The sequence below is a fragment of the Rhodobacter sp. 24-YEA-8 genome, assembly GCF_900105075.1.
GTDB lineage: Bacteria > Pseudomonadota > Alphaproteobacteria > Rhodobacterales > Rhodobacteraceae > Pseudogemmobacter.
The window spans coordinates 170305-225454 of the sequence record NZ_FNSK01000005.1 but is presented as its reverse complement, the minus strand read 5'-3'; the positions used below and the strand labels follow the sequence as shown (position 1 = coordinate 225454).

At 63.0% G+C, this 55150-nt stretch carries 55 protein-coding genes and 1 pseudogene (1 of these 56 cut by a window edge); 29 read left to right on the top strand and 27 right to left on the bottom strand.

What is annotated here, in order from left to right; genetic code table 11:
* The first annotated feature begins 194 nt into the window (after positions 1-194).
* From hisN to BLW25_RS22565, 9 genes are all read left to right on the top strand, one after another.
* The gene (gene hisN / locus BLW25_RS22605) at positions 195-1004 is read left to right on the top strand and encodes a histidinol-phosphatase (RefSeq protein ID WP_092904380.1); all 810 of its coding nucleotides are present in this window, start codon (positions 195-197) and stop codon (positions 1002-1004) included.
* 106 nt (positions 1005-1110) lie between these two features.
* Positions 1111-2688, top strand: a complete 1578-nt coding sequence (locus BLW25_RS22600; RefSeq protein WP_171909721.1) for an ABC transporter substrate-binding protein — start codon at positions 1111-1113, stop codon at positions 2686-2688.
* Positions 2689-2767: 79 nt separating this feature from the next.
* Positions 2768-3748: an ABC transporter permease gene (locus BLW25_RS22595; RefSeq protein ID WP_092904378.1), complete on the top strand. Its 981-nt coding sequence runs from the start codon at positions 2768-2770 to the stop codon at positions 3746-3748.
* Positions 3748-4656 carry an ABC transporter permease gene (locus BLW25_RS22590; RefSeq protein ID WP_092904376.1) on the top strand — a complete coding sequence of 303 codons (909 nt, stop codon included), beginning with the start codon at positions 3748-3750 and terminating at the stop codon, positions 4654-4656. Before BLW25_RS22595 ends, BLW25_RS22590 begins: the two co-directional genes overlap by 1 nt.
* 14 nt (positions 4657-4670) lie before the next feature.
* Positions 4671-6494 (top strand): ABC transporter ATP-binding protein, encoded by a 1824-nt coding sequence (locus BLW25_RS22585; protein ID WP_249497518.1) that lies wholly within the window; start codon positions 4671-4673, stop codon positions 6492-6494.
* Entirely contained in the window at positions 6487-7773 is a 1287-nt protein-coding gene (locus BLW25_RS22580) for a Zn-dependent hydrolase (protein WP_092904372.1), read from the top strand. Before BLW25_RS22585 ends, BLW25_RS22580 begins: the two co-directional genes overlap by 8 nt.
* A gap of 9 nt (positions 7774-7782) precedes the next feature.
* A complete protein-coding gene (locus BLW25_RS22575; protein ID WP_092904370.1) occupies positions 7783-8724 on the top strand; it encodes a phosphotransferase in 942 nt (313 codons plus the stop codon).
* Positions 8721-9659 (top strand): phosphotransferase, encoded by a 939-nt coding sequence (locus BLW25_RS22570; protein ID WP_216279493.1) that lies wholly within the window; start codon positions 8721-8723, stop codon positions 9657-9659. The genes BLW25_RS22575 and BLW25_RS22570 overlap by 4 nt, the downstream gene beginning before the upstream one ends.
* A gap of 327 nt (positions 9660-9986) precedes the next feature.
* Positions 9987-12275, top strand: a complete 2289-nt coding sequence (locus BLW25_RS22565) for a sensor histidine kinase (protein ID WP_092904369.1) — start codon at positions 9987-9989, stop codon at positions 12273-12275.
* 91 nt (positions 12276-12366) lie between these two features.
* Here BLW25_RS22565 and BLW25_RS22560 read toward each other — a convergent pair whose 3' ends face one another.
* Complete coding sequence (locus tag BLW25_RS22560; protein ID WP_253188624.1) at positions 12367-12663, bottom strand: hypothetical protein; 297 nt, start codon at positions 12661-12663, stop codon at positions 12367-12369.
* Positions 12664-12676: 13 nt separating this feature from the next.
* Positions 12677-13033, bottom strand: coding sequence for a hypothetical protein (locus BLW25_RS22555; RefSeq protein WP_092904367.1), 357 nt, complete (start codon positions 13031-13033; stop codon positions 12677-12679).
* Between the two features lie 219 nt (positions 13034-13252).
* Between BLW25_RS22555 and BLW25_RS22545 the strand changes: the two genes are divergently transcribed.
* The 8 genes from BLW25_RS22545 to BLW25_RS22510 all read left to right on the top strand — a co-directional run bounded on the left by BLW25_RS22545 (position 13253) and on the right by BLW25_RS22510 (position 22140).
* Positions 13253-15949 carry a hypothetical protein gene (locus tag BLW25_RS22545; protein ID WP_092904363.1) on the top strand — a complete coding sequence of 899 codons (2697 nt, stop codon included), beginning with the start codon at positions 13253-13255 and terminating at the stop codon, positions 15947-15949.
* A 247-nt stretch (positions 15950-16196) separates the two neighbouring features.
* Positions 16197-17144, top strand: coding sequence for a biotin synthase BioB (bioB, locus tag BLW25_RS22540; protein ID WP_216279492.1), 948 nt, complete (start codon positions 16197-16199; stop codon positions 17142-17144).
* Entirely contained in the window at positions 17141-18274 is a 1134-nt protein-coding gene (locus BLW25_RS22535; protein WP_092904454.1) for an 8-amino-7-oxononanoate synthase, read from the top strand. The genes bioB and BLW25_RS22535 overlap by 4 nt, the downstream gene beginning before the upstream one ends.
* Positions 18271-18888 (top strand): dethiobiotin synthase, encoded by a 618-nt coding sequence (gene bioD / locus BLW25_RS22530; protein ID WP_092904361.1) that lies wholly within the window; start codon positions 18271-18273, stop codon positions 18886-18888. Before BLW25_RS22535 ends, bioD begins: the two co-directional genes overlap by 4 nt.
* Complete coding sequence (gene bioA, locus BLW25_RS22525; protein ID WP_092904359.1) at positions 18888-20156, top strand: adenosylmethionine--8-amino-7-oxononanoate transaminase; 1269 nt, start codon at positions 18888-18890, stop codon at positions 20154-20156. Before bioD ends, bioA begins: the two co-directional genes overlap by 1 nt.
* A complete protein-coding gene (locus BLW25_RS22520; protein ID WP_092904357.1) occupies positions 20156-20749 on the top strand; it encodes a pimeloyl-ACP methyl esterase BioG family protein in 594 nt (197 codons plus the stop codon). Before bioA ends, BLW25_RS22520 begins: the two co-directional genes overlap by 1 nt.
* The gene (locus BLW25_RS22515; protein ID WP_092904355.1) at positions 20746-21477 is read left to right on the top strand and encodes a methyltransferase domain-containing protein; all 732 of its coding nucleotides are present in this window, start codon (positions 20746-20748) and stop codon (positions 21475-21477) included. Before BLW25_RS22520 ends, BLW25_RS22515 begins: the two co-directional genes overlap by 4 nt.
* 60 nt (positions 21478-21537) lie before the next feature.
* Complete coding sequence (locus BLW25_RS22510) at positions 21538-22140, top strand: GntR family transcriptional regulator (protein ID WP_092904353.1); 603 nt, start codon at positions 21538-21540, stop codon at positions 22138-22140.
* A 22-nt stretch (positions 22141-22162) separates the two neighbouring features.
* On the opposite strand, the gene BLW25_RS22505 is transcribed toward BLW25_RS22510, so the two are convergent.
* The 5 genes from BLW25_RS22505 to BLW25_RS22480 all read right to left on the bottom strand — a co-directional run bounded on the left by BLW25_RS22505 (position 22163) and on the right by BLW25_RS22480 (position 25159).
* Positions 22163-22447, bottom strand: coding sequence for a PRC-barrel domain-containing protein (locus tag BLW25_RS22505; protein ID WP_092904351.1), 285 nt, complete (start codon positions 22445-22447; stop codon positions 22163-22165).
* Positions 22444-22635: a DUF3008 family protein gene (locus BLW25_RS22500; RefSeq protein ID WP_092904349.1), complete on the bottom strand. Its 192-nt coding sequence runs from the start codon at positions 22633-22635 to the stop codon at positions 22444-22446. Before BLW25_RS22500 ends, BLW25_RS22505 begins: the two co-directional genes overlap by 4 nt.
* Before the next feature lie 16 nt (positions 22636-22651).
* Entirely contained in the window at positions 22652-23173 is a 522-nt protein-coding gene (locus BLW25_RS22495) for an MgtC/SapB family protein (protein WP_092904347.1), read from the bottom strand.
* A 589-nt stretch (positions 23174-23762) separates the two neighbouring features.
* Positions 23763-24353 (bottom strand): exopolysaccharide biosynthesis protein, encoded by a 591-nt coding sequence (locus BLW25_RS22485; RefSeq protein ID WP_092904343.1) that lies wholly within the window; start codon positions 24351-24353, stop codon positions 23763-23765.
* A 491-nt stretch (positions 24354-24844) separates the two neighbouring features.
* On the bottom strand, positions 24845-25159 hold the full coding sequence (locus BLW25_RS22480; protein ID WP_092904341.1) for a hypothetical protein: 315 nt from the start codon (positions 25157-25159) through the stop codon (positions 24845-24847).
* 1150 nt (positions 25160-26309) lie between these two features.
* Between BLW25_RS22480 and BLW25_RS22475 the strand changes: the two genes are divergently transcribed.
* Complete coding sequence (locus BLW25_RS22475) at positions 26310-27245, top strand: HWE histidine kinase domain-containing protein (protein WP_171909720.1); 936 nt, start codon at positions 26310-26312, stop codon at positions 27243-27245.
* Here BLW25_RS22475 and BLW25_RS22470 read toward each other — a convergent pair.
* Positions 27194-27728 (bottom strand): annotated as a pseudogene (locus BLW25_RS22470) (SDR family oxidoreductase). The gene BLW25_RS22475 and the pseudogene BLW25_RS22470 sit on opposite strands and share 52 nt — an antisense overlap.
* 291 nt (positions 27729-28019) lie before the next feature.
* Here BLW25_RS22470 and BLW25_RS22465 point away from each other — a divergent pair.
* The 3 genes from BLW25_RS22465 to BLW25_RS22455 all read left to right on the top strand — a co-directional run bounded on the left by BLW25_RS22465 (position 28020) and on the right by BLW25_RS22455 (position 30817).
* A complete protein-coding gene (locus tag BLW25_RS22465; protein ID WP_092904337.1) occupies positions 28020-28373 on the top strand; it encodes a response regulator in 354 nt (117 codons plus the stop codon).
* A 206-nt stretch (positions 28374-28579) separates the two neighbouring features.
* Positions 28580-29143, top strand: coding sequence for a response regulator (locus BLW25_RS22460; RefSeq protein WP_092904335.1), 564 nt, complete (start codon positions 28580-28582; stop codon positions 29141-29143).
* Between the two features lie 84 nt (positions 29144-29227).
* Entirely contained in the window at positions 29228-30817 is a 1590-nt protein-coding gene (locus tag BLW25_RS22455) for a sensor histidine kinase (protein ID WP_092904333.1), read from the top strand.
* A gap of 150 nt (positions 30818-30967) precedes the next feature.
* Here the strand turns inward: BLW25_RS22455 and BLW25_RS22450 are convergent, their stop codons facing one another.
* Entirely contained in the window at positions 30968-31507 is a 540-nt protein-coding gene (locus BLW25_RS22450; protein ID WP_092904452.1) for a sigma-70 family RNA polymerase sigma factor, read from the bottom strand.
* A gap of 913 nt (positions 31508-32420) precedes the next feature.
* Between BLW25_RS22450 and BLW25_RS22445 the strand changes: the two genes are divergently transcribed.
* The gene (locus BLW25_RS22445; RefSeq protein ID WP_092904331.1) at positions 32421-32948 is read left to right on the top strand and encodes a hypothetical protein; all 528 of its coding nucleotides are present in this window, start codon (positions 32421-32423) and stop codon (positions 32946-32948) included.
* Positions 32949-32977: 29 nt separating this feature from the next.
* The gene (locus tag BLW25_RS24805) at positions 32978-33571 is read left to right on the top strand and encodes a hypothetical protein (protein ID WP_216279491.1); all 594 of its coding nucleotides are present in this window, start codon (positions 32978-32980) and stop codon (positions 33569-33571) included.
* 196 nt (positions 33572-33767) lie between these two features.
* Here the strand turns inward: BLW25_RS24805 and BLW25_RS22435 are convergent, their stop codons facing one another.
* Genes BLW25_RS22435 through BLW25_RS22420 form a run of 4 tightly spaced genes read right to left on the bottom strand, consistent with a single transcriptional unit; the run spans position 33768 to position 38585 of the window.
* Complete coding sequence (locus BLW25_RS22435) at positions 33768-35048, bottom strand: NAD(P)/FAD-dependent oxidoreductase (RefSeq protein WP_092904329.1); 1281 nt, start codon at positions 35046-35048, stop codon at positions 33768-33770.
* A 50-nt stretch (positions 35049-35098) separates the two neighbouring features.
* On the bottom strand, positions 35099-35416 hold the full coding sequence (locus tag BLW25_RS22430; protein ID WP_092904327.1) for a hypothetical protein: 318 nt from the start codon (positions 35414-35416) through the stop codon (positions 35099-35101).
* Positions 35413-37890, bottom strand: coding sequence for a cytochrome c oxidase subunit I (ctaD, locus tag BLW25_RS22425; RefSeq protein ID WP_092904325.1), 2478 nt, complete (start codon positions 37888-37890; stop codon positions 35413-35415). Before ctaD ends, BLW25_RS22430 begins: the two co-directional genes overlap by 4 nt.
* A complete protein-coding gene (locus tag BLW25_RS22420) occupies positions 37887-38585 on the bottom strand; it encodes a cytochrome c oxidase subunit II (RefSeq protein ID WP_092904450.1) in 699 nt (232 codons plus the stop codon). Before BLW25_RS22420 ends, ctaD begins: the two co-directional genes overlap by 4 nt.
* Before the next feature lie 48 nt (positions 38586-38633).
* Here BLW25_RS22420 and BLW25_RS22415 point away from each other — a divergent pair, with 48 nt between their 5' ends.
* Positions 38634-39176, top strand: coding sequence for a DUF2231 domain-containing protein (locus tag BLW25_RS22415; protein WP_092904323.1), 543 nt, complete (start codon positions 38634-38636; stop codon positions 39174-39176).
* On the opposite strand, the gene BLW25_RS22410 is transcribed toward BLW25_RS22415, so the two are convergent.
* From BLW25_RS22410 to BLW25_RS22400, 3 genes are all read right to left on the bottom strand, one after another.
* Entirely contained in the window at positions 39137-39619 is a 483-nt protein-coding gene (locus BLW25_RS22410; protein ID WP_092904321.1) for a CopD family protein, read from the bottom strand. The genes BLW25_RS22415 and BLW25_RS22410 overlap by 40 nt on opposite strands.
* Complete coding sequence (locus BLW25_RS22405; protein WP_092904319.1) at positions 39616-40350, bottom strand: cytochrome c oxidase assembly protein; 735 nt, start codon at positions 40348-40350, stop codon at positions 39616-39618. Before BLW25_RS22405 ends, BLW25_RS22410 begins: the two co-directional genes overlap by 4 nt.
* Before the next feature lie 87 nt (positions 40351-40437).
* A complete protein-coding gene (locus BLW25_RS22400; RefSeq protein ID WP_092904317.1) occupies positions 40438-40995 on the bottom strand; it encodes a hypothetical protein in 558 nt (185 codons plus the stop codon).
* 276 nt (positions 40996-41271) lie between these two features.
* Here BLW25_RS22400 and BLW25_RS22395 point away from each other — a divergent pair, with 276 nt between their 5' ends.
* From BLW25_RS22395 to BLW25_RS22385, 3 genes are read left to right on the top strand one after another with little or no spacing between them, the layout of a single operon-like run.
* Entirely contained in the window at positions 41272-41538 is a 267-nt protein-coding gene (locus tag BLW25_RS22395; protein WP_092904315.1) for a hypothetical protein, read from the top strand.
* Between the two features lie 53 nt (positions 41539-41591).
* Complete coding sequence (locus tag BLW25_RS22390; RefSeq protein WP_092904312.1) at positions 41592-42371, top strand: peptidoglycan-binding domain-containing protein; 780 nt, start codon at positions 41592-41594, stop codon at positions 42369-42371.
* A 51-nt stretch (positions 42372-42422) separates the two neighbouring features.
* Positions 42423-42665 carry a hypothetical protein gene (locus BLW25_RS22385; protein ID WP_092904310.1) on the top strand — a complete coding sequence of 81 codons (243 nt, stop codon included), beginning with the start codon at positions 42423-42425 and terminating at the stop codon, positions 42663-42665.
* Between the two features lie 54 nt (positions 42666-42719).
* On the opposite strand, the gene BLW25_RS22380 is transcribed toward BLW25_RS22385, so the two are convergent.
* The 3 genes from BLW25_RS22380 to otsB are packed head-to-tail and all read right to left on the bottom strand — an operon-like array spanning position 42720 to position 46767.
* Complete coding sequence (locus BLW25_RS22380; RefSeq protein WP_092904308.1) at positions 42720-44156, bottom strand: alpha,alpha-trehalose-phosphate synthase (UDP-forming); 1437 nt, start codon at positions 44154-44156, stop codon at positions 42720-42722.
* Entirely contained in the window at positions 44153-45985 is a 1833-nt protein-coding gene (locus tag BLW25_RS22375; protein WP_092904306.1) for a glycoside hydrolase family 15 protein, read from the bottom strand. Before BLW25_RS22375 ends, BLW25_RS22380 begins: the two co-directional genes overlap by 4 nt.
* A gap of 5 nt (positions 45986-45990) precedes the next feature.
* Positions 45991-46767: a trehalose-phosphatase gene (gene otsB / locus BLW25_RS22370; protein WP_216279490.1), complete on the bottom strand. Its 777-nt coding sequence runs from the start codon at positions 46765-46767 to the stop codon at positions 45991-45993.
* Between the two features lie 388 nt (positions 46768-47155).
* Here otsB and BLW25_RS22365 point away from each other — a divergent pair, with 388 nt between their 5' ends.
* A complete protein-coding gene (locus BLW25_RS22365) occupies positions 47156-47635 on the top strand; it encodes a pyridoxamine 5'-phosphate oxidase family protein (RefSeq protein ID WP_092904302.1) in 480 nt (159 codons plus the stop codon).
* Between the two features lie 214 nt (positions 47636-47849).
* On the opposite strand, the gene BLW25_RS24565 is transcribed toward BLW25_RS22365, so the two are convergent.
* Together BLW25_RS24565 and BLW25_RS22355 are read right to left on the bottom strand one after the other, a co-directional pair.
* Positions 47850-48320: a hypothetical protein gene (locus BLW25_RS24565; protein ID WP_171909719.1), complete on the bottom strand. Its 471-nt coding sequence runs from the start codon at positions 48318-48320 to the stop codon at positions 47850-47852.
* 172 nt (positions 48321-48492) lie between these two features.
* Positions 48493-49230: an SDR family oxidoreductase gene (locus tag BLW25_RS22355; RefSeq protein WP_092904298.1), complete on the bottom strand. Its 738-nt coding sequence runs from the start codon at positions 49228-49230 to the stop codon at positions 48493-48495.
* A 161-nt stretch (positions 49231-49391) separates the two neighbouring features.
* Here BLW25_RS22355 and BLW25_RS22350 point away from each other — a divergent pair, with 161 nt between their 5' ends.
* Positions 49392-50291 (top strand): LysR family transcriptional regulator, encoded by a 900-nt coding sequence (locus BLW25_RS22350; protein WP_092904448.1) that lies wholly within the window; start codon positions 49392-49394, stop codon positions 50289-50291.
* A gap of 63 nt (positions 50292-50354) precedes the next feature.
* Here BLW25_RS22350 and BLW25_RS22345 read toward each other — a convergent pair whose 3' ends face one another.
* The 6 genes from BLW25_RS22345 to BLW25_RS22320 form a co-directional block, all read right to left on the bottom strand.
* Positions 50355-50918: an NAD(P)H oxidoreductase gene (locus BLW25_RS22345; protein WP_171909718.1), complete on the bottom strand. Its 564-nt coding sequence runs from the start codon at positions 50916-50918 to the stop codon at positions 50355-50357.
* A 66-nt stretch (positions 50919-50984) separates the two neighbouring features.
* Positions 50985-52031: an ABC transporter ATP-binding protein gene (locus BLW25_RS22340; protein ID WP_092904294.1), complete on the bottom strand. Its 1047-nt coding sequence runs from the start codon at positions 52029-52031 to the stop codon at positions 50985-50987.
* Positions 52028-52825 carry an ABC transporter permease gene (locus BLW25_RS22335; protein ID WP_092904292.1) on the bottom strand — a complete coding sequence of 266 codons (798 nt, stop codon included), beginning with the start codon at positions 52823-52825 and terminating at the stop codon, positions 52028-52030. Before BLW25_RS22335 ends, BLW25_RS22340 begins: the two co-directional genes overlap by 4 nt.
* A complete protein-coding gene (locus BLW25_RS22330) occupies positions 52825-53736 on the bottom strand; it encodes an ABC transporter permease (protein ID WP_092904290.1) in 912 nt (303 codons plus the stop codon). Before BLW25_RS22330 ends, BLW25_RS22335 begins: the two co-directional genes overlap by 1 nt.
* A 22-nt stretch (positions 53737-53758) precedes the next feature.
* The gene (locus BLW25_RS22325) at positions 53759-54790 is read right to left on the bottom strand and encodes an ABC transporter substrate-binding protein (RefSeq protein ID WP_092904288.1); all 1032 of its coding nucleotides are present in this window, start codon (positions 54788-54790) and stop codon (positions 53759-53761) included.
* A 33-nt stretch (positions 54791-54823) separates the two neighbouring features.
* On the bottom strand, positions 54824-55150 hold the 3' end of the coding sequence (locus tag BLW25_RS22320; protein WP_092904286.1) for a membrane dipeptidase. Its footprint extends 678 nt past the window's final position; the window shows 327 of its 1005 coding nt (coding positions 679-1005); its start codon lies beyond the right edge, outside the window — the gene reads right to left on this strand; the stop codon is at positions 54824-54826.

Genomic DNA, 55150 nt, shown 5'->3' with positions numbered 1-55150 from the left:
AAATCCATGTGGCAATCCACTCTAAAATGCGTCGGTTTGGTCCAGTATCTTCATCAATCTGTCGCGTGACCGCACGCAATTTGCTCAATATCGCAAGTGAATCCACATTTTTTCGCGGCTGACAAACTAATTTTGTTGCGCGCTTCGGCGAATCTCTACTAATTTGCCGAAGAAATGCCTCGCAGGTGCAACAAATGCCACGAGATTCCAAATCAGATCCCGGTAATGACCTGCGTTTCCTGACGCAGGCAGCTGAGGCTGCGAAGGAAATTACCCTGTCCTGGTTCCGTCGCCCGATCGAGGTCGAGGACAAGGAAGACAAGTCGCCGGTCACCATCGCTGACCGCGCGACCGAAGCCATGCTGCGCCGCATGATCGCGGAAAGATTCCCCGAAGACGGGATCTTCGGCGAGGAAGAAGCACCGAGCAATCTCGACAGCCGTCGCATCTGGGTGGTGGATCCGATTGACGGCACCAAGAGCTTTGTGACCGGCCATCCGCTTTACGGCTGCCTGATTGCGCTTCTGGAAGACGGCGTTCCGGTGCTGGGTCAGATCGACATGCCGGCGATCGGCGAACGCTGGCAGGGTTATGCGGGCCAGCCCAGCACCTTCAACGGGGTGCCCTGTCAGACGCGCGCCTGCAAGACAATCGCCGATGCCTGGATTTATACGACCAACCCGTTCGCCTTCCCTGACCGCTCGAAACCCGCCTTTGACGCGGTCAGTGCGAAGGGCCGGCTGACCCGCTATGGGGGTGACTGCTACAATTACGGGCTGCTGGCCTCGGGGCATTGCGATCTCGTCATCGAAACCGGGCTACAACCTTTCGACTATCTGCCGCTGGTCGCTGTGGTTGAAGGCGCCGGGGGCGTGATCACCGACTGGGACGGCCGCCCGCTCACCTTGCAATCTGCCGGTGATGTCGTCGCCTCGGCCACGCCAGAGCTGCATGCCGAAGTGTTGCGCCATCTGTCGGGACAAGCGCCGGAGCACCCTGGCTGATACAGAAAAACCCCGCACGCATGGGGCCAAATCATCATGCGGCGACAAATAACCAAAGCCCGGAAAAGCCAGAAATTGGCACCGGGCATCCAACATGGAGAGAAAAATGATCAGCAGACGGAAGTTTATGAACTATTCAGCGGGATTTGGCGCGCTTGCCGCCATGCCGCAGATCAATACGAATTTCCTGTTTGGCCCGGCCATGGCCCAGACGACAAAACCCATCACCTTCCTTTCGGCCGAGAACATCACCGGCAACTGGGATCCGACCGCGCATACCACGCTGTCGCAGACCAATATCGAAGGCTTCGTGATGGGCTATCTGACCCGCGCGCCGATGACGCCGGAAAAGCCCGATGAAGTGGTTTATGAACTCGCGACCGAGATCAGGGAAATCGACGCCCATACGCTGGAGATCAAACTCCGCGAAGGCGTGACCTTCCATGACGGCAAGCCCTTTACCGCGAAAGACGTGAAAGCGACGCTGGAATATGGTTCGGGGCTGGACCGTCCGAAGCAGGTCTATCCGGGTGCGACCGACACGTTCGAAGTCACCACGCCGGATGATTTCACCGTCGTGATCGACACTTCGAAAGGCGGCTACGGCGCGTCTTTGTTCATCTTCCTCGCCTCCTATCTGCCGATCCTCGCGGCGGATGACGTGGCGGGCGGCCCCTCGGGCCCGCTGTCGCAGCGTCTGAACGGCACCGGACCGTTCAAATTCGTCGAACAGCGCGGCAATGACACCGTGATGGAGGCCTTCCCGGGCTATTTCAAAGGCGCGCCGACCGTGCCGGGCGTCAATTTCTCGTTTGTCGGCGACGGCACCACGCGGATGCTTTCGCTGATGTCCGGCCAGGCCGATATCATCGAACGCCTGGAGCCCGAACAGGCCGAAACGCTGGAAGCTGAGGACGGCATCGTCATCAAGCGCCAGGTCTCGGTCGAGAACAAATATCTCTGGTTCCGCTGCTCGAAAGCGCCTTTCGACAATCCGCTGGTGCGCAAAGCCGCCTGCCACGCTATCGACCGTGAACTGATCCTGGAAGTGATGGGCTCGGCCGGTCACGCCTCGGCAAACTTTGTCTCGCCGATCAAATTCGGCTATATCGACCTTGAAAACTACCCGGAATACAACCCCGAGGAATGCCAGCGCCTGCTGGCCGAGGCCGGCTATCCGAATGGCGAGGGCCTGCCGGAGCTGGAATATATCACCTCGACCGGCTTCTACCCGAAAACCAAGGAATATGGCGAGGTCATCACCGCGCTGATGCAGGAACAGGGCTTCAAGGTCACGCTCAATGTGATGGAAGTCGCGGCCTGGAATGAGCGTCTCTATGACCGGCCGGGCGGTGGTCCGGGCCATATGGTCGATTGCGGCTGGTCCACGGGTTCGCCTGAGCCGGATCTGGTGCTGCGCTCGCATTTCCATTCCTCGTCGAAACGGATCTGCGGTATCGAAGATGCCGAGATTGACGCGGCGCTGGATGAGGAACGCAATTCGCCTTCCCTCGAAGCACGCAAGACCTCGCTTCAGACCAATCTGATGCCGATGCTGGCCGACAAGGTTCCGGCGCTGTCCTTGTTCACCTCAGTGCTGATGCACGGGATGCGCGAGAACCTCTCGGGGCTGATCATGTATCCCGACGGGCAGATTGACGCGTCCCAAGGCACCTTCGGCTGACAAAGCCTCTGGCAGAGGGCGCCCGCGCTCTCTGCCAGCCCATCCAGCAACACTTTCTGCCAGAACGTCCGGGGTTTGAATGTTCATCCTTAGGTTCCTTGTGCGCCGCCTTTTGCAAGGCGTCGTGATTGTCTTTCTCGTATCGGCGCTGATCTTCACGCTTTTGCGCGTGGTGCCCGGCGATCCGGTGCGCCTCATGGCGGGCGGCATGGCCCCCGAGGCGCTGATTGAGGAGATCGCGACCGAGATGGGTCTGCGCGACCCGATCCCGGTGCAATTCACGCGCTATATCACCGGGGTGTTCCAGGGCGATTTCGGACAGAGCTTTGTCCGTCCCGCCTCGGGTGCGGCGGTGGGGGGGGCGAGTTTTGACGACTCGACCCGGGGAGAACGGGCAAGGGTGCTGGACCTGATCGCCCAGACCGCGCCGATGACGATCCAGCTTGCACTGCTTGCGATGGTTTTCGCGCTGATCATCGCGCTGCCGATTGGCGTGGCAGGCGGGCTTTACCCGGGCAGATGGCCTGACCGGATGGCGCTTTACCTTTCATCGCTTTTCGTCAGCCTGCCGAATTTCTGGCTCGGCATCGTGCTGGCGCTGGTGGTCTCCGTGAAATGGCAGCTGGTGCCCTCTATCGGCTATCACAACTTCGCCTATACGATCCTGCCGGCCTTCGTGCTGGCCATCGAGATCGCGCCCTTCCTGATCCGCACGCTGACGGTCTCGGTCGCGGGGGTGATGGCACAGAACTTCATCGACATCGCCCGGGTCCGGGGGCTGTCGCGCAACCAGATCGTGTTCCGCCACGCGCTGAAAAACGCTGCGGTGCCGCTTTTGAATCTGCTCGGCGTGCAGTTTTCGATGCTCTTGGGTGGCGTTCTGGTGATCGAGTTCATCTTTGATTACCCCGGCCTTGGCCTTCTGACGATCAACGCGGTGATGCAGCGTGACTTCCCGCTGATCCAGGGCATCGCGATCATCACCGCTGCCGCCTTCGTCCTGATCAATATCGTGGTCGACCTTGCTGCGACCGCCATCGACCCGAGGCTGGATTACTGATGAGCGTCACAACACTTGACCCCGCCGCCCGCGTCGCCGCCGCTCAGACCGTATCCTCGCGGATCTGGCGCGAGGCCTTCGCCTCGATCGAGTTCCGCATCGGGCTGATGGTCTTCGTCCTTCTGGTGCTGGCCGCCGCGCTTTACCCCGAACTCAGCGGGCTGGACCCGACGAAGCTCTCGGTGCGCGAGAAACTGATCCCGCCCTTGTTCCTTGGGGAAGGCTGGACATGGAAACACCCGCTCGGCACCGATCAGCTGGGGCGCGACATGCTGTCACGCTCGCTGACCGGGCTGCGCTATTCGCTGCTGATCGGCGTCGCAACAACGGTTCTGATGCTGATCGTCGGCGCGTTGATCGGGCTCTTTGCCGGCTATTATGGTGGCCGCGTGGATATGGTGCTGATGCGGCTCACAGATGCGCAGCTGGCGATCCCGATGATCATTCTGGCAATCACCATTCTGGGCGTCTCGCGACCAACCATTCCCTCGATCATCCTTGTCCTCGGGCTGGCGGGCTGGCCGGTCTATGCACGGGTGATGCGCTCGACCGTGATGGCGGAAGCGAAAAAGGAATATGTGCGCGGCGCCATGGTGCTGGGCGCGACAAACCTTCGGATCATGTTTCTTCTCATCCTGCCGCTTCTCTTGCCGCCGATGGCATTTGTTGCGGTGCTGGATATCGCGCGGATGATGATCTTTGAATCGGTGCTGGGCTTTATCGGCCTTGGGGTACAGCCACCGACGCCTACCTTTGGCAATATCATCTCCGACGGGCGTAAATACATCATGAACGCCTGGTGGATCGCCACCATGCCCGGCGTTTTCCTTGTGATCACGCTGACCAGTATCAACCTGATGGGCGCCGCACTGGAGCGTGCCCGCAACAAGATCTACGGGGGGGCATGAAGATGGAAGAGGCGATGAAATCTGCTCCGGTCCTTCAGGTCTCGAACCTGACCGTTGCCGCCGGAGAGCGCGAGATCCTTTCGGCTATTTCCTTTGAGATCCACCCGCGCGAGATCCTGTCGGTCATCGGCGAAAGCGGGTCGGGCAAAACCGTGCTGGCCCGCGCGATTGCCAGCTGGCTGTCGGATCCCCTGCGGATCACCGGCGGCGAGATCCGCTTTCGCGGCGATGATCTGGTGAAGAACCCCGGTCTTGCGCGCAGGCTGGCGGGACGCGAGATTGCCTATGTCGGCGGCAACCCCGCCGGTGCCCTGGACCCGACGATGACCGTTGGCGCGCAGCTGGTGGAGAAACTCCGCGCGGTCAGGCCCGATATTTCGGCGACAGAGGCAAAGAAAAAGGCGATCCAGCTGCTGAATGCGGTGCGGATTCCATCTGCCCATAAGCGGTTCGAAGAATATCCGTTCCAGTATTCCGGCGGCATGATGCAGCGCGCGATGATCGTCGATGCGCTGATCTCGGACCCGGCTTTGCTGATCGCCGACAATATCACCCAGCCGCTTGACGTGACGGTGGCGGCGCAGATCCTGAAACTGATGCGCGACCTGAATGCGCAATTCTCGACGGCCGTGCTGTTCATCTGCTCGTCGCTGCCGGTGGCCTGCGATGCCTCTGACCGGGTTATGGTGCTCAATGCCGGCAAAGTAGCCGAGATGCAGCCGCCCCGCGCGCTGATCGAAGACCCGAAAAGCGCCTATACCGCCAAACTGATCCAGGAACTGCCGAAGCTCTGGGATGAAAGCACCCGCGCGCCGGGGGAAGAACGCGATGCTCCGGTGCCGGTCCTTTCGATCCGCGATGTCGCGAAAGCCTATAAGATCCGCCGTCGCGGCGAGGCCGGGCTTTCTGTGGTTCAGGCCGTCCGGAACGTGTCTTTCGATGTCTTTCAGGGCGACAACTTCGGGGTCGTGGGTGAATCCGGTTGCGGCAAATCCTCGCTGATGCGGCTTCTGACCGGGCTGGAACGCCCGGATCATGGCCAGATCATCTTTGACGGCGAGGATGTGGGCGCGGCCAGCGCCGCCACGCTGCGGGGAATGCGCAAGAAATTCCAGCTGGTGCTGCAGGACCCCTACGGATCGCTGCCGCCGCAATGGCCGATCGGCAAGATCCTGGAAGAGCCGCTGAAAATCCACGGCATCGGATCGGCCACTGAACGCCGCGACCGCGCGCGGGCGGTGATGAACGAGGTCGGGCTGCCCGACAGCTACTACAACCACCTGACCGGCGGGCTCTCGGCAGGCCAGCGCCAGCGTCTGAACGTGGCCCGCGCTATGATCCTGGAGCCGAAGCTTCTGATCATGGACGAGACGCTTTCGGCGCTTGATCAGACCGAACAGGGCAAGTTGCTGGATCTGTTCGAACGCCTCCAGGCCCAGCACGGGTTCACCTATATCTTCATCTCGCATGACCTGACGATGGTGCGCCGCGTCTGTTCGCGGATCGCGGTGATGTATCTGGGCGAAGTGGTCGAGGTAGCGCCGAATGAGCGGCTGTTCTTTGACCCCGGCCACCCCTATAGCCGCGCGCTGCTGTCTGCCGCGCCGACGCTGGAGACAAGGCGCTATCGCCCCGAGGATTGCCTCCTTGAAGGCGAGCCCCCGTCTCCCATCGACCTGCCGCCCGGCTGTGCCTTTGCCAGCCGCTGTCCGCATGCCTTTGACCGTTGCCGCCAGGAAAATCCCGGCCTGACGGATCGCGGCGGGCGGGCATTGGCGGCCTGTTTCCTGAATGACCAGACCCCGGCTTCAGCCGCTTCGGAGAAGACCTATGCCTGACACCACAGTCCCAAGCAAAATCGACGCAGGTCTTCTGAACCGGCTGATGGACAAGATCTCGGAATTCGGAGCAACGCCGATGGGGGGCGTCGACCGCCCGGCGCTGACCGATGCTCATGCGGCAGCCCGCAACTGGTTCAAATCCGAGATGGCCGCGCGCGGCTATACGGTAAAGGTCGATGCCATCGGCAATCTCTTCGGCCAGATCGACCTCGCCGGCGAAGACGCGCCCCTGGTGATGATCGGCTCACATATCGACAGCCAGCCGCTCGGCGGGCGGTTCGATGGCGCCTACGGCGTGATGGCAGCACTGGCGGCAATCGAAAGCTACCGTGCCTGGTGCACAGAGACCGGTACAAAGCCGCAATGCAATTTCTGCGTCGCCGACTGGATGAATGAGGAAGGCGCGCGCTTTACCCCGAGCCTGCTCGGATCGTCGGTCTTCTCGGGCGAATATACCCTCGACTTCGCGCTGGCCCGCCAGGACCGCGATGGCAAATCGGTGGGCGATGAACTCAAACGCGTGGGCTATGCGGGCACCGATACCGCGCCCGAGCCGGTCGCCTATCTCGAAGTTCATATCGAAGGCGATGCCGAGCTGGAAAAGGCCGGCAAACATATCGCCCCCTTCGCCCGCCACTGGGGCGCGCTGAAGGTGAAGATCGAGGTGACCGGCGAGCAGGCACATACCGGCCCGACCAAAATGGCCGACCGCAAGGATGCGCTGCTCGGTGCGGCCTATATCATGGCTGAACTGAAGCATCTCGCCGATACCGCACCGGACACGCTGTACAGTTCCTGCGCGCGGCTCGATATTTCCCCGAACTCCGCCAATATCATTCCTGAAAAAGTGATCATGTTCTGCGAATTGCGGTCGCCGGAACAGGCGATGCTCGACTGGTCGGAAGCAGGGCTGAAAGCGGCGCTGCCCGGGCTGATGGCAAAGGCGGGCGTGGCCGGCGAGATCGTCTCGATTGACCGCCGCATCGCCGGGCGTTTCGACAAACGGCTGGTGAAGCTGGTCGAAATGGGCGCCGACGAAAACGGCTACGGGCGCATCGAACTTGATACGGTCGGTGGCCATGATGCCGTGACGATCCAGCGCCGGATTCCGTCGATTGTCTTCGTGGTGCCCTCGGTCGATGGCGTGATTCACCGTTACAACGAATATACCAGCCCGGAGGATCTGGCGAAGGGCGGCGATGTTCTTGTCGGGATGATCCGCCGGATCGACGCCGCCCGTGGTGACCTCGACCTCGCCGTCACGATCAATTCCTGAGGGGGACGCATGAGTCAGATTGTCACGGATGCCGATGTCGGGCGGGTGATTGCCGCCGCGCCGGGGCTGGACGGCGCGCAGGCGCGGCCTGGCCCGGCGGCGCTGGCTTCGCCCTCCTGTCGGGGGCTGGAAAGCGCGGCGGTTTTCCTCGATCTGCCTGATGGCGAAAGCCGGTTTCTGAAGATCATCCATCCCGAGATCCGGGATTTCCTTGACCTGCCGACCGGTTTCGCGGCGGCCAAGACGGCCGGCGAGGCCGGGGTCGCGCCCCGGGTTCTCTGGTCCGATCCGGAGGCAGGGGCGATCCTCTTCGCGGCGGCCGGTCCTGGCTGGCGCGAGGCGCGACTGTCCGACTGCCTTGACGCGGATTTTCGCAAGAACACCATGCAGGCGCTGCGGCGGCTGCATGAGGCCCCCGCCAATGTTGCGCGGTTCGAGCCTTTCGCACGGCTTGAGGCGCTGATTGCTGAGGCAGGCCGGTCGGGCGTTTCCCTCCCTGCGGATCTTGGCTGGATCATGTCGCTTCTGAATGCCGCCCGCCCGGTGCTGGAGGCAGCGCCGCTGGCGCTGTGCCGCAATGAAAGCACGGTCTCCAACCTCATGATCGGGCCGGATCAGGCCGCGCTGCTGGTCGATTTCGACCGGGCGGGCCTCAATGACCCGATGTATGATCTGGGCGCGGTCCTGGCTGAGATGCACGAGTTCGAGCGGGATATGCAGGCGACATTCCGCGGGTATGGCGGCGATGAGGCGGGCTTTGCCCGGGCGCGGCTCTGGTCGGTGGTCGATGACATGATCCAGGCCATCTTCTGCCGGATCTTCGGGCAGGTCTCGGTGCGCAAATCGCTGGAATGGCTGAAATTCGGCGAATGGCGCCTGATGCGGGCGCGGCTTGGGCTGCATCACCCCGGTTTCGAGGAAAAAATCCGGGTCGCGGAGGGTCGGGCATGATGAAAGCAGTGGGGAGCGCAGAGAGCCAGGCCGAGCGCGATATCGAAGCGGCAATGCTGGATGCGAGGGCGCTGTTCGGGGAAGGCGCCCGCTATGCACCGGTCTCGGGCGGGATTTCGAATTCGAACTGGCGGGTGCAATCGGCCTGTACCAGCCGTGACTGGTTCGTGAAAATCCCCGGCAACGGCACCGAGATGTTCATCGACCGTGTTGCGGCGATGGATGCCTCGCGCAAGGCCGCAGCCGCCGGGCTTGGTCCGAAGATCTACGAGGATCTGGCGCATCAGGGAGTGGAGATCAATGATTTCATCCCCGACCGGCGCCCCTCGACCCATGCCGATTTCGGCAATCCCGCCAATCGCGCGGCGGCGATTGCGGCCTATCGCCAGATGCATGCACTGCCCGCGCTCGGGCTGACCAAGACGGTCTTCGACATGATCGACGAGCATCATGTGCAGATGGCGGAACTCGGCGCGCCGGTGCCACGCCATGCCGAATGGATCGCGCTGAACACAAAGATGGCGCGCGATGCGATGCAGGCCTCGGGCCTTGATCTTGTGCCCTCGTTCAACGATCCGATGCCGGGAAATTTCATGATCGGCGCGGATGGCTCGATCATGCTGATCGATTATGAATATGCCTCGATGAATGATCGTTGCTATGATCTGGGCATCTGGTTCGGCGAGATGTTCTATACGCCCGAGGTCGAGGCCGAGCTGATCGAAGAGTATTTCGGCCGGGTAACACCCGAGATCGTGGCGCGGGTCACCGTTCATAAGGCGCTGGCCGATGTGAAATGGGCAGCCTGGTCGATGGTGCAGCTGAAAGTCTCGGCGCTGGATTTCGATTTCTATAAATATGGGGTGTGGAAGCTGATGCGCTTTCAGCAGATCACCAGCGATCCGGCCTGGAAAGAACAGTTGCGCAGGCTGTAATCGTCTGCGCAAATCGGTCGGCAGTTAAGGTGATGAGCCTGGAAGCGCTGGTCCTGAAATCACGCCCGAAGTGGGATCGGGGTCAGGCTGAGCTGCCTCAAGGCGTTTGGGGGAACGCATTGCCTCACTTGCTCCAGATGAACCGCCTTAATGCGCTCGGCACTGCCGGGATCCACCGCGTGGTCTGGAGTACAACGGGGAAAGGAGTAAATCCGCCCAACAGCCGACCTTCGCAAAAATGCCTCTTTGGCTCCGGCGAAGAACACAGGTGACTATGCAGGGGTGATAAGCTACCTTGTCGCATTGACCTGTCGGCGAGAGACTCTGATGGCCTCCGTAGAACGCAGTGCATCGTCGAGATGGTTCAAACTCGTCCCGGCTCTTCCACCGAATGCGCTCGTCATCGGTCTCGCGGTGTTTGCCGCATGTACATTGGGCATTCTGACAAGACCGGTCGGGTATCTTGCGATGATATGGCCCGCAAATGCGGTCATGCTTGGATTGCTCATTCGCCTGCCCGATACGCGCCGTCCCTCTGTGTGGCTGTTGGCGGCGATGGCCTATATGGCTGCAGACCTGATCGCGGGCACCAGCCTTGCACAGGCCTTACTGCTCAATACCGCAAATCTGTGCGGCGTCGGTACCGCCTGCCTTGTCTGCCGCTATCTTCCCAGGAATGCGCTGCTGATGCGGGAGCCGGCATCCGCACTGTATATTGTCCTGGTCTCGGTGTCGGCTGCCGCAGCTGCGGGACTTGTCGGCGCCATTGCCGACCCTGTCGTGCTGAGGCTCGGTGCTGCCAATGCGGGGACATTCTGGTTCACGACGGAACTCGTCAACTATATCGCCTTGTTGCCGGTCATACTCTCCGCGCCGGCGCCTCGTAGCCTGGGCGCAAATATCAGGTCGTTAAACCTGGTACCGGGCGCGCTTGCAGCTGTTCCTGTCCTGGCTCTGGCAGCATCCTGCGCCCTGGCGATGGTTGTGGGAGGGCCAGGCGCCTTCGCACTTGCTCTGCCGGCGCTTTTATGGTGCGGCCTGGCTTATTCCGTCTTCACTGCTTCCGCCCTCGCTTTCCTGTTCAGCTGCTGGTTGCTGACCGTCATATGCGCGACCTATCTTCACGGTGCCGAAGGCGTCTATGACGAGCATGCGATTGTTTCCATGCGATTGGCGGCCTTCATGGTCGCATTGGCGCCGATCACATTGTCTATCGTGATGCGCAATCGCGATGACCTGATCAGCAAGCTCTTGCTTGCCCGACAACGCGTCGACATTGCCCTCGAGGCCGGAGGGATCATCGCCACATGGGACCTGAACCTGGCGCGGCGGGATCTCAGCGTGGAAGGCACGTTCCTGGAACGTTTCGGAATTGAGGCGCAGGCCGGGACCGGCATTCCCCTTGAGAGACTTTCGCAGATCCTTCACCCGGATGACCGAGAGCGGGTCCTCGATGCTCTCGGTGGCGCGATCGCGACCGGCTCTGACTATCACTGCCGCTACAGGATTGCGACGCCCACAGGTGAAAACCGATGGGTTGCAGCCTTTGGCAAAGTGGCGCGTGACGGGCAAGGCGCGGCGTCCCATCTGAGCGGCATCCTGATCGATATCACCGAGTTAACAGACGCCGTCGAGACACTTGAGCAAAGCAACAAACGTTTCAATATCGTGAGCGAGTCCATCCCTCAGATCGTCTGGAGCACGGACGCCGATGGGCGGCACGACTACTTCAATTGCCGGTGGACTGAATTTACCGGCATCGCCCCGGAAGAGATCACGGCAGAAACCTGGAAAAGCCTGGTTCACCCTGAAGACAAGGCGCGGGTCGATGCTACCTGGAAAGCCTGCCTTATGACAGGGGAAACCTACGCGATCGATTATCGCTTCCGGTATCATGACGGCAGCTATCGCTGGCTTAAGGTTCTTGCCAAACCGCTTCGGAACGCCGAAGGCGCGATCACGCGCTGGTATGGAACCTCCACGGATATCGATGCCGTCAAACAACTGGAAGCCGAGCGTGAGATCATCGCCCGGGAACTGGACCACCGGATCGGCAACCTGTTCGCACTTGTGAATGGCCTGGTCAGCCTCACGGCCCGCGACGGCTCTGACGTGAAGGCGGTGACGGAATCACTTCGGGGCCGACTGAGAGCGCTCCACGATGCCCATGGCCTTATCAGGCACAAGCAGGACGGAACAGCAGCCACGATAGCGGAACTGTTGCGTCGACTTCTCGCGCCTTACGATAAAGGGGACGATCACATTACGATCACTGGCGATGATCTGCCGCTCGACCCGTCAGCCATGACCGCGATCGCTCTCATATTCCATGAGCTGGGGACGAATGCCGTCAAATATGGGGCCCTCAAGGACAGCCAGGGCCTGCTCCGTGTCGAACTCTGCCAGATCGAAGATCGCTTCAGCATTCGCTGGGTGGAAGTGACGCATTTACCTGCCTCGACTGACAAGGGCACAGGCTTTGGCTCGAAACTGTTCAATTCGATCGTCGAAGGGCAGCTTCGGGGTCACGCGGTGCGGTCATCCACTCAGGATGGCCTGACCATCGAGATCAATCTGCCGGTCTCGGCGCTAACTGGCTTCGGCAAGCGGCAATAACACTGAATAGTCCCGTATTCGTGAACGCCATCCTCGCTGGCGTTGAGGCAAGAAGGCGATGACTCCGGCGTCGAAGCAGGCGCTGCGCCGATTATCTCAGGCGCCCCGAAATCCTCCGGGCGATCAGCAAGACGCCCTCCCATGCCAGCCCGAGCAATCCGCCTCCAAGAAAGAAAAGCGAAATCAGCATCAGCCAGCCCATGACGGCCATCGTGTAAAGCACGCCGCCGATATCGGTTCCCAACAGGATACAGGGCTGGGCAAAGCCCTCATGCAGGGCGCAGCCGTTCCAGTCCGCAATCAGCCCGGCCAGGGCAACCGAAGCGAGTGGTGAGATCCCGATGACGACCATCAGGATCAGCAGCCAAATCCGGCGTGAGGTCTTCACCCCGGCACCCGGATCATGCGCGGCGGCGGTTCATGGCCGCAGCAGCCGCCAATGCGACAAGGCCCGCGCCGATCATCGCCCAGTCAACGAGATGCGCCGTCAGGTCGCCCTGATTGGCCTGCGAGATCCGGCGTGCTGCCGCCTGGGCATCATCGCCCGATGCCTGGGCATCCATCATCGCCACCATGCCGGCATCGCCGCATTTGGGCAGCAAAAGCGCCAGGGCCTCGGCATCGTCACCGCTTTGCGCGCGGACCTGCGCTTCGCAGCGTGCCTGGTCTGCCGCGCTGACGCCTGCACCGGCAAATTGCCGATAACCGCCAAAGCCCAGCAATGCGAGGCCAATGATAACAAGAAGAAGTTTCCGCATGACGCAGTCCATTTGGTATGTTTCCACGCCCTGTAGCACAGATGTTCTGCCGGAACAGTCACTCCCGGATTTGGGCCGGGCGCATCCCGTGTCTCTCGGCAGGATCACGCCGGATGCATTGCGTCCCTGCTTGGAACCGGCCTCCTTCCGGTCCATCCTGCCCAGCATCGGCAGCCGGCCTGTGATCGTGGCCCGGGACGTCACCATTTGTGAGTTTTGATGATCAGGATCACCTTGCCCGCCCTTGCTTTGCTTGCGTCCGGGGTCTGCTCTCCGGCCCTGGCGCAGGAACCTTTGCCCCATCAGCCGCTGGAAACCCGCCATATCTGCGCTGCCCAACCGATTTACGCGGCACCTGCCGGGTCGGCAGCACGCGAACTGGCGGCGGGCGAAGCGGTCACTTTACGCGACGTGACCTTCGGCCCGGATGGTGCCGCATGGTTCGCTGTGGATTACGCGACCGGAAAGGGGCTGGAGCGGGCAGTGGGCTATCTGGAGATTGCCGGGGTCACGCATTTCTGCCCGCCGACGACTGCAAGTGACAGCCGCGACCGGATCTATCTCGCTCCGCCGAACACCTGCCATCTAGTTGCGGGCCATGCCGATACGCTGTCTGAGCTGAACGATCTCGCGGCCTCCCTGCCTGCCTTTGGCCCCTCTGCGTCCGGTTATCGGCTGCAGGCGGGAGGCTATGCGCTGGTATTGGGTCTTCTGAGCACCGGGGCCAGCGAAAGGACAATCCGCCTTTCCGATCGGCTGCCAGAGGGCAGTTCCTGTGTCTCCGGTGCCGGTTTCAGCGCGGCGCTGGTCCGGGATGATGCCGGATTTGTCGAAGCAGGGCCGGGCGGAGCGCAGGAGGCTGCGGCCTTGCTGGCCGAAGCCCGTCTGGCCGGGGATCCTGCGGGGATGAAACAGGCCTGCGATCTGGGCCTCGGCACGGCCTGCACCGCATTTGCCGGCCTGATCTATGATGCGCCGGAAGGGCCGGGCCGTGGGCCCGCCGTGGTCACACGCTATGCTCTGTTGGGCTGTATGGCCAGTGACCTGGAAGGGTGTCGGCTGGCGATCAACCGGCAGGACAATACGACAGAGCTTGCGCAGGATCAGGCGCTGCCGGGCGGGGTCACTGCGGAGGATCGCGTGACGGCGGAGCTGTCGAAGCTTCTTTGCGATGCGCAGGACCGCGTGGGCTGTATCCTGCTGGCGCGGAACACGGCGGCAGATCGCAGCCCGTCCCTCGTCGAGGCGGCATCGAATTTCGCGGCCAATCTGACCGCCTGCCAGCAAGGGATCGGCTGGATTTGCGAGGGGCTGGAAGAGGGCTTTCGCGCGGTGACAGTGGCACGGGGCGCGGCGGATCTGACCCCGGACGAACGGTTCGCGCTGGCGGGCATCGAGGCGGGCATATGCACCCAGGGCCCCCGCGATCCAAATCAGCGCAGCTGCAAATCAGCCTACTATCTTTACCGCGATTTCCTGACCTATGGCGATCCCGATGCGCGGGGTCCGGCGCGTGTGACCCGGGCCAGTGCCTTCCTGACTGAAGGCTGCGCAGCCGGCGATCCCGCGGCCTGCGCCACCCTGTCAAAGCTGCCCGATTTCTGGCGGGTGTCCGAGCGGCAGGCCGCGGCCGCCCGCGCGATTGCGCTCTGTGACGCTCAGGAAAACAAGGACAGCATCTGCGAAAGCCTTGGCGGGGCCATGGACGTGACACTCTCCGAGGCCCGTCCGGCCTTGCGCACCCGATATGATGCCCTTGCCCTATCCTGCCTGTCCCCCGAGGATGGGTCCTCGCAGGATTGCAGTCAGGCGCTGTATGTCTATGCGGCGCTGGAGGCCGCGGACGGTCTGGATACGGTCGAAGCGATGCTGAAAGAGGCCTGTTCGCGCAGCAATATCAAGGGCTGCGCGCCGCTGGCGGGCCTTTACGCTAAGGTCGGATATGAAACCCAGGGCGTGACCATTCCCGCCCGCGACGATCCAGAGGCCTGGCTTGTGACCCTGCGCATGGGCTGCCGGGATGCACGCGATATGGCGCGGGCCGCCAATACCTGCAGCCAGCTTGCGGATGCCATGGCAGAGCGCGATGACGGGGAAGGCGCACTCTATATCCGGTCGATGGCCTGCGAGGCGCTGATGGCCAGCGGAAATGATCAGGACAGCCCGGCCTGCTATGATGCGGCAAAGCTGGCGCTGGCGGATCAGACGCGTTTGCCCGACGCCCTGCGATGGGCCCGGTTCACCTGCAACAGCGCTGACGCTTCGGTCGCGCCCTATGGGTGCAGGCTGGCCGGGGATCTGCTTGCCGATGGGGCAGTCCCGCCCACTGATCCTGCGCTTGCCCTGGCCGCTTATCAGCGCGGCTGCTTTCATCACCGAGTCGACACCACCGATGGGGCGGCCTGCCTGATCTATGGCGGGATGCTGACTGACAGCGTGCGCCGGGGCGAGACACTGCCCGTGCCGCTCGCCTTCGCATCTTCCGCAGAGGAAGAAGATCCGCCGCCGCCGTTGGTGCTGTCAGAGGCCTCGCGCGCCTTTGACATGGGCTGCATGGACAATATTGCGCAGGCCTGCGCCGCCAATACGCAGCTTTTGGAGGAATGGAGTGCGGGCGATCTGCCCTCTGACCCGTTCACCTGTCAGGTCAGAGCTGTGAGCGGCGAGGTGATCTCGGACAAACCCTGTCATGGCTTTATCTTCTGGCAGGCTTCGGCAGAGATGCAGAAGCTGCGGGAGCAGGTCGCGCTGAACGTCTATGTCTGGCCGGACGGGGATCGCAGCGTGACCTATGTCCAGGACGGCATCTGGCGCCTGAACGAGGTCAGAACCGATGGTCCGGTGACCGAAGCGACGGGGCGCTGCTGGCACAACCCGATCTCGACCCGCAGTTTCTGCGTGGCGCCGGCACAGTGAGGATGCGGCATCGGCGGATCGGATGATGGTGCGGTTTGCAGCGCCCCAGAAACACGGGATGCAGATAATATATTATAGACAAACCGGAATGCCCCTGCCGCTCGTTCCAGGTGCGATTTTTAATATAGATATTTGATTTTAAATATTAATTTAAATTCAGATCTGGATCGAATAATAGATAACTTTGCAAATTGAGCGCGCGCCCGGTTCCCTGTCTGCTTGATCGCAGCCCTGCCGGAGGACCCCGATGCAAATGCGTGCGAGCCCTGTCTATAATCTGCCCCTGATGGATCTGCTGTTCCGCGCCCAGAGCGTGCATCGGGAAAATTTCGACCCGAACCGCATCCAATGCGCGAAACTCCTGTCGATCAAAACCGGCGGCTGCCCGGAAGACTGCGCCTATTGTGCGCAATCGGCGCGCAACGGATCAAAACTCAGCGCCTCGAAAATGATGGAGGTGCAGAAGGTCCTGGCCGAGGCTAAAAAGGCCAAAGACGCGGGGGCGACGCGCTATTGCATGGGGGCCGGGTGGCGCTCACCGAAAGCGCGCGACATGCCGGCGGTCATCGCCATGGTCGAGGGGGTGAAGGCCCTCGGGCTTGAGACCTGCATGACGCTGGGGATGCTGGATGATGACCAGGTGGTTCAGCTCAGGGCGGCGGGGCTTGATTATTACAACCATAATATCGACACCTCCGAGAGCTTTTACCCCTCGATCATCACCACCCGCAGCTTTGCCGACCGGCTGGAGACGCTGGAACGCGTCCGCATGGCGGGGATCAATGTCTGTTCCGGCGGGATCATCGGCATGGGAGAGAGCCCTGAGGACCGGATCTCGATGATCCAGACCCTGGCCGATCTGCCCGAGCCGCCAAAATCCATCCCGATCAACATGTTGATGCCAATGGCAGACACACCCCTGGCAGATGTGGCGCCGCTTGATCCGATCGAGATGGTGCGCACGATTGCCACCATGCGTATTCTGGCGCCGAAATCCTATGTCCGGCTTTCGGCGGGACGCAGCGCGATGTCGGATGAGCTGCAGGCGATGTGCTTTTTTGCCGGTGCCAATTCGATCTTTGTCGGCGATACGCTGCTGACAGCGGATAATCCCGGCGACAGCAAAGACGCGCAGCTTTTCGCAAGGCTCGGCCTGCGCGCCGAAGAACTGCGTACTTGTGGGGCGGCGGCGTGAGCCTTTTTCCCCGACATGCCGAACGGCTTGCGGTCACCGCAGCGCGAGGGCGCGCCCGCGCGCTGTTGCCGGCACTGGGGCGTGACTTTGCCTCGAATGATTATCTGGGCCTGAGCGCATCCGCCGTCCTCGCCGATGCGGTGCAGGCGGCCATCGCCCGCGGTGTGCCGGTGGGGTCGGGCGGATCGCGGCTGCTGCGCGGCAATGATCCGGAATTTGCGGCGCTGGAGGCCGAAGCCGCCGATTTCTTCGGCACCGAATCCTCTCTGTTCATGGGCGGTGGCTTTCAGGCCAATCAGGCGATCTTCTCGGCCCTGCCGATGGCAGATGATCTGGTGCTTTATGATGCAAGGATCCATGCCAGTGTGCATGAGGGGATGCGGCTCGGCCCGGCGCAAAGCCTGGAATTCCGCCATAACGACGCGCAGCATGCAGAGGATCAGATCCGCGACTGGCGCGTCAATGGCGGTCGCGGGCGGATCTGGATCGCGCTTGAGACGCTCTGTTCGATGGATGGGGATTTCGCGCCACTGGCCGATTTCATCGCACTGGCGCGGGCTTACGATGCCGTACTGGTCCTGGATGAAGCCCATGCCACCGGGCTTTACGGGCCGATGGGGCGCGGGCTTGCCGATGTGCCGGGCGATATTGCATCGATTGTGGTCCATACCTGCGGCAAGGCGCTCGGGGCCGGTGGCGCGCTGATCTGCGCCGGGCGCATCGTGACCGAGACACTGATCAACCGCGCGCGCCCCTTCATCTATGCCACCGCCCCTTCGCCGCTGGTTGCGGCGGCGGTACGTGCGGCGCTTTTGCTGTTGCAGACACGGCCCGCACTGATCAGACATGCCAAAGACCTGCGCCTTCATGCCCATCGCGCCGCCAGTAGCGTGGGGCTTAAGCTCGGCCGCAGCCAGATCCTCCCTCTGATCATAGGTCAGGATCATGCGGCGCTCAGGGCCGCGCATGACCTGCGCGAGGCGGGGTTCGATCTGCGCGCTATCCGGCCGCCCACTGTCGCGAAAGGCTCTGCGCGTCTGCGCATCTCGATCACCGGTGGGCTGCAGGTCACGGATATCGATGCGCTTTTCGCGGCCATCGCGGGGATGAAAACAGGGTATCCGACATGAGTTCTGCCATCATCATTACCGGCACAGATACCGGGATCGGCAAGACCGTGTTCAGCGCCGGGCTGACGCTGGCTTTGCAGGCAAGCTATTGGAAACCCGTCCAGGCCGGGCTTGACGAAGAGACCGACAGCGAGACCGTCGCCCGCCTGACCGGCCGCCCCACCCTGCCCGAGACATATCGGCTGAAGCTTCCGGCTTCGCCGCATCATGCGGCGGCGCGCGAGGGGATCAGGATCACGGCGATGCCGCTGCCCCCGGTCGACGGCCCGCTGGTGGTCGAGGGGGCGGGGGGCGCGCTGGTGCCCCTGGATGGCAGCTTCCTTTACGCCGATCAGATGGCGAAATGGCAGGCCCCGGTCATCGTGGTGGCTCGGACCGCACTTGGCACGATCAATCACAGCCTGCTGACGATCGAAGCCCTGCGCGCGCGCCGCGTGCCGCTGCTGGGCATCGTCTTTATCGGCGAGGAAATGCAGGACAGCCAGCACAGCATCTGCCGGATCGCCGCCCTGCCAGCCCTTGGTCGCCTGCCGCGCCTCACGAATGTCACCCGCAGCGCGCTGGAACAGGCCTTTCCGGCTATCGACCTGGCGACCATCAAGGCTGCGCTGTGATGGAGGATCTGGCCTTTGACCGCAGCCATATCTGGCATCCCTACAGTTCGATTGCGCATCCGGCGCCGCAGCACAGGATCAGGCGGGCCGAGGGTATCTGGCTGACGCTCGATGATGGCCGGCGGATGATCGACGCCATGTCCTCCTGGTGGTGCGCGGCCTTTGGCCATGCGCCGCCCTCGCTGGTCAAAGCGCTGCAGGACCAGGCGGCGCAGCTGCCGCATGTCATGTTCGGCGGGCTGACCCATCAGCCGGCCATCGACCTCAGTCGCCGGCTGACAGCTGTACTGCCGGAGGGGCTCGACCGGATCTTCTATGCCGACAGTGGCTCAGTCGCGGTTGAGGTGGCGGTGAAACTGGCCATTCAGGTCCAGATCGCGCGTGGCCATCGCAGGCGCACTGCCCTGGCGACCGTGCGCGGCGGCTATCATGGTGACACATGGAAGGCGATGAGCCTTTGCGATCCAGAGACCGGCATGCACAGCCATTTCGGCCGTGCCATTGCGCCGCAGCACTTCGCCGCCCGCCCGCCGGTGTCCTATGGCGCCGACTGGCCCGAGGACCCGGCGCTGAACGGCCTGGGCGAGGTTGAGGCGCTGCTGTCCCGCCATGACGCAGAGATTGCGGCCTTCATCATCGAACCTGTCGTCCAGGGCGCAGGGGGAATGTATTTCTATCATCCCGCCTATCTCAGGGGCCTGCGGGCGATCTGTGACCGTCATGCGGTTCTGCTGATCTTCGATGAAATCGCGACCGGGTTCAGCCGCACCGGTGCGCCCTTTGCGGCCGATCTGGCGGGGGTCAGGCCCGATATCATGTGCCTCGGCAAGGCGCTGACCGGCGGCATGATGAGCCTTGCCGCCACCACAGCCACGCGCGATCTCGCCTGTGAGGCGGGCATATTGATGCATGGCCCGACCTTTATGGCCAATCCGCTGGCCTGCGCCGTTGCCGCCGCCGCCATGGGTCTGTGGCAAAGCGCGGACTGGAGCGCCCGGGCCCGCGATATCGGCGCGCAGTTGCAGCGTGACCTCGCACCCGCTGCCGGGCTGCCTTCGGTGGCCGGGCTGCGCGTTCTGGGCGCAATCGGGGTGATCGAGATGAAAACGCCCCTGCCGATGGACAAGGTGCACCGTTTCTGCGCCGAAACCGGCGTCTGGCTGCGGCCCTTCGGCAAGCTGCTCTATGCCATGCCGCCGCTGACGATCGGCCCGGACGAGCTGACGCAGGTCAGCGCGGCAATGCTTGCCATCGCAAAGGGGCTCTGATGCGGGCGCAATGGCTGCAAAGATCCGGCAGCGAAGATCTGATCCTGTTTTATGGGGGCTGGGCCGTCGGCGCAGGCGCTGTTCACCATCTGCATGGCGGTGATGATGTCCTGGTTCTGGACGATTACCGCGATGAAACCCTGCCCGGGCTGCTGTTGCGCCCCTATCGCCGGTTGCATGTGATTGCCTGGTCGATGGGCGTGGCTGTCGCCGCGCGCCATCTGGACCATCTGGCACCGGCGCGGGCCACAGCCATCTGCGGCGCGCCCGATCCGCGCGCGGCCATCGGCCCCCAAACCTATGACGCCACGGCAGCGTCGCTGACCGCAGAGAGCCTGCAGCGCTTCGCCCGTCGCGCCGGGGCCGACCTGCCGGAACAGACCGAGCCCGGCGCCCTCGCGCAGGAATTGCAAAATCTTGCCCTGCGCGACGCAGCGCCCGCCGCCGCATTCACCCATATCATCGCCGGACGGCGCGACCGTATCTTTCCACAACGCCGGATGGCTGAGGGCTGGCCGGCCCGGGAGATCACCTGGCTCGACTGCGGCCATAATCCCTTTCCCCTCTGGCGGGCCTGGAGCGAGATCAGATGATGATGGCGCGGATCGCGGCGGAATTCTCCCGCCACCATCACAGTTATGAGGGGGCGGCGCTGGCGCAGGCCCGGATTGCCGTAGGCCTGGCCGAAGGTATCTTCTCCCATATCAGCACTGCCCGCAGGGTGCTGGAGCTTGGCCATGGCACCGGCCTTCTGACACGGCAACTTGCCCGCCTGAACTCCGGGGATATCTGGCTGAACGATCTTGTCGCCCCGCTGCCGCAGCTGGCCTGGCCGGGGCAGGGGCGCGTATATCCTCTGCCCGGAGACGCCGCCGCCTGTGATTTCCCGCGCGATCTGGATCTGCTCGCCAGCGCCTCGATGCTGCAATGGATCGCCGATCCGCGTGGCTTGCTGGCCAAAGCGGTGCGGGCCCTGCGCCCCACAGGCCTGTTGGCGCTGTCAGGCTTTGGCCCTGACAATTTCCCCGAATTTTCCGGCTGGGGTCTGCCCCGGGGCGCGCCCTCCTATCTGAACGCTGCCGGCATATGTGATGCCCTGCCCGCCGGGATGGAGGGTCTTGTCTTGCGCGACGAGACCATCACTCTGCAGTTCGAAAGCGCCGAAGATCTTTTTGCGCATCTGCGCGCCAGCGGCGTGAACGGCTTTGCCGCAGGGCGGCTTTCGCCCGGTCGGCTGCGCGGCCTGATGCGAGAGATCAACGCGGCAGGGCCGCCCACTTTGACCTATCGCCCGTCTTATTGTATTGCGCGCAGATCATAGATGGCCCTTAACGGCGCCCGCCACGCTCTTTCCCTCCGTCCACCAAGGTTGATCGACGTCATGCCAGCCGTCCCAACGCCACAGCTGATCGCGGATGAACTGGCAAGACGCATCATCCGCGGTGAACTGATGGCGGGTGAAAAGCTTCGACAGGATTACCTCGCCGCTGAATTCGGAACCAGCCATGTCCCCGTGCGTGAGGCGCTGCTGAAACTTGTCGCGCGCGGCCTGGTCGTTTCACAGCACAACAGGGGCATGCAGGTTGCACCGCTTGATCCGATGGCCCAAAGGGAGCTGAAGCTGATGCGGCTGGCGCTCGAGCCGCTGACCTTGCTGCATTCCGTGCCCAATCTCACCCCCGGCCAGGTGCGCGAGGCCGATGCCCTGCGCCAGGCCTGTGACCAGGCGCAGAATATCTTTGACTGGGAAGAGCTTAACCGCGCCTTCCATATGAAGATCTATGAGGCCTGCGAGATGCCCCGGCTGTTGGAAGCGGTCGAGAGCATGCAAAATCTGGCGGCGCGTTATATCCTTGTCCATTACAGCAAACGGTGGAAACCGCGCGTCGACAATGATCATTATGGTATCATGGTCGCCATCCGCCGCCATGACACCAAAGCTGCCTCAGCCATTCTCGAACGTCACCTGAACCGCCTGAACTGATCGCCCCGGCCTGGCCCACGGCTCAGAGCTTTATTTCGGGCAACATCTCCAGGTCGTGGAGTGTCAGTCGCGTCTCGAGCATGATTGCTCCGTTTTCCTCCCGGCCAATCCGCATGTCGGTCGCGGCCAGTTCAATGGTTTTGCCACCGGCGCAAAAGAGCCCGCCGAGCTCCACAAATATTACCGCGGACTTGCCGGAGCCGAGAACATCGCTGACTGAGCCGACGGCTTCGTTTCGTGAGGCGAAAACCTGTTTGCCGACCAAAAGGGCGCGGGTGATTTCAGCGGGCTGCAAAGGGGTCATCATGGGTCATCCTCCACCCTGTCCGGCAAGCCGTCATGCGGGGTGGAGGCGAGTTCTTCCAGCTCGGCCTCGGTCATGCTGTCAAACATTTCCTTTGACGCGCCAACCAGATCCTTGCGCGCCGTTTCCCCCCGTTTTGCCGACAGGGCAGCCCCGGCCGCCTTTTGTTGAGCTTTCGATTTTGCGGGCATCTTTGCCTCCTTCCCGTCAGTGATTTTCGTCCGCGGTGCTGGCTTCACAGCTTCGCGCAATGCGGCGCGACACGCGCCCGAGCACCCACAGCACCAGGATCGAGAGCACCGTCGCCATGATGGCAAGCGGCAGGAGGCCACTGCCACAGGCGAGGCCGATGGCTCCGGCCATCCACATACCTGCGCCGGTCGTCAGCCCGGTGACCTTGCCGCCCGAGGTAATGATCGAGCCTGCGGCGAGGAAAGCCACTCCGGCGGTGACCGCCTCGATCAGGCGCAACGGGTCAGTCTGCAACCGCGTGGCTCCGGTGAATTCCTGCGCCATGATCTCGGCTGCGATCAGGGTGAACAGGCAGGCCGCCATCGAGACAATAATATGGGTCCGGAGCCCTGCTGCACTGGCGTGAAGCTCGCGCTCCAGGCCAATTGCTGCGCCCAGCAGCGCGGCGAACAGCAGGCGCACCAAAGCTGCTTCGGCGCTGACAGCTTCGAAAGGGTCGCGGAACTCGTTACTTACAAGGCTGACTATGCTCTCCATCACCTCTCCTCATTCAAGGCGAAATTATTGCGGAAGCTGCAAGGTGACATTGGGCGCTCCTGTGCAGCGACATCCAATCCTGAGCCCCGCTCATTTGTTCCCGCACGCCCCTGGTTGCGGCGAAAATCCCCGGTTCTTGCCGCGCCGGGCGGCAGCAGACTGCCGATGCAGTCACAATGTGCCGGCGACCATTCATGGCAGCGGGCTGTTTCCCGGCCCTCAGGCATAGATCTTGGTCTATTCCGGGGTTATATCGGCGGGTGTATTGCAACCGGATCGAGGCCCTTGCGGATCAGTCCCGATCAGCTGAGCCTGATGCGGGACGGGAATGGCAGGGGGCACGGCAAAACCGCCCGCACGAAAGAGAAGATGCAAGACCTGCCAGAGCATCTGCACGGACCAGTCTTCGCGGCCTGGCGCCGCCAAAGAAAGCGGCCAGAGAAAAGGCGCCTGCAAGTGCAGGCGCCTTAACGTTTTTAACGGTACATATCTGAATGGAGCCTTGCTTCAGCTATGGTCCCGCACGGGGTAACGCCCAGACGCGGGAATTGTTCCCCGCAGAGGGTGGGTCAGACAAAGAACGGCGCACTCAGAACAGGGCCTCACCAAGCAAACGCACCATCCAGACCAGGGCGCCAAGGCACAGACCTGCCAGTATCAGCAAGGCGCCGTCCCGGGTCAGAACAGCCGCAGCCACGAGGGCAATCAGACCAGAGGCAACGGTGCCGGTGCCCGGCACCAGTTCCATGAAGGGCATGACGAGAGTGAGCGCGAGGATCAGGAAGAGCCAGATATAGAGACAGGGCTTTTCTGTCAGAAAGCTCAGCCTGGGCTGCAGGATCTGGTCCACGACCGCAATCGGCCTGCGCAGCCATAAAACGGCGGACCGCAGGCGTTCGCCCGGAATTTCCCGGTCGGAAAGCAGATCGGGCAACCAGATATGACGTCTGCCGGCAATCATCTGCGCCACAAGCAGAAACTCGACCAGCGCGACCACCGTCGTCACACCGGGCACGATACTGGCCGGAGAAACTGCAATCAGCGCAAAGATCAGCATCAGCGTCGCGAAAGACCGCGCGCCGATCGCCTCGGCCACCGCGCCGATGCTGACCGTACCGGTCGCGCCAATCTCGTCCAGCTGATCAAGCACTGCACTCAGAACGTCCTTGCGGTCATCCATATCCTTGCCGGTCCTTTGCCATGCAGGGAGTCGTAAAACGCGTTCGCGGCAGCACTGTTCCGGATTATTTCTGAGCAAACCGCCCCACGCCCGGTTCCAGGCGAGGAAACGACAGGACCGCCCCACCGCAAAGCCCGCTGTTCCGCACCGGGCATATCCCTGGCCATCCCGACCACCATCCGGACCGGGCCAGTCCCGCAGGGTCTCTGCCGCCAGTCTTGCCGCAACCGGGCTCTGGCCTGACCGGCGGCCCCCTTTTCTGGAAAGACATGACGAAAATTTGGAGCGGCCCGTTGCAAGGCGGGCCGCAGGGCGTTGCGAAAATACGGTCTGTCGATGTTTTCCCGCCGTCCTGCAGGGGCCGGACAGGCAGGAAGACCGGCAGAGCCCATTCCGGAAGTCCCACCGGAAACTGCATAATTTAAGGGCCGCGCTTGTCGCGACTGCAAGACTGGCCTCACCAACGCCTCCGGCAAATATCTGGGCCTCGTCTACCCGGGTGTCAGCTCCTGCGGCGCGTTGGGCACCGGCGGGCTTTCGCGGGTGGTGGGCGGCGTTGCTGTGCCCCCGGACGCTCCGGGCTGGGCCCCGGGCTCGATCACCTCGGCAGGTATGGTGGACTGCGCGGGTTCGTTGACGGTTCCGGCATCAAGACCGGCGGGTGCGTCCGGATCGGCTTCCACGACCTCTTCTCCGACCCAATAGACAATCAGCAGGACGCCAAACAGGGCGGCTGCGGCGATCCCCAGCAGAGGGGCCCAGTGACGCTTTCGCTGCTTTTCGAGGTTGGTATTTGGCGCAGACATGGTGCTCTCCTTTCTGTGCAGGTTCCGTGACAAACCGGCGCCGGGCGGTGATGTTCCCGCGCTGAGGAAATTGGCTGTAACGCAACCTGATCAACCTGCTGCCCGCCGGGCCGGCAAAAACGCAGCGCGGGCGGGGCTGCACTATCGGGTGGCCGCGCCTTGCGCCTGGCCAGCCCGCGCAGGACAGCGGCGCGCAGGACAGAATCCGCCTGGCAATCAGACGGCGGGAAACCACAGGGGCCGCCAGGTGTTCAGATAAGACCGACCACTGATGAGAGGATCGAAGATGCCTGTCAAAACACGACACAAAGGCGAAGTGCCCCGGGACGCTGCCAAACCTTCAGTCCTGGATGATGAGACATATCCCGCGGATATGGAGGATGAGCGCTCGGAGCCTGAGGGGCAGGGCGATGGCAAATCAGGGCCGCGAAATCCAAAGACGATACCTAACCCTGACGGATAATGCCTGACGCTCCGGCCAGGCCCGCCGCCGTCGGACCTCCGGGTGCAACAGGCGAAGTGTGTCTCACAAAGCAGATCCGCTGCATCACCCAGGCACCGGGAGCGTCACCGGGAGCCTGGCTAGCGGATTGCGGCGACCCTCATGGAGGTGGTCGTCGCATTTTCGGCTTATGTTCTCAAGCGCCGGGATGCTGGAGCCTGACCTTCGGAGCCCTGAGCCCCTTGCCGGGTAAGGATTGGGGCAAGTTCTGCGGGGGGAGGGGCTGTGCCCCGGCTGACCATTGCGGAAAACACTGACAATCTCCTCGCTTGGACGGCCCCGCGTCAGTTGCGCGCAGGAGCTCCGGAACAAAGGGGAATCCGTTGCACAGCGCCTGCGGCGCGGAACGGAGGCTGAGGAAAGCCCGGCAGCGGTGCCATCCGGACTGACCCCGCACCAGATTTGTCTTGATTCATTTGTGGAAGCCCACAACTATCCCGGTACCAGATGCCTTAAACGTCTGAATTCAGGCATGGGTTTCCTTCTATGGACAGCAAAACTGATCGGGCCATGAACGCCCAGGTTCGTGAATTTGACTGGAGCATAACGCCGCTCGGGTCGCAGGCTGGCTGGCCGGTCGCCCTGCGCATCACATCTGACCTGATCCTGCGATCCGACTTCCCCAAATGTCTGTGCTGGGGACCTGAAATGATCACGATCTACAATGATGCATTTGTGCCGATCCTCGGGCGTAAGGCACCCTGCCTTGGCCAGCCGTTCAGTAAGATCTGGGCCGAAGCCTGGCACGAGATCGGGCCGATCGCGGACCGGGCGCTGCAAGGGCATTCGACCTTCATCCGCAATTATGAGCTGCAGATCGAACGCGGAGAAGGCAATGAAACCGGGTGGTTCACCTTTTGCTACAGCCCGGTCGCCGATGAGAACGGCGTGATTTCGGGGTTCATGAACACCGTTATCGAGACGACTGGCGAGGTTATGACCGCCCGCCGCAGCAGCATCCTGAACGGGGAATTGCGCCACAGGATCAAGAATGCCTATGCGAAAGCCATTGCGATCGTGCGGCTGACCTTCCGTCAGGCCAGATCGGTCGAAGAAGCAAAGGAAGCCGCTGTCAGACGGCTGTGTCAGCTTGACCAGGCGCAGCGGGCGCTTCTTGCGGATGCCTATGGCACGCTCGACATCCGCACGCTTATTGCCGATGCCCTTGCCGGCAGTCTGCCTGAAAACCGGCTTGTCATGCGCGGTCCGCCTGTGATGATCGAGGCCGACCAGGTGTTCGCGCTGAGCCTTGCTTTGGGAGAACTGGCGACCAATGCTCAGAAATACGGGGCCTGGTCGGATGACAAGGGCCGCGTGCTGATCGAATGGACGCAGCGGCGTGGCCAGTTCGAGCTGGTCTGGCGCGAAGTTGGTGGCCCCCCCGTTATCGAGCCCGCAACCAGCGGCTTCGGGCGGGAGCTGATCGAAGCCGCGCTCAGTCATGAGTTCCGGGGCGAGGCGCTTTTGAAATTCGACCCCGCAGGCGTGGTTTTCACGCTGCGATCCTCCGCCATCGGGCTGGAGCCCGCAGATCAGATCAGCGGTCTGCCACCAGTCACGGCCAGGGTGGCGCCCGAGATATAGCTCGACATCGGTTCTGCCAGCATCACATAGGCCGAGGCCAGCTCCACCGGCTGTGCCGGACGCTTCATCGGGTAGTTTTCACCGAACCCGGAGACTTTGTCGGCGGACATGCTGGCCGGTATCAACGGGGTCCAGACCGGGCCGGGGGCGACGCAGTTCACCCGGATCCCCTTTTCCGCCAGCAATTGCGCCAGGCCGCCGGTGAAATTCTGAACAGCCCCTTTGGTGGTCGCGTAGGCCAGCAGGGCCGGATCTGGCATATCGGCATTGATCGAGGCCGTGTTGATGATGGAACTGCCACGCCGCATATGCTGCACAGCCGCCCTGGTCAGCCAGCACGACATCTGCCCCTTCGCGCGCATAGGCAATGGCAACCGCCCGACCGATACCGCTTTCGGCGCCAGTGATCACCGCTACCAAACCTTCAAGCCGACCGGCGCCGATCCAGGTTTCTTCACCATGATCCGACGGGGGCTGCATCATCCGGAAGCTGCCGGGCAGATCCTGAACCTGTTCCGGGGAGGTTGGCCCCGGGAAATCGAAGTATTTCGGCAGCTTCCCTTGTCCGTCCCCTCGCCGGTTTTGTCATGTCCCGGCGCGTTGGCGATAATGGTGGGCGGTTCCGTCTGGTCAGAAGAATTGCGCATGTCATATCCTCCGCTTTAGAGATTGCTGCGTGAACAATCAGAACAGCGGTTTGTTCCCGCATGCGAGCGACCTGGAGTGTGGCTTCACGCGATTACTGTCTTACGCAAAGCGAAGGAGTATGATCCCATGAGGAACCCGGATCTGAGCTCACTTCTGCCTGCATTGAGTGGAATATCTGTCCTTGTCGTCGAGGATGAGTATCTTCTGGCCACTGATCTTGCACAGTTTCTGCAACGGGGCGGGGCCTGTGTGATCGGCCCCTTTCCGACGCTGAGCGAAGCACTGAGCAGTGTGTGCGCTGGTGCAAAACCGGATTTTGCCATGCTCGACGTCAATCTGAGGGGCGAGATGGTATTTCCGCTGGCCGATCACCTCATTGCTGCGGGGATCCCATTCCTTTTCATGACCGGATATAACACAGCCTCTTTGCCGGCGGCCTATGCCGAAATTCCCCGTCTTAGAAAACCAGTGGATCTCTGACCCGTCTTGCAGGACAGGCAGATCTTTGCCAGGCGGATATCCGCAGATTCGCCGCGCATGGATCATAACACATTGATAAGTATAATATGTTATGAATTATGAGAAGGTTGCGACAATTTCATCTTGCGTCATACTGCAGGCATAGTCCGATCCGTGCCGGGCCCGCTGCATCTGAACAGCTGAACCAGCCGCGAGACCGATAAGACATGCAAAACCTTTCTGGCCGCACAATCATGATCGTCGAGGATGACTACTATGTCGCCTCCGAACTCGCTGATCATTTCCGGGCGGCAAAGGCCAGGGTGCTTGGGCCGTTTCCATCAATCATCGAGGCCACGGATTATGTCGGGGACACCGATCTTGCGGTGCTGGATGTCAATTTGCGGGGACAGAAGGTCTATCCGCTGGCCGATCTTTTGATGGGCGCAGCCATTCCCTTCGTGTTTTACTCGGCACATGAAATTGCCAGAATCCCGCGACGGTTCGCCCATATCGCGCGCCTGCCCAAACCACATGAAGCCAGCAAGGCTGTGGCGCTTTTGCAAAGCCAGATCCATACGCAGACGCTGATCGCCCTTCTGCCGAGGCTCAGGCTCTCGGCGCGGCTGATGCTTTCCGACGCGATGGCCGCAGACCGGCTGGTCGAGGCGACTTTGAGGCTCGCCTTGCGGGAACATCACAGCCTGGCAACGCTGCCTCCACTGGAAAAATGGCTGCAACGGCTGATGGAACGTGTTCTGGCAGAGCGAGGCCGTGAGTTCCTGCAATGACGGGAGTGCGGCAGGAACCGGGATCAGCTGCCGCTGCCTCGGAGAGTTGTTGCAGCCCTCTGCGCGAGACGCCCGGGATATCCGATGAACGATGCTTCCTTTCCTGATCCGACGAAGGATCCCGCAGATCTTCCCCCCGAGGTTACGGCAGTAATTGGCATCGGAATCTCCGCGATCTCACTCGCCTCGTTTCTGGCTGTCCTCGCCGCGATAAAGCCTGGTCATGGTGGCGCTTACCTGGTTGCGATTGGCGGCGAAGACCGCAAATTCTGTGCCGATATCCTTGCCCGGGCTGCGGCTGTCACCTCCCTGAAGGTCGCTATGGCCGAAGACGGCGCGCGCCTTTTGCCAGAGCATGTTTACATCGCCGGCCCTGACCACCTGCTGACACTTGAGGCCGATCACCTGTCTGTGCGCGATCCCCCGGCAGGTGAGACGACCGGGGCCGTCGACACATTGTTCGCTTCCATCGCGCGGGCTGGGGGGCGTCATGCGGTCGCTGTCCTGCTCAATGGGCTGCATGCCGAGGGCATAGTCGGGCTGAGGGCCGTGCAGGACTGCGGCGGTCTGACAATCGGGGAATGGGATCCGGGCTTTCCTGACATCCGCGACACACCAGACCGTATCGCCGCTGAAATCGACCGCTGTATCGGCAGTCTTGCGGGCCTGCCCAAGGCGGGCCTCCGCAAAGCCGAACGCGCGCGGCAAGACAGCGCGGCGCGGCTGCACAGCCTGATGGAAGGGTTGCCACAGCTGTTCTGGCGTGCCGATCCGCGCGGCTTATGGACCTGGGTCTGCCCGCAATGGACCACCTGTACCGGTCAGCCTCTGGAAAGCGCTCTGGGCGAGGGCTGGCAGATACAGGCGCATCCCGACGATCTGGATGCTCTGCGGAAAGCCTGGGCCGCTGCCACAGGCGCAACGGAAACGCAGGGCTTTGCAGCTGATTTCCGGCTGATGGATGCCACGGAGGGGGGATGGCGCTGGTTTCGGACGCGCGCCACCGCTGTGCGCGACTGCGACGGGAAGATCATTGAATGGCTGGGGACCTCGACAGATATAAACGAATTGCTCAGCCTGCAGGAACAGCAGCGGGCGCTGGTCGGGGAACTTCAGCACAGGACACGCAACCTGCTTTCCGTGGTGCGTCAGGTTTCACAGCGCACCCTGAAATCTGCGCGCGATCTGGAGGATTTCGGGCGGCGTTTCCGGGACCGACTCGAGATGCTCGCGCGGGTACAGGGCCTTCTCTCGGATCTCGACGGGAATTCAGGCCTCGGTTTCGACGCGCTGGTGCAGGCCGCGCTTTCGGCTGTCGGCGCGGATTCTGGCAAAAGCGTGAGCCTTGAAGGCCCCTTAGATGTGTCACTGAGGCCTTCCGCAGTGCAGTTGCTGGCCATGGCCCTGCATGAACTTGCCACCAATGCGGTGCAGCACGGTGCTTTGGGATCGGCGGCGGGACATCTGCATATTGGCTGGCGGATCGAGGGGAACGCCCCATCACGGTTGCATATCCTGTGGCGTGAAACGGGTGTCTCTATGCCCGGGGCCGAACCTGCCTGGGGGCAGGGGCGCGAACTGATAGAGCGCGCATTGCCCTATCAGCTTGATGCGGCCACCACCTTCCGGACCGGTCCGGACGGGATCCTCTGCACGATCTCATTGCCAATCTGATCTGCGGACAGCGCCGAAGAGCAGTTCGATCCGGAACATCGCCGTCGCAAGTCGGTTCCCGATCCGACTGCCCCCAATGTCGCAGGATCCTTGACCTGGCGGGCAGCGTTTCGCAGAGGACCGGCCCGCCGGCAGTTTATGATTGCAGGCCTAGTAGTTGACGGCGATCAGGTCGCGCAACTCAGTCATCTGCAGATCATCCATCAGCATTTGCCGGCCGCGGCTGATCCGGCTTTTCACGGTGCCGACGGCGCAATCGCAGATCCGCGCCACATCCTGATAGCTCTCGCCCACCAGAAAGACGAGTACCAGGGCTTCCCGGTACTGCGACGGCAGCCGCCGGATCGCCTGCATCACCCGGCTGCAGGCAATATGTGCGTCATGTACGGGAAAAGATATCACCTGGCCTGAGACACAGTCCTGACCGCCAACCGGCTCGCGGGTTCTTTTCATGATGCCGGTCAGAAAGCTGTTGCGCATGATCGTAAAAAGCCAGGCCCGAAGATTGGTGCCTGGCTGAAAGCGGTCAATATTTGCAAGCGCCTTCACAAGCGTTTCCTGGACGAGGTCATCGGCCTGTGGCCCGCCGCGTGTCAGGTTGCGCGCATAGATGCGGAGAAACGGGATCATTTCGACCACATTCTCCGAAGCTGCTCCGTCCTGCGGTCGTGTCTGCTTCGAGATGGTCATGATCGTCTCCCTATTCTTCTGCATGAAAGGGAAACGGGACCGGGAGAGTTAAGTTCCCGGGAACCTCAGCGCGCGGCGACAATCCGCCGTTTTGCTCAGGCGGTATCGTCTGTTGCTGTACCCTGACCGGAAGAGAGGTCCGCTGAACGCTGGTCAAGCGCCCTGCCGACTTCGGCAGCGAGCGCATTCAGCCGATCCGGAACCGGCTGAGCCATAACCGCTGACAGCAGTTCCTGGCGTGCGGCCCGTATCGGGTCTTCCTCTTCGGAAATCCGCTCCGGATCGGAGCCAGGGAACGGAATTACAGAGTTACTCATCGTCACAATCCAGCATGCAAGCCTCGACAGTCAGTTTACCCGGTTCCACCATTTATAACAGCCTGAATAAAGCACCTGCCTGACCTCTGTGGGACCATTGCGATACAACGGAGAGACCCCTCGGGCGATAAAGCTACCAGATACCGCGTTGGCGGCCGTGGAATTGCGGTCACAGTGCTTTCTGCCGCCTCTTCGCGGTGAGAGCTCTCACGCTGACCGCAGCCGTGACATTGCCCGCCTCAACCCGAATTTGAGGACAGTGGCGGCGATATCGTCAGGCCCCGCCAGCCCGTCGCATCGGCCCTCAAAGATCCGGAGGTTCCGACAGGCATATTTCATCGCCCCGTTTTCCCCGCCATTTCCCATCTCATCTGCTCCTCGCAATGCGGATGCGCCTCCCGCCCCGCGATCAAAGCCAGGCTGATCAAACCGGGAATGTCGCCGGATTGTTCCACAGAACTGGCGGGGAATTGCATGGGCGCGGGATGCCGCAACCGGGAACATTCTTTGCGGTGGGGGGTTCATGCAGCCACCTGGTCGCAGCGGTTCCGGCAGATCCGGACCCAGAAAAGTGGCCGCTCACCGAGGAGGACGAAATGAAACGCCAAGCTTATGCAGTCCTGATCATCGCCGCGCTGGCGGCACCATCCGCCATGATGGCACAGGAAGAAATTCCCGGAATGCCGGATATCTCTCCGGATCAGCAGGAACAGACCACGCAGGGCCTCGCGACTGCTGACTGCGAAGAGCAGCACCGCCTTTTTGATATCAATGGGGACGGCTTTATCAGCCAGTCGGAATCCGAACGTGACTTCGCCCGCGCCGGCATTGACGGCGTGACAATCGGACCCGATGGGCTGACCCGTGACCAGTTTCTGGCCATCTGCGCAGCGGACAGCTGGTCACAACATACGCCCGAAGCCGGCGCCCCGCTGGAAGGTGCGAACAGTTTCACCGAGGCACAGGCAAGGCAGCGCGCCATCGCCTGGAATGTCACCGATGTCTCGGCGCTTGCCCTCGACGACCAGGGTATCTGGCGCGGCACTGGCAAGGTCGGCACTGACGCGGTGGCCGTGGCCATCGACTACAGGGGCAATGTCGTCACCACGCCTGCCGCCCAATAAAACTGTAACCCGACAGAAGGAGCTATAAAATGGCTGTTCTCACAAGAGTTTATGAAGATATCAACACGGCAGAGCGTGCCCGGGCGAGCCTTGACTCGCTTGGCTGGAGCGATGTCGAGGTCTCGATCCTGGGCAATGATCGGGTGCGTGAGCACTACGGGTCGGTCGACGCCGCCCCCAGGGACTTGTCGGGGACCGCAACCGGCGCGGGGATTGGTGCCGTTGCGGGTGGTGGTGCCGGATTGCTGGCCGGCCTCGGGATGCTCGCCATTCCAGGCATCGGCCCGCTGGTTGCAGCGGGCTGGCTTGCGGCGACAGCCGTGGGTGCGGCTGGTGGCGCGGCCGTCGGGGGCACGATTGGCGCCCTGGCGGATATCGGTATCAGTGAGGCCGATGCCCCGGTCTTTCACGAGGCAATGCAGCGCGGCAATGTCGCCCTGACTGTCCGCTTCCCCGAAGAGCGCCGTGCAGAAGTGACCGCAGCGCTTGCCAAGGTCCCCGAGGTCGGCATCGGCGATCTGCGCTCGCGTTTCGAGGTCGGGGGCTGGCGCTATGATGAGGCCGAGGCCGAGCGCCAGGCGCGTCTGCGGGAACATGATCCGTCGCGCTTTCCGCCTCTGTAACCGGTCCCGCCGTTTCCCGCACCCTTGTGACAAGGGTGCGGGTCTTTTTGCCACTGCGGTTGGTGCCGGGTGTCCAGGTATAACCAATCCGATATTGCCCTGCGGCGGCGCGGCTGGCGGGGCCTGACCGGCCTATATGCCGTCTGCTTATCAGCCGCGCTTTCTTTCCGGATTGCCCCCACCAGATGCGAAACTATCAGTCGATGGCAGGCTCATCGCCGGGTTTCGGATGTGCGATCAGGCGGCCGCTGTTCTGGCCGCGCAGATAGGTCCAGAGCCAGTTCCAGGCCACAGATGCCCGGCTGCGGGTGCCGATCAGAAAGAAGATATGGGCGATCCCCCAGATCCACCACGCCAAGGCCCCCTTAAGGCTCAGCCGCCCGATCTTCACGACAGCGGCGCGTTTCCCGATGGTCGCGAGATCTCCTTGGTGGCGATAGTGGAATGGCGCGGGGGTTGCCCCGCCCTTCAGCCTTGCCCGGATGATACCGGCGACATGGCTGCCCTGCTGCTTTGCCGCGGGCGCGATGCCCGGCACCGGATCGCCATTTTCCTGCACCACCGCTGCGGTGTCACCGATCACAAAGATCTCGGGGCGGCCCGCGACTGTCAGATCCGACTGCACCCGCACGCGCCCCGCTTTATCCCCCTCCACCCCCAGCCAGTCTGCCGCAGGCGATGCGGCAACACCCGCCGCCCAGATCAGGGTGCGGCAGGGCAGGAATTCATCCCCGATCTGAACGCCGTCTTCGGTGCAATCTGTGACCGGGGTGCCAAAGCGCAGGTCTACCCCCCGCCGCTCCAGCGCCCGGGCGGCATAGGCAGAGAGATCCTCGGGAAAGGAGGGGAGAATGCGCTTGCTCGCCTCGATCAGCAGGACGCGCGTCTGGCTGGTGTCAATATTGCGAAACTCACCCCGGATCATGTTGCGGGCGAGGTCGGCCAGCATTCCCGCCAATTCGACCCCGGTCGGGCCACCACCGATGACGCCGAAGGTCAGCAGCGCCTCGCGCTGCGCGGGATCGGGTTCGGTCTCGGCCCGTTCAAAGGCCAGGAGGATGCGGTTGCGGATCCGGGTCGCATCTTCGATCGTCTTCAGCCCGGGCGCATTCGGCTCCCATTCCGGATGGCCGAAATAGGCATGCGTCGCCCCGGTGGCGATGACCAGCATGTCATAGCTGATCTGCGCCCCGTCATCGGTGATCACCTGGCGCCGGTCGGGATCGATGCCGCGCACCCGTGCCATCAGGGTTGTCACATCCGGCCGGTGCTCCATCAGGCTTCGGATCGGCCAGGCGATTTCGGATGGGGCAAGGATGGTGGTCGCCACCTGATAGAGCAGCGGCTGAAAAAGGTGGTGGTTGCGCTGGTCGATCAGGGTGATGCGCAGGCCGGCGCCTTTCAGTGCCTGCACGGTTTGCAGCCCGGCAAAACCGGCGCCGATGACGACGAGGTGAGGCGGTTGCTGGCTTGTCATGGGCGGGGTGATCTCCTTTTGAGGGCAGGGGCCGGTAGTCTCTGGCCGTATTATGGCCCGGTGCCGCAGGTCGTCAGTCCGAGGACAGGGAAAAGGGTGAGTAATGTTGCCATCAGACCGATCCAGCCGCCAGCGCGGATCAGTCGGTCGGGAATGTCGCTGCCGCGCGGGGAACACCAGAGGATCACACCCGCCGCCGCGACGCATATCAGCCAAAGCGATATCAGCGTGAAATGATGCAGATCGCCGACAAGGGCAGGGCGCCCGGGCCAGCCGCGCGCGCAGCCGATCCCATGCGCCGCGTAGATTGCGCAAAAGCCTATGGCCCAGAGGGTCGGGCCAAACAGGGCGCGCAGGGGCCAGCTCATGTGACTATCTCCTGCCCGGTGATGAGAAGCGTGAGGATCAGCGTGGTCGCAAGTGTGAAATCCTGCCAGGCGCGCCAGATCGGCCAGGCCGAAAGGCGGGCCGGCGCGATCCTGCCATCCCGGCGTTGCGTGAGGCACAACCCGGCAAAAAGCGCGGAAACCGCGCAATGCAGCGCGACATAGCCAAGCCCGGCCGCGCGCAGTGCGTCGCGGGCGTGATGCGTCGGATCATCAAGCTGCAATGCCAGACCGCCGATTGCCCCAAGCCCCAGCAGCAAAAGCGGCAAGGCGATAGGCACCCCGGCTGCAAGGCGGAAACGCGCCAGCCCGGAGGCTGCGATCAGGATCAGGATCAGCACGGCAGTCAGCGCGGCAGTGAGAGGGGTCGCGATGCCAGAGGGCGGTGCGGGCCAGCCAGGGGCAATGACCGAGAGGAACCCGACTGCGAAGAGAAAGCAGGTAAAGAAAGTGCCATTCGCGATCAGGAGACAGGTGAGCCCGGTCCGCGCCAGCCCGTCGGGGATCATGGCGTTGACGGGGAGACTCAGCCCCGGCGCGAGACTGATCAGCGCCTCATCCCGGGGGCTGCCCATGAAACGGTGCCACTGCCAGATGATTGCCGCGATGGCCACAAGACCAAGAGGCGCCAAAAGATAGAGCCCGAACAGCATCGTCAGGACAAAGCAGCCGATCACGGCCGCGGTCACAATCGGCAGCGCGGAATTCCCCGGCAGTACAGCGATATGACGCGGCGCGCCGCTGATCGCATCGACCACCAGCGTCTCGCGCCGCGCGCGGGGTGCTCCGGGCAGCAGCCCTTCACCGCGCGCCAGCTGCAACGCGCTCTGGCCGGGCAGCGGCAGCGAGGCGATATTGTAGCTGGGGGCGGGCATCGGCATCGCCCATTCAAGTGTACCGGCGGTCCAGGGATCGCGCCGTGCCTTCGTGCCGAACAGCGTCTGCAACACCAGATCCAGCGCGAAAAGCGCAAAGCCCGCCGCCATCACAAAGCCGAAGAAGGAACTGACGAGATTGGGCCAGATCCATTCCGGGTTGTCGGGATAGACATCGATCCGGCGCGGCATTCCCAGCAGACCTGTCAGATGCATGATGAAGAACGTGCCGTGAAAGCCGATCAGGATCAGCCAGAAAGCCGCAGGCCCCAGACCACGCACCGCCGCGCGCCCGGTGAAAAGTGGCATCCAGTAGACCGCCGCCGCCATCATCGGGAAAACAAACCCGCCGATCAGCACATAATGCAGATGGGCGGTGACGAAAGCCGTGTCATGCGCCTGCCAGTTGAAGGGCACGATCGCCAGCATCACGCCGGTCAGCCCGCCCATCACAAAGGTCGAGAAGAACCCCATCAGATGCAGCATCGGCAGCCGCATCTGCGGTCTTCCCTGCCACATCGTGCCGATCCAGGCGAAGATCTGCACCGCGGTCGGCACCGCCACCAGCGCCGAGGCCGCCGAGAAGAACGCCAGCGCCATATGGGGAATGCCCACTGTGAACATGTGATGCACCCAGAGGCCAAAGGAGAGGAAGACCAGCCCCAGCACGGCAGCAACGATGGCGCCATAACCCATGATCTTTGTGCGGCACATCACCGGCAGGATCGTCGAGATTGCGCCGGCGGCGGGGAGAAAGATGATATAGACCTCCGGATGCCCGAAAAGCCAGAAGAGGTGCTGCCAGAGCAAAGGGTCACCGCCGCGCGTCACATCGAAAAACGGCCAGTCAAAGGCGCGCTCGATCTCGAGCAGCACCGAGCCGAGGATCAGCGGCGGAAAGCCCACCAGCATCATTGCGCTGGTCCCCAGCATATACCAGGCGAAGAGCGGCATTTCCGTGAGCTTCATCCCCGGCGCGCGCATTCTGAGGATAGTGACCGTGATCTCAACCGCTGCGGCCAGCGCCGAGATTTCGACAAAGGTCACCCCCAGCAGCCAGACATCGGCATTGATCCCCGGGCTGTAGGTCTTTGACGACAAAGGCGTATACATGAACCAGCCGCCATCCGGCGCGACACCCGCGACCAGCGCGGAAAGAATGATCAGACCCCCGAAGAGATAGCACCACCAGCCAAGCGCCGAGAGGCGCGGGAAAGCAAGGTCGCGCGACCCGAGCATTTTGGGCAGCAGATACATCCCCAGCCCTTCCAGCATCGGAATGGCAAAGAGGAACATCATCAGGCTGCCATGCATGGTGAAGAACTGGTTATAAAGTGCTGTGTCGAGAAACGCGCCGCCGGGTGTTGCCAGCTGCGCCCGGATCAGCATGGCGAGACAGCCTGCAATGGCAAAGAACACGAAAGAGGCCAGCATGAACCGCAGCCCCAGCTCGCTGTGGTTGACCGAGGTCAGGACGCCGCGCAGACCCGCCGGGCGACCCCAGATCTGGTCCAGCTCGCGGTGCAGGTGCAAGGCGCGCCACGGCGGGTTGGCGGCAAGGCCCGGGGGGAGTTCGGTCATGGAGTGCCCTCCTGGTGGGCGGCAGGCTCTGCCCGATCCGCCGGGCCGGAGGTGCCTGAAAGATCGCTGAAATCGGGCGGGCGGGCCGGATCATAGGCCAGCACTTCAAACCGCATCCCGGCATAGCCGATGCCCGAGAATTCGGCGGAAGCGCCGTGGTAGAGGCCGGGCGCTGAGGCCTCGATCCGCAGAAGATTGTCGCGGCCGGGCAGGGCGTCCATCTTGCCCGCCAGCTGGGGCACCCAGAAGGCGTGGATCACGTCGTCCGAGCGGATCACGACATCAATCGGCGTTCCTGCGGGGATGTAAAGGCGACCCTCTGTCCCGATCATCACCCCATCCGGGCCGGGCTGGTTAAAGCGCCAGTTCCATTGTCGCGCTATGGCTTCGACACGGACAACATCCGCACCGGGGCGGGCCTGGATCCGCTCGCCCACCCAGATGCCTGCGCCGACCACCGCGATCAGAACGGCAAAGCTGAAGCCAAGCCCCATCCCCCTGATCCAGAAGCTTTCTGCGGGCGGGCGGATGCCCTGGCGCGCAAAGCCGCGCCAGACCAGCACCAGCACCAGAAGCGTGATCAGCGTGGCGCCCGTGAGCATCGCCCACCAGAGGGCCGCGATATCAGCGGCCGCAGGCCCCTGGGGGGAAAGGGTCGAGAGCGGCCCGCCACATCCGGCCAGCGCCGGAACCATCAGCGCCGCCGCTGGTTTTCCAACAGCCGCAGAGGAGGACAGACGCAGATGACCCAGGCCAGACGACCCCGCCGCAGGCTCCGCGACCCGATCCATGAGCATCGGAGCTTTCACCGCACCGAGTCGAAGATCGCCGTTGCGGGCCACCCGATCCATGCCATGCTGGTGGCCTTCCCCATCGCGCTTTGCGTCAGCACGCTGGGCGCAGATGCGCTTTACTGGTGGACGGGGGATCTCTTCTGGCCGCGCGCGGCGCTCTGGGCGGCAGGCGTTGGTTTCGGGATGGGTATCCTTGCCGGACTGGCGGGCACTGCCGAATTGTTGCTGGTGCCGGGTATCCGTATCCGCGCCGCCAGCTGGACGCATTTCATCCTCGCGGTGATGCTCCTGTCGGTGCTCGGCGCGAATTGGGGGATGCGGCTTGCAGACCCCGTGGGCGCGGTACTGCCCTGGGGTTTTCTTGCATCGCTGCTTGCGACCGGGATGACTGCGATGACCGGCTGGCATGGCGGCAAGCTCGTGTTCGACTACGGGCTGGGAACGCAGAGCGATCATGATGCGCCCCCTCCTCCGCGTGGTGCGAGGAACTGATCCGGGATCAACCCGCTGAGCGGCGTGAGGTCTGGCTTGCCGAGAACCAGCGCCAGCACAATCGCGATCAGCGGCAGGACCAGCAGCAGCCCTGCAAGCGGCGCGGCCTGCCAGTGGCTGCGCTTCTCTTCGCCCGAGCGCTGGATGAGGTGGCCGAACCAGACATGCACCAGCACCATTGCGGCCACGAAAGCCAGTTTCACCAGCAGCCATGGCGCGAAAACCTGCGCGGCAAAGATCAGCGCGGTGCCTGCAATGATGGTCACCAGCGCGGCGGGCGTTGCGAAGGCGATATAGCCGATATGGGTGACAAGCCGGAAATGCACATATTGGCGCTGGTTCCGGGCGCGGCCATGGGTTTTCATCAGCAGCGGCAGCGCGATCAGGCTCGCGCACCAGCAGGCGAGTCCTGCGACATGCAGGAATTTCAGGGCGGTAATCATGCGGCCTGCCCCACGCGCCAGGCGCGTCTGAACATGACGGCGGCGACCAGTGCCAGCGGCAGCAGCCCCGGCACCCACATGATCAGCCCGGCAGTTTGCTGATCGGCAAGCGGCTCGATCCCCCAGGCAAGTGGTGCCGCCATATGTTCCGTATAAAGAAGCCGGTTCGAGAAGGTCAGTACCGCCCCGATCAGCCCCATTACCCCCGCAAGCGCGCCGGTCAGCGCCGCATTGACCAGAACCGCGCCCGCGTCGCGATCCGCCGGGAAAAAAGCAGAGGACCAGAAGGCCCAGGCGGGCAGCAACAGGGCGAATTGCAGCAACCAGTAAATCCCGGCGCTGTCCCAAGCCGCGCTGTAGACCGCAGGAATATGCCAGAGAACCAATGCGCCGGCGGTCAGGAAAAACGCGACCGGCGCGCGCGACCAGCGCAGGGGCAGGCAAAGCGCGAGCATCGGCGCGGCAAGGCTCACGAGTAACAGATGATGGAGGGATCTGGCGCTGAAAAGGGCAGTGGTCATGGCGCAAAGCGGCGAGACGAACGCAATGACAAGAGCGCCCCATGCCATCAGAAAGACGCCCCGGCCCTGAGCGCGGAAAAGGCCGAAGATCAGGGCCGCCAGCAATGCCGTCAGAAGGCCCGGGTGAAAATTCCAGCTGCTCAGCAGCGCGGCCGGGTCTGGCGCAGGGCCGCACCAGGGAACCGGGTCTGGCAGTCCTGTTCTGTCCATGAAAGCGTTCTCCTGAAATATCTCTGTGGCGGCGCGGCAATGTAATTCGCAATCCGGCAGATGGTTTTCCCCTCGCGCCCGGAACGGTCAGCGAGGCGGGGTTCCGGCCTGTTGCGCGCGGCGTAAATCGGGCAGAGAACTGGCATCGGTCTGCGCCAGCACCGCTTCTACCTCGCCCCGATAAGCCTCCGGGAAACGCACGGCGACAGCGACGCCGCCTCGCCGGAACGTCTCGGTGTAGAGATCCGCATCCTCTTCCTGGATGCCAAGATCGACCAGTGCCCCGAAAGAGGCGCCGGCCAGCGCGCCACCCGCCGCGCCCGTCAGTGCAGTGACCAGCCACCCGCCGGCGGCGACCGGGCCAAGGCCGGGGATGACGATAAACCCAAGCCCTGCGAGAAGGCCCGCACTGCCACCCACCGCCGCGCCGAGCGCCCCACCCGCCGCTGTTGCAGGGGCGGGTTCGGGGATCCGGGTCTTTTCGCCCGTGACCGGATCCCGTTCGATCCGCATATCGCGATATTCCCTGAGGGCATCCCCGCCAAGGATCGACGGCTCGACCGAGGGCAAAGCCAGCGCCTCGATCTGTTCAACGGCGCGCATTGCGGCGGCGTGATCCTGGTAAAGCCGGGTCATTACGGGCATGTCATTCTCCCCCTTCCGGACAGGTGGTCTGCTGGCGGCCCGCCCTTGCCTGTCCAGGCGACAAAGGCGGCGCATGAGGGGAAGAAACCTTTTGGACTGCGATTTGTTCCGAAGTGATCCCGCCCCGCGAGGTACCGCCCCACTTTTTAAGCTCCGCCGCACCCGGGAGGCGAAAAAGCGCTGCATGACAGATCGAGACGGAACAGAGCCTGCAGCAGCGGGTTTGCTTCCTGTGCCGGACACCATTCCGGCCTCACATCAGACGGAGGGTTTACGATGCCACATGGAGGCGAAGATCCCGATCTGCCGGTCACGCCGGCCCCGCCCGCAGGCCCGGATGTACCGCAGGATCCGGCCGATACGCCGGTGCAGGACCCGAGACCGGGCCGCCGCGGCCCGGATATCCCGCAACTCCCCGAAGTCGGAGACCCCATTCCCGCGCCAGATCGGCCCGAGGGGCCGGTCGCCTCTTCTCAGGACAGCGGGGCAGGCGCCTTGCAGGCCCGGTCCGCCACCGCCGCATCAGGGCCTTTCCTGTGCTGAGGCGGTCTTGTGCCATGACAGGGCGCACAGCGCCTGACCAAAGGAGGAACACTATGAGGAAGTCAGTCTCTGCTCTTGCGATTTTCGTCTGTCTCGGGGTGCAGTCTCCGGCACGGGCGCAGGGGGATCTCGAAGGTATCATTTCGGGCGTTGCACAGGGCCTGCTGGTACAGGAGCTTGACCGCCAGGCCGGCGCCGAGGCGCGGCAGACCGGAACGCTGAACGGCTGGCGTGCCTATCTGCAACGCTTCCCGAATGGCCTTTCCCGTGCCGAAGCGGAACGCGAAATCGCGCGGCTTGGCGGCGTGGTCCGCCCTGTTGACCCGAAGCCCCTGCCCGCACCCGCGCCTACCGACAGTGCCAGCAATGCAGAAGCGGCGCTCGCGCTGAGCCGCGATCAGCGGCGCCAGATCCAGAGCCAGCTGACCTCGCTTGGCTATGATGCCGGGGTGGCGGATGGTCTCTGGGGGAGCAAGACCCGCGACGCCATACGGCGCTGGCAAACGGCAAACGGCGTGGCCGCCAGCGGTTATGTGACCGACCGCCAGGTCCGCCAGCTTCGCGATCAGGCCGGAACGGTATCGCCGCCGGAAAACACTGTCGCCATGGATGACCGGGCAGAGGAGCGCCTCCTCGGGCTGACGGTCCCGGAACGCCGCGATCTTCAGCGCCGCCTGACGGCACTTGGCTATAACACGCGGGGCACCGATGGTGTTCTGGGTCAGAACAGCCGCAATGCCATCGCGACCTGGCAGCGCGACGAAGGGCTGCGGGCCAGCGGCTATATCACCGCCGACCAGCTGCGCGAACTGCGCCGGCAAAGCGGCGGGTGAAACCGGCATCCTTTGTGGGGTGCCCTGAACCTGATATGAAAGGAGAAGAGGATGTTTCCCTGGCTGCGCCTTCTGCTCGTCCATCTCTGGGCGGCCTGCATCGCCGGAACGGTGGTGATCGCGGGCCTCGCGCTTGGCTATTATGATGCGGCGACCTTTGTCATTGCGGCCCTGGCCGGGCTGCTGCTTGGCGTTCCGGCAGGCCTTCTGAACTGGATCTGGCTGCGCCCGAACCGGTCACGCGAGATCGGCTGGACCTGGCCTGTCGCAGGTTTTATCCGCCGCGCGACATAAGGGTCTGCCCCCGTCGCGCGACTGTGGCGGGCCTGTCGGCAACTGGCATCCGGGTCAGACAACAGTCTGACCCGGCGCGCGGCGCCCGGCTTCGGTGCCAGAGGCGAGAACCGGGCGGACATCCCCGAGCTGCGCCATATAGTTCCGGCACCAGGCAAAGACATCATGCTCTGCCAGAACCGCCGTCATGGCGGCGTGGCGCGCCTTGCGCTCGTCGCGGGTCATCGTAACCGCCTGCGCAATGGCGCGCGTTATGGTTTCTTCGTCATAGGGGTTCACCAGCAGCGCGCCGTCCCGCAATTCGGCGGCGGCCCCGGCGAAGCGGGACAGGATGAGGGTGCCCGGATCCTCGGGATCCTGAGCCGCGACATATTCCTTGGCCACCAGATTCATGCCGTCGCGCAGTGGCGTGACCAGCCCGATCCTGGCGATCCGGTAAAGCCCCGCCAGCGTCTGCTGGCCGAAGGCGCGGTTCACATAGCGCACCGGCATCCAGTCAAGCCGGCTGTGCATGCCATTGATCTGCCCGGCCAGCCCGGCCACTTCCTGGCGCAATGTGTCATATTGCGCGACGCCTTCGCGCGTCTGGGGTGTGACCTGCAGATAGGTCACCCGGCCCAGCCATTCCGGACTGGATTCAAGAAAGCGCCCAAAGGCATGCATGCGCTGTGGCAGACCCTTGGTATAATCAAGCCGGTCAACCCCCATGATCAGCATCCGCCCCTCCAGCGAGGCGCGGAATTTGCGCATCGCGACATTGCGCACGGCATTCGCGGCGGTGCGGCCAAAGGCTGCCGCATCGATGCTGATCGGGAAGGCACCGACCCTGAACCGGCGGCCCTCGGCAAGATGGGTGCCATCCTCTCCCGGCACCGGCTTTGCCACTCCGCTGCGACTGAGGCAAAGGCTGAAATTCCCGGCATCCGGTGCGGTCTGAAAGCCCAGGAGATCATAGGAGGTCATCGCCCGCAGCAATGTCTCGCCCACCGGGAGGGTGAGGAAAACATCCGGCGCGGGCCAGGGGATATGCATGAAAAACCCGATCCGGTTGGTGATGCCCAGCTTTCGCAGCTCGGCCGCAAGCGGGATCAGGTGGTAATCATGGATCCAGATCAGATCGCCTTTGCGGATCAGAGGCGCGAGGCGCCCGGCAAAGTGCCGGTTGACGCGAAAATACCCCTCGGCGTCGCGACGGCTGTAATCCGTAAGGTCGATCCGGTAATGGCACAAAGGCCAGAGCACGCTGTTTGCGAGGCCGTTGTAATATTCCGACAGATCGCGCTCTGACAAATCGCTCAGCGCATAGGTGATCTGGCCTTCCTCAAAAAGCTTCAGCGCTCCGGGATCCTCCTCGCCAGAGGATTGCCCCGACCAGCCCATCCAGACCCCACCGCGTTCCTGCAGCGCGGCCCGGACGGCCACCGCAAGCCCGCCCTGTGGCGGGCGGTCGGGCGCGGGCACCCGGTTCGAGACGACGATCAGGCGGCTCACAGCACATCCTCCCAGGGGCGCGACAGCGCCATCGCGGCATTGATCAGCCCGACCATGGAATAGGTCTGCGGGAAATTGCCCCAAAGCTCGCCGCTTTCGACATGGACGCCCTCTGACAGAAGGCCGAGATGGTTCCGCCGCGCCAGTACATCGGCAAAGATCTCGCGCGCCTCGTCTTTGCGCCCGGTGCGCACCAGCGCGTCGATCAGCCAGAAGGTGCAGGCGGTAAAGGCGGTCTCGGGCGCGCCGAAATCATCGGGGCGGCGGTAACGGTAAAGGTGGTTTCCGAACCGCAGATCCGCCTCGCAGGCGGCCACAGTGGCCAGAAAGCGCGGATCATCGGCGGCGATAAAGCCGGTCTGCGCCATCAGAAGCAGGCTCGCATCCACCTCATCCCCGCCGAACGCGGCCACGAAGCAGCCGCGATCAGCGTTCCAGCCGAGGCGGAAGATCGCCTCCCTGATCTGCGACGCGCTGGCGGACCAGCGCGCGGCCTCGGGCGCGAGGCCCAGCTTACCGGCGATCCGCGCCAGACGGTCGCAGGCCGCCCAGCACATCAGTGCGGAATGGGTATGGACCTCTTCGCGGGTGCGGAACTCCCACAGCCCGGCATCAGGCTGGTCCCAGCAGGCCTCGGCCTCGGCGCCCAGCTTTTCCAGCCGGCGGAACAGGGCCTCATCGCCCATATCGGGCAGGCGTTCGTCAAAGAAACACTGGATTGCCGCCAGGATGACGGAACCGTAGCCGTCATTCTGCACCTGGGCGAAAGCCGCATTGCCCCGCCGGACCGGGCCGAAACCGCGATAGCCCGGCAGGGCTGCGACGATATGCTCGTCCACCACGCGCTCCAGCCCGAGGCCGAACAGCGGCTGCATATAGCCGCTGTCAGACCCCGCCGCGAGGTTTGACACATAGCTGAGGTAGTTTTCCATTGTCCTGGTGGCGTTGAGACTGTTCAGCGCCTGGACAGTGAAATAGCTGTCGCGGAGCCAGCAGAAGCGGTAATCCCAGGTCCGTCCGCTGGCGCCATATTCCGGGATCGAGGTGGTCAGGGCTGCGACGATCGCGCCGGTTTCCTCGTTCGAGCAGAGCTTCAGCGTGATTGCCGCGCGGATCACCACATCCTGGAAATCGGCGGGCAGCGCCAGGCTGCGGACCCAGTTCCGCCAGTAATCCGTGGTCTCTTGCAGGAAATGGCGCGCCACGACCATCGGATGATCCGTCAGGCTCTCATCCGGCCCGAGGATAAAAGCCTGCGGATGTTCCAGCAGGAAAGGGGTCTCCGCCAGGATGTAATCGACCGGCGCATCGGTGGTCAGGCGCAGCACTTCCGGCCCGAGGATATAGCGGATATGGCTGGTGCCCCGCGTGAGTACCGGTGCATCGGCGCCATAGTCTGCCCGCGGCCGCAGCGAGACCGTCAGCCTGGGCGTGCCGCGCAGCGGCTCGACAATGCGCAGAACCGAATAACCGCGAAACATGCGGCCGTTGCGCATGAAACGCGGCGCAAAATCGAGGATCCGCGCTTCATTGCCGTGTTCATCGGTCAGGATCGTTTCGAGGATCGCGGTGTTGCGCAGATAGCGCTGGCGGCTATCGGTCTGACGGTCCAGCCGGATACGCCAGGCACCGTCCTGCACGCCTGTTGCATCCCCCGCAACGCCACCCAGCAGCCCGCAGAAGACCGGGTCGCCATCCATGCGCGGAACGCACATCCAGTCCAGCCCGCCGTCCCGGTCGATCAGGGCGGCAAGGCTGGCATTGCCGATCACGGCGCGATCAAGTCCCGCATCAGAGCGGGCGCGGGTGGCAGTTTTACGATCTGTCATAAAGCTCAGTCTCCTGCGCCGGTCAGTCCGGCGAGCTGACGTAACCAGGCCCGGAAGGCGGCCGGGCTGGCAATTCGTGCGGTGGCAGCGCTCGGGCTGTCCTGTGCTCCGATGCGGATTGTGATCCCCCCGAGGGCATTGGCCGCCGTGAACATGGCCTCGTCTGTGAGGTCATCGCCGGCGGCCAGGGGGCGGCGGCTGTTAAACGGGGGCGATGCCATAAGGTTCCGGAGCGCGGCCCCCTTATCGGCACCAGCGGGGCAGAGTTCGATGACGCATTTCCCCTCCCGCAACCGGTAAAGGGGGCCCGCTACACGCGCGGCCTCTGCCATGATCCGTTCTGCCGCTTTGCGCAGTTCAGGGGCCTGTCGGTAATGCAGGGCGAAGGCCGCGCCCTTATCCTCGGTCAGCAATCCGAGGTCTCGGGCCGCATTTTGCATCCCTGAGAAGGCCGCCTGAAATGATTGAGTTTCCCTTGGCGGCGCGGCAATCGCGGCAATCCCTGTCCCAACCGCTGTGGAGGGGCGCAGCTCGACCCCGTGCAGTCCGGCCACCGTGAAACGATGCGCGGGGAACAGGGCATCGACAAAAGCCACCTGACGACCCGTCACCAAAGCCAATGCACCTTCCGTCCGGCGCTCCAGCTGCCGCAGCAACGCGCCCAGCCCCGGTTCTGCCGCCACCTGATCCGGCGTTGCTGCCAGATCGAGCAGGGTTCCATCCAGATCCAGGAAGAGCGCAACCTTGCCGGGATCTGGCAGAGCCGGCCCGTTCTCGGTCACCCAAGAAGGTGTCCGGGGCGATGCTGAGACCGGCGGTTCTGCAATGCCCTGGCCTTCCGACGGGGCTTCCGGTGACGCTTCCTGTCGATTTTTCGCAACCATATCAGGAATAGTGGGCATATCGCGTCCGGGTTGCAAACCGGGGGCGCGGATCTTCGCCTGGCGATATATCTGCCGACGAGGCTGGGCACATGTTCAACACGCAGTGCAGGGCCAGCCTGTCAACTGTTACGCGCGCCCTGGGTATCATTCCCGTGCCATCTGCGCCACTGCGCGCCTCTGACGGCATAAACCTGCTTATCGCGCAAATGTTGCACATCAGGGCCGGAGGGGCGGGAACAGATCGGTCTTTCGCCGGTTCAGACCCCGACAGCAACAGGAGGACGTTATGTCGACAGCCGCTGAACTGGAGACCAGACTCTGGACCGCCCTGCGCTCGGACCGTTTGCTTATGCTGGGCCTTGCCGGCAAGGATGATGGCCATACCCGGCCCATGACCGCAATCCTTGAGAACGAGGATCGGGGCCCGATCTGGTTTTTCACCAGCACCGACAATGAGATCGTGACCGCAGGCGGCGGGCGCGCAGTGGCGGCCTTTGTCTCAAAAGGCCATGATCTCTTTGCGACGATTCATGGCAAAGTGACCATCGACACTGATCCGCTGGTGGTTGATCGCCTCTGGAACAGCATGATTGCAGCCTGGTTCGACGGCAAGGATGACCCGAACCTGCGCCTTCTGCGCCTGGATCCGGAAGGTGCGCAGATCTGGGAGAACGCCTCCTCGATCCTCGCAGGTTTCAGAGCGCTGTTCGGCGCCGACCCAAAGGAAGATTACAAGAGCAAAGTGGCCGCAGTCCCGTTGCGCTGATGTGGTGAGATGCAAGCGGGGCCGCAACCCGGATGGCCCCTGAAGACGTGAACCAAGGCCGGTAAGCTAATGGCAGATGTGAATGTTCGGGCCTGGCAGGCCGGGCGCGCCTTCTGCACGCCGCTGTCAATGTAGGGCGTGCTGAACGGGCATGAGATCACCGTCAGACGGTTGCGCCCTATGGCGTATACTTTACGTATATGCATCCTGGCGTTTATTCACGTTTTATACGCTTCAGCATATTCTCCTCTCTAACAGACCTCGTGCTGGCCAGCCTGCGACAGGCGACGATTTCCACCATCGAAACGGCCGGGAAACCGACGAAGCTGCGGTCGATCCTGGTCGCCATGACCTGGAGATTCAGATTGCGGCCCGCTCGCTGGGCAACAAAGCGGAAATTGAAGACCTGTTCTGATAGGGGTGCATACGGCCTTGCAGAGGGTGCAGGCCTTGCTGAAGAACCGCCCTGCTCTGGCATAAGAACCAGTAGAAAAAGCCGCATGGCACCACGCCGACACCCCATATCTTTCAAACGCAGATCGGCCGGTTGCCGGGTCGGATCGATCTGCAGGACGGCGTCGAAAGCGAGTTCTGCTGCCTGACGCCTGCGAGAGCTTTCGGGCTGCCGGTCAACGAGGCCGGAAGGGAAAATTTCGGTGCAACCAGCGCGTGGCTTGTCGAGCATTTCGACCGGATCTGGTCCCGTGACGGCCGCTACCTCTTGACGCCACTTTACGTCATCGTGACCGCGCAGCCGGTGGCCGGCAGATCGAACAGACGCAAAAAAGATGGCGCTGTCTGCCGGTGACAGTCGCCACTATTGCCTCGACCAGATCCAGGGCCCGGGATGGGCCCTGTCAGATCATGCCGCCATTGGCGCGCAGCACCTGGCCGTTGACCCAGCCACCATCGGGGCCGACGAGGAAGGCAACCACCGCCGCGATGTCTTCGGGGCTGCCGAGCCGTTCTAGCGGGTTCATCTTTGCCAGATGCCCGACAAGCTCGGGCGTCTTGCCATCGAGGAACAGCGCGGTCGCGGTCGGCCCGGGCGCGACTGCATTGACGGTGATCGAGCGGCCCCGCAATTCCTTGGCCAGAATGCCGGTCAGCGTCTCGACTGCGGCTTTGGTGGCGGCATAAATGCCGTAGGTTTCGAGTTTCAACCCCACCACGCTGGTCGAGAAATTCACGATGCGCCCCCCGTCGCGCAGGCGTTTTGCCGCCTCGCGCAGGGTGTGGATCGTGCCTTTCAGGTTGATATCGATCTGGCTGTCGATCAGCGCGTCTTCGCTCTGGCCGATCGGGGCCAGCTTCATGATTCCGGCATTGTTGACGAGAACATCAATCCCCCCGAAGGCGGCCTCGACAGTGTCGAACAAACGGGTGACGGCCCGGGCATCACTGACATCGGCCTGGGCGGTGAGGGCCCTGCCGCCCGCCATTTCGATGGCGGCTGCAAGCTCTTCGGCCGGCCCGACCGAGCCTGCGTAATTGATGACGACGCTGTAGCCGTCGGCGGCAAGGCGACGGGCGATGGCCGCGCCGATGCCGCGAGACGCGCCGGTGACAAGGGCGACCTTATTGCTGTCAGTCATATCATTTCTCCTGTGTTCAGCGCCGATGCGCCGGATTGCAGGGAATATGCGCCTTTCCATGATGCGGATAATTACTTATGTTCTGGCATCACTATTCCATTGATACGAACAAAAGCGGGCCGGGTTTCGCAGCTCCCGGCCTGAGAAACAGAGCAGAGACCATGGACCGACTGGATGCGATGCGGCTCTTCACGCGGGTCGTCGAAAGACGGAGCTTCACCCAGGCGGCCTTTGATCTCGACATTCCACGCTCTACCGCGACCCAGGTGATCCGGCATATGGAAGACCGGCTCGGCACGCGGCTGCTTCAGCGCACGACGCGCAGCGTGCGGCCGACCCTCGACGGGGAGGCATATTACCGGCGCTGCATCACTATCCTTGCCGATGTCGAGAATGCCGAAGGGGCTTTTGCCGGCGCCACGCCAGCGGGGCCGCTGCGTGTGGATGTGCATGGCACATTGGCGCGCCATTTCATTCTGCCCGCCCTGCCGCAGTTTCTGGAGCGCTATCCCGGGATCGCGCTTTACATGAGCGAGGGCGACCGGCTGGCAGATCTTGTGCGCGAGGGGATCGATTGTGTGCTGCGTGTCGGTCAGCCGCAGGACAGCGAAATGATCGTGCGCCGACTTGCCAGCCTGGCAGAGGTTACCCTTGCCTCACCGGATTATCTTGCCAGGTCCGGCAATCCCGCTGATCTCGACGCGCTTGGCACCGGCCATCGCATGGTCGGATTTCATTCGACGGCCACCGGAAGGGTGCTGCCGCTGGAATTCTCGGTTGGCGGCAAGGTGCGCGAGGTGATCCTGCCGACAACGCTTACCGTCAATGCCGCCGAAAGCTATGTCGACGCCGCGAGGCTGGGCCTCGGACTGATCCAGGTGCCGCGTTACCATGCGCAGGCCGCAATGGATGCGGGCGAGCTGGTCGAGGTGCTGCCCGCCAACTTGCCGCCGCCCATGCCGGTTTCGCTTCTTTATCCCAGCAACCGACAGCTGTCGCCGAGGGTGCGAGTGCTCATCGACTGGGCGGCGCAGCAGTTCGCCAGCGGTCAGCGCATTTAACAGCGTGCAGGCGGCCCGCGCCACGCATCTGCCACACGCGCCGGGCCCTTGTCGGTATAGGCTTCAGAATGTCCGGCCGAGCATCGCTGCCCGGTCCAGCAGGCCGGAGCGGCCGCTTTCTGACCCTGTACTGCCATGCAGAAGCTCCAGAGAGGCTTCCTCTATGCCGCAATAATTGAGGACGCCCTGCACCAGCTGTGTCTGCATCGCGCTGTCATAGCTGCGCTTCGCATATTGCCCGGCATCGGCTGAGGCGAGGCCGATCAGCAGGGCCTTGTTATGCGTCAGTTTGCGCGCGCCATAGGCCCAGTCACGGTTCCAGACCCGGTCGATCCAGCCCTTGCTTGTGGCTGGCAGCGACCACCACCAGACCGGAAACACAAAGGCGAGCGCGTCGTTTCTCGTGACGCGCGCCTGTTCGGCCAGAACGGCGGGGCTGTAGATTTTGCCGGGCGCATCACGATCAGGCTCATCTTCCACGCCCAGGCGCGGATCAAAGCCTTCCGCGCGCAGATCGGCGATTTCGGCCTTGTGCCCTGCCTCCTGCAGTCCGTCGACAAAGCGGTCCAGAACTGCGCCGCAGAACGAATTCCGGCGCGGGTGATCGAAAACGACCAGGACGTTCAAATCGGGCCTCCATACTCTTGTGATGCGTCATCTGGCCCTGCCGGTTCCGGCAGTGGCCCTGACAGCTCAGGGCAGAATCCAGGGTTGCCGCAGGATGCAGAGGGACACCTGTTCTCCCGGACGCAGATCCGGGGACAGGTCGGGCGCCTGCCTCACCAGAATCTGGGCTCCGGATGCGAGGCGGACCAGAAATTCGACGACCGGCCCCAGGAACGCGATGTCGGCAATGGTGCCGGACAGGGCAGCTGATCCGGGCTCGCGGCGGAGAACGGTGAAATCCTCGGGCCGGAACAGGGCCGCGCCTTTGCCGGGCTGCAGACCCGGCGTTCCTGCGGAATCCGCACCCGCAAAGGCGTCGACGGGGCGGCCTTCGGCGAACATCTCTGCCGGCAGAAGGTTCGAATGCCCGACAAAACCCGCGACAAAGGCGGTGCCTGGCTTCTGGTAGACCTCTCCTGGCGTCGCGAACTGTTCGACCGTGCCATTGTGAAAGACCGCGATGCGATCAGAAAGCCGCATCGCCTCTTCCTGATCATGGGTGACGTAAAGGATCGTCGCGCCGGTGCTGTCATGGATCCGTCTGATCTCGCGCTGCAGATCCAGTTTCAGGCTCTGATCCAGCGCGGCCAGCGGTTCGTCCATCAGGAGCATCTCCGGCTCGTAGGCCAGCGCGCGCGCAAGGGCGACCCTTTGCTGCTGCCCGCCCGAGAGGGAATCCGGCCTGCGGCCCGCAAACTCCTCAAGCCGCACAAGCGCCAGCATCTCCTGGAGCCGCCGCTTTTGCCGCTGCCGGTCCCATTTGCGCATCTTCATCGGGAAGGCGATGTTTTCGGCCACGGTCAGATGCGGGATCAGGGTGTATCTCTGAAAGACCATGCCGATATTGCGCAGGTTCGGCGCCACCGGCAGCAGCGAGTCACCGGCAAGCCGGATATCCCCGGTGCTGGGTGTTTCAAGCCCTGCGATCATATAGAGCAGCGTCGATTTGCCCGAACCGGACGGGCCCAGAAAGGTGACGAATTCGCCGCGTCCGATCTCCAGGCTGACATCGCGCACGGCGATGCTTTGGCCAAAAGATTTGCTGAGCGCGTCGATTGAAAGCCAGGCTGTCATCTGCCCCTCCGCGTAAGGATTGCCGCGATCAGCAGCAGGATCAGTGAAAAGGCCAGCACCATCGTAGAGGCCACCGCGATCACCGGAGTCAGATCCTGGCGCAGGGTGGTCCAGAGCTTGACCGGCAGGGTTTGCAGGTTGGGCCCCGCCATGAAGATCGAGATGACGATCTCGTCCCAGGAAATCAGGAAGGCGAAGATCACCGCTGTGATGATGCTGAGACGAATGGCAGGAAAGGTCACATGCAGCCGCGCCCGCCAGCGGCTGGCGCCGCACAGGACGGCGGCATCCTCAAGCGCGGGGTCAAAGCTGTTCAGCCCGTTCACAAGGATGATCACCGTGAAGGGCAGAGCCACGATGGCATGGGACAGCACAAAGCCGATGAATGTGTCATTCAGCCCGACCCGCAGCGCGAGGGAATAGATCCCGACGGCCAGAACGACCACCGGCAGCACCATCGGCATCAAAAGCAGCATATGCAGCCACCAGGCCCCGCGCAGCCTGCCGCGGCTCATTGCAAGGGCTGCGCCCAGCCCGAAGACCACCGCAATCACCGCCGCCGCAAGGCCCACCCGCAGGCTGGCACCGAGGGCCGCAAACCAGCCGGGATCGGCGAAAAACGCCTCATACCATTTCAGCGTCCATCCCGGCGGCGGGAAGATCAGCCAGCGGGACGATCCGAAGGACAAAAGCACGATGAAAACGACCGGCAGCAGCAGAAATGCGGCCACCAGCAGGCCGATCCCGATCAGCACCCAGCGGATGGCACCGAGATGACGGAAATCCAGTAACATCAGCTGCCTCCCTTTGCGGAACGCAGCGGGTCGAACAGCCGCAGCTGCAGGGCATAGGCCGCAAGCGTGATGGCAAAGAGGATAAAGGCCGCCGCCGCACCCAGACCCCAACGTAGCAGGGATTGCACCAGATGCACGATCAGCTCGGCCAGCATCATGGTTGAACTGCCACCCAGCATGACGGGCGTGATGAAATAGCCCAGCGACATGACAAAGACCATCAGGGCGCCTGCCGCGATCCCCGGCGCGCAGGCCGGCAGGAAGACATGCAAGAAGCACTGCCATCGGTTTGCGCCGCAAAGCGCGGCGGCCCGCAACAGGCCCGGCTCGATCGCCCGCATCGTGCTGAGCAGGGGAAAGATCACGAAAGGCAGCAGGATATAGGTCATCCCGATCACGACCCCGGTCATATTGTTGACAAGGCTCAGCGGCTCCGAAATGAGGCCAAGCCCTTTCAGCATCCGGTTGATCACCCCATTGGACTGCAACAGGATCAGCCAGGCAAAGCTGCGCGTCAGCAGGCTGGTCCACATTGAAATGAAGATCAGTCCCAGCAGCGCCATACCCCAGAACCGGTTTGACACCGCGATCAGCCAGGCGACGGGAAAGCCGATCAGCACCGTCACCACGGTCACCACCGATGCGATGGAGAATGTGTTGAGCAAGACCGTGCGATAGGCCCCGGATTGCAGCAATTCGGCATAATTCCCGAGCCCGGCTTCGGGCTCGAGAATGCTTCTGGCCAGCAGCAGCGCGACCGGCAGGATGAAGAAAAACAGAACCAGCAGCAGCGCCGGACCCGCAAGGGTCGCGGTCGCTCCCTCAAGCCTAGTGCGCAGCCCCGCGCTCCGGCTCCGTGGGGCAGGGCCTGTCAGCAGCACGGAGCGGGTCTTGTCAGGGCCTGTCTGCATCTGTTTTTCCCCTCATGACGGATCAGCCCGCCTGCCACTCATACCAGCGCGCGCTGATTGCGTCGCGATTTGCGGCCCACCAGGCGATGTCCAGCGGCACATTCTGTGCTGCATGTTCGCTGGGCTGATAGGGCAGGATCTCTGCCGCCAGCTCAGGGATCGCGCCGGGATTGGTCGGGCCATAGGCCGAGAGATTGGCCATACGGGCCTGGCCTTCTGCGCTGCCCGCATAGGCAAGGAAACGCATCGCCGCCTCTTTGTTCGGCGTGCCTTTGGGCACGACCAGCACATCGGCCGCGACCAGATTCTGATCCCAGGAAATGCCGATATCCAGCCCGTCCTGGATCAGCGACCAGAGGCGCCCGCTCCAGAGCATCCCGATCCTGGTCTCGCCCGAGGCGACCAGCTGCTGCGATTCCGCGCCGCTGCTGTACCAGACGATCTGCGATTTGATCTGGTCAAGTTTTTTGAATGCGCGGTCCAGATCGAGGGGATAGAGATCCTCGGGCTTCACGCCATCTGCCAGCAGCGGCACCTCCAGAAGGCCCGGTCCGACCCATTTGTAATAGGCGCGTTTGCCCGGGAATTTCTCGAGATCGAAAAGATCCGCCCAGCCTGCGGGATCGGCGTCAAAGCTGCCTTTGACAAAGCCGAGCACATGGGTCGAGACATAGCTGCCAATGGTGTAATCGGTCACGAAGCGCGGATCATGGGAATCGCGGTCAATGATCGAGAAATCCAGCTTCTCCAGCAGGCCCGCATTGCCGGCATAGACGCCGAAGTCATGCTCGACATCGACCACGTCCCAGGTGACGTTGCCGGCCTCGACCATCGCCTGCAGCTTGCCGTAATCCGAGGGGCCACCCGGGGCGACTTTGATCCCGGTCGCCTCGGTGAAGGGGCCGATCCATGCCTCTTCCTGGGCGGCCTGGGTGGTGCCGCCCCAGCTGATGAAATTGACCACTTTCCCATCGGCCAGGGCACTGCGTGCGCCGATCAGGGCCAGCGCGGTGCCCGAGCCGAGAGCGGCGAGGAGAGAACGTCGGTTTAACATGGGTTTCTGTCCTGTTTTCGGTATGAGGGGAAATCAGCCGAGGATCCGGCGATAGTAATCCAGCCAGTTCTGGCCGAGGAAATCGTCGATCTGCTCCTCGGTCCATTTGCGGCGCGCAAGTTCATCGGCGAGGCGCGGCAGGTCGGCGGGCGTGCGCATCCATTCCGGCCAGACCGGCGGCACCACCGGCGCCCAGTCATAGGTCGAGCGACCGGTGCGGACCTGGCGGATATAAGACAGCGGACGACGCCAGACGAAATCAGTGCCAAGCCCCAGCGATTTGTGGCCCACCACAGAGGCAGCGTGTTCCACCATATCGACGAAGGTCTCCAGCTTGCAGTCGATCCCGCCGGGAAGCAT

What these genes read in the sequence shown, in the direction of transcription:
- hisN (WP_092904380.1), top strand. Translation starts at nt 195, where the DNA reads ATGCCACGAGATTCCAAATCAGATCCCGGTAATGACCTGCGTTTCCTG.
- BLW25_RS22600 (WP_171909721.1), top strand. Translation starts at nt 1,111, where the DNA reads ATGATCAGCAGACGGAAGTTTATGAACTATTCAGCGGGATTTGGCGCG.
- BLW25_RS22595 (WP_092904378.1), top strand. Translation starts at nt 2,768, where the DNA reads ATGTTCATCCTTAGGTTCCTTGTGCGCCGCCTTTTGCAAGGCGTCGTG.
- BLW25_RS22590 (WP_092904376.1), top strand. Translation starts at nt 3,748, where the DNA reads ATGAGCGTCACAACACTTGACCCCGCCGCCCGCGTCGCCGCCGCTCAG.
- BLW25_RS22585 (WP_249497518.1), top strand. Translation starts at nt 4,671, where the DNA reads ATGAAATCTGCTCCGGTCCTTCAGGTCTCGAACCTGACCGTTGCCGCC.
- BLW25_RS22580 (WP_092904372.1), top strand. Translation starts at nt 6,487, where the DNA reads ATGCCTGACACCACAGTCCCAAGCAAAATCGACGCAGGTCTTCTGAAC.
- BLW25_RS22575 (WP_092904370.1), top strand. Translation starts at nt 7,783, where the DNA reads ATGAGTCAGATTGTCACGGATGCCGATGTCGGGCGGGTGATTGCCGCC.
- BLW25_RS22570 (WP_216279493.1), top strand. Translation starts at nt 8,721, where the DNA reads ATGATGAAAGCAGTGGGGAGCGCAGAGAGCCAGGCCGAGCGCGATATC.
- BLW25_RS22565 (WP_092904369.1), top strand. Translation starts at nt 9,987, where the DNA reads ATGGCCTCCGTAGAACGCAGTGCATCGTCGAGATGGTTCAAACTCGTC.
- BLW25_RS22555 (WP_092904367.1), bottom strand. Translation starts at nt 13,033, where the DNA reads ATGCGGAAACTTCTTCTTGTTATCATTGGCCTCGCATTGCTGGGCTTT.
- BLW25_RS22545 (WP_092904363.1), top strand. Translation starts at nt 13,253, where the DNA reads ATGATCAGGATCACCTTGCCCGCCCTTGCTTTGCTTGCGTCCGGGGTC.
- bioB (WP_216279492.1), top strand. Translation starts at nt 16,197, where the DNA reads ATGCAAATGCGTGCGAGCCCTGTCTATAATCTGCCCCTGATGGATCTG.
- bioD (WP_092904361.1), top strand. Translation starts at nt 18,271, where the DNA reads ATGAGTTCTGCCATCATCATTACCGGCACAGATACCGGGATCGGCAAG.
- bioA (WP_092904359.1), top strand. Translation starts at nt 18,888, where the DNA reads ATGGAGGATCTGGCCTTTGACCGCAGCCATATCTGGCATCCCTACAGT.
- BLW25_RS22520 (WP_092904357.1), top strand. Translation starts at nt 20,156, where the DNA reads ATGCGGGCGCAATGGCTGCAAAGATCCGGCAGCGAAGATCTGATCCTG.
- BLW25_RS22515 (WP_092904355.1), top strand. Translation starts at nt 20,746, where the DNA reads ATGATGATGGCGCGGATCGCGGCGGAATTCTCCCGCCACCATCACAGT.
- BLW25_RS22510 (WP_092904353.1), top strand. Translation starts at nt 21,538, where the DNA reads ATGCCAGCCGTCCCAACGCCACAGCTGATCGCGGATGAACTGGCAAGA.
- BLW25_RS22505 (WP_092904351.1), bottom strand. Translation starts at nt 22,447, where the DNA reads ATGATGACCCCTTTGCAGCCCGCTGAAATCACCCGCGCCCTTTTGGTC.
- BLW25_RS22500 (WP_092904349.1), bottom strand. Translation starts at nt 22,635, where the DNA reads ATGCCCGCAAAATCGAAAGCTCAACAAAAGGCGGCCGGGGCTGCCCTG.
- BLW25_RS22495 (WP_092904347.1), bottom strand. Translation starts at nt 23,173, where the DNA reads ATGGAGAGCATAGTCAGCCTTGTAAGTAACGAGTTCCGCGACCCTTTC.
- BLW25_RS22485 (WP_092904343.1), bottom strand. Translation starts at nt 24,353, where the DNA reads ATGGATGACCGCAAGGACGTTCTGAGTGCAGTGCTTGATCAGCTGGAC.
- BLW25_RS22480 (WP_092904341.1), bottom strand. Translation starts at nt 25,159, where the DNA reads ATGTCTGCGCCAAATACCAACCTCGAAAAGCAGCGAAAGCGTCACTGG.
- BLW25_RS22475 (WP_171909720.1), top strand. Translation starts at nt 26,310, where the DNA reads ATGATCACGATCTACAATGATGCATTTGTGCCGATCCTCGGGCGTAAG.
- BLW25_RS22465 (WP_092904337.1), top strand. Translation starts at nt 28,020, where the DNA reads ATGAGGAACCCGGATCTGAGCTCACTTCTGCCTGCATTGAGTGGAATA.
- BLW25_RS22460 (WP_092904335.1), top strand. Translation starts at nt 28,580, where the DNA reads ATGCAAAACCTTTCTGGCCGCACAATCATGATCGTCGAGGATGACTAC.
- BLW25_RS22455 (WP_092904333.1), top strand. Translation starts at nt 29,228, where the DNA reads ATGAACGATGCTTCCTTTCCTGATCCGACGAAGGATCCCGCAGATCTT.
- BLW25_RS22450 (WP_092904452.1), bottom strand. Translation starts at nt 31,507, where the DNA reads ATGACCATCTCGAAGCAGACACGACCGCAGGACGGAGCAGCTTCGGAG.
- BLW25_RS22445 (WP_092904331.1), top strand. Translation starts at nt 32,421, where the DNA reads ATGAAACGCCAAGCTTATGCAGTCCTGATCATCGCCGCGCTGGCGGCA.
- BLW25_RS24805 (WP_216279491.1), top strand. Translation starts at nt 32,978, where the DNA reads ATGGCTGTTCTCACAAGAGTTTATGAAGATATCAACACGGCAGAGCGT.
- BLW25_RS22435 (WP_092904329.1), bottom strand. Translation starts at nt 35,048, where the DNA reads ATGACAAGCCAGCAACCGCCTCACCTCGTCGTCATCGGCGCCGGTTTT.
- BLW25_RS22430 (WP_092904327.1), bottom strand. Translation starts at nt 35,416, where the DNA reads ATGAGCTGGCCCCTGCGCGCCCTGTTTGGCCCGACCCTCTGGGCCATA.
- ctaD (WP_092904325.1), bottom strand. Translation starts at nt 37,890, where the DNA reads ATGACCGAACTCCCCCCGGGCCTTGCCGCCAACCCGCCGTGGCGCGCC.
- BLW25_RS22420 (WP_092904450.1), bottom strand. Translation starts at nt 38,585, where the DNA reads ATGGTTCCGGCGCTGGCCGGATGTGGCGGGCCGCTCTCGACCCTTTCC.
- BLW25_RS22415 (WP_092904323.1), top strand. Translation starts at nt 38,634, where the DNA reads ATGACCCAGGCCAGACGACCCCGCCGCAGGCTCCGCGACCCGATCCAT.
- BLW25_RS22410 (WP_092904321.1), bottom strand. Translation starts at nt 39,619, where the DNA reads ATGATTACCGCCCTGAAATTCCTGCATGTCGCAGGACTCGCCTGCTGG.
- BLW25_RS22405 (WP_092904319.1), bottom strand. Translation starts at nt 40,350, where the DNA reads ATGGACAGAACAGGACTGCCAGACCCGGTTCCCTGGTGCGGCCCTGCG.
- BLW25_RS22400 (WP_092904317.1), bottom strand. Translation starts at nt 40,995, where the DNA reads ATGCCCGTAATGACCCGGCTTTACCAGGATCACGCCGCCGCAATGCGC.
- BLW25_RS22395 (WP_092904315.1), top strand. Translation starts at nt 41,272, where the DNA reads ATGCCACATGGAGGCGAAGATCCCGATCTGCCGGTCACGCCGGCCCCG.
- BLW25_RS22390 (WP_092904312.1), top strand. Translation starts at nt 41,592, where the DNA reads ATGAGGAAGTCAGTCTCTGCTCTTGCGATTTTCGTCTGTCTCGGGGTG.
- BLW25_RS22385 (WP_092904310.1), top strand. Translation starts at nt 42,423, where the DNA reads ATGTTTCCCTGGCTGCGCCTTCTGCTCGTCCATCTCTGGGCGGCCTGC.
- BLW25_RS22375 (WP_092904306.1), bottom strand. Translation starts at nt 45,985, where the DNA reads ATGACAGATCGTAAAACTGCCACCCGCGCCCGCTCTGATGCGGGACTT.
- BLW25_RS22365 (WP_092904302.1), top strand. Translation starts at nt 47,156, where the DNA reads ATGTCGACAGCCGCTGAACTGGAGACCAGACTCTGGACCGCCCTGCGC.
- BLW25_RS24565 (WP_171909719.1), bottom strand. Translation starts at nt 48,320, where the DNA reads ATGCTCGACAAGCCACGCGCTGGTTGCACCGAAATTTTCCCTTCCGGC.
- BLW25_RS22355 (WP_092904298.1), bottom strand. Translation starts at nt 49,230, where the DNA reads ATGACTGACAGCAATAAGGTCGCCCTTGTCACCGGCGCGTCTCGCGGC.
- BLW25_RS22350 (WP_092904448.1), top strand. Translation starts at nt 49,392, where the DNA reads ATGGACCGACTGGATGCGATGCGGCTCTTCACGCGGGTCGTCGAAAGA.
- BLW25_RS22340 (WP_092904294.1), bottom strand. Translation starts at nt 52,031, where the DNA reads ATGACAGCCTGGCTTTCAATCGACGCGCTCAGCAAATCTTTTGGCCAA.
- BLW25_RS22335 (WP_092904292.1), bottom strand. Translation starts at nt 52,825, where the DNA reads ATGTTACTGGATTTCCGTCATCTCGGTGCCATCCGCTGGGTGCTGATC.
- BLW25_RS22330 (WP_092904290.1), bottom strand. Translation starts at nt 53,736, where the DNA reads ATGCAGACAGGCCCTGACAAGACCCGCTCCGTGCTGCTGACAGGCCCT.
- BLW25_RS22325 (WP_092904288.1), bottom strand. Translation starts at nt 54,790, where the DNA reads ATGTTAAACCGACGTTCTCTCCTCGCCGCTCTCGGCTCGGGCACCGCG.